General features: G+C 63.6%; 48 protein-coding genes and 1 tRNA gene (1 of these 49 running past the window's edge). 23 read left to right on the top strand and 26 right to left on the bottom strand.

Translation table 11 applies throughout. The features are described from left to right. Positions 1-280: 280 nt before the first annotated feature. From EUA94_RS17830 to gabT, 3 genes are all read right to left on the bottom strand, one after another. Positions 281-676 (bottom strand): hypothetical protein, encoded by a 396-nt coding sequence (locus tag EUA94_RS17830; protein ID WP_129428253.1) that lies wholly within the window; start codon positions 674-676, stop codon positions 281-283. Continuing rightward, positions 673-2,142: an NAD-dependent succinate-semialdehyde dehydrogenase gene (locus EUA94_RS17835; protein ID WP_091201250.1), complete on the bottom strand. Its 1,470-nt coding sequence runs from the start codon at positions 2,140-2,142 to the stop codon at positions 673-675. The genes EUA94_RS17830 and EUA94_RS17835 overlap by 4 nt, the downstream gene beginning before the upstream one ends. A 161-nt stretch (positions 2,143-2,303) precedes the next feature. After that, complete coding sequence (gene gabT, locus EUA94_RS17840; RefSeq protein ID WP_416143257.1) at positions 2,304-3,659, bottom strand: 4-aminobutyrate--2-oxoglutarate transaminase; 1,356 nt, start codon at positions 3,657-3,659, stop codon at positions 2,304-2,306. Positions 3,660-3,734: 75 nt separating this feature from the next. Between gabT and EUA94_RS17845 the strand changes: the two genes are divergently transcribed. After that, on the top strand, positions 3,735-4,616 hold the full coding sequence (locus EUA94_RS17845) for a LysR family transcriptional regulator (RefSeq protein WP_091201252.1): 882 nt from the start codon (positions 3,735-3,737) through the stop codon (positions 4,614-4,616). A gap of 518 nt (positions 4,617-5,134) precedes the next feature. On the opposite strand, the gene EUA94_RS17850 is transcribed toward EUA94_RS17845, so the two are convergent. From EUA94_RS17850 to EUA94_RS17940, 19 genes are all read right to left on the bottom strand, one after another. Then, positions 5,135-5,572, bottom strand: a complete 438-nt coding sequence (locus EUA94_RS17850) for a GlcG/HbpS family heme-binding protein (protein ID WP_231263414.1) — start codon at positions 5,570-5,572, stop codon at positions 5,135-5,137. After that, positions 5,569-6,399, bottom strand: coding sequence for an ABC transporter ATP-binding protein (locus EUA94_RS17855; protein ID WP_091201256.1), 831 nt, complete (start codon positions 6,397-6,399; stop codon positions 5,569-5,571). The genes EUA94_RS17850 and EUA94_RS17855 overlap by 4 nt, the downstream gene beginning before the upstream one ends. Then, positions 6,383-7,339, bottom strand: a complete 957-nt coding sequence (locus EUA94_RS17860; protein WP_198554395.1) for an ABC transporter ATP-binding protein — start codon at positions 7,337-7,339, stop codon at positions 6,383-6,385. Before EUA94_RS17860 ends, EUA94_RS17855 begins: the two co-directional genes overlap by 17 nt. Positions 7,340-7,440: 101 nt before the next feature. Beyond that, positions 7,441-7,998 (bottom strand): ABC transporter permease, encoded by a 558-nt coding sequence (locus EUA94_RS17865; protein ID WP_198554396.1) that lies wholly within the window; start codon positions 7,996-7,998, stop codon positions 7,441-7,443. Positions 7,999-8,303: 305 nt separating this feature from the next. Beyond that, on the bottom strand, positions 8,304-9,248 hold the full coding sequence (locus EUA94_RS17870) for an ABC transporter permease (RefSeq protein ID WP_091201424.1): 945 nt from the start codon (positions 9,246-9,248) through the stop codon (positions 8,304-8,306). A 7-nt stretch (positions 9,249-9,255) separates the two neighbouring features. Further along, entirely contained in the window at positions 9,256-10,884 is a 1,629-nt protein-coding gene (locus EUA94_RS17875; RefSeq protein ID WP_091201260.1) for an ABC transporter substrate-binding protein, read from the bottom strand. A 263-nt stretch (positions 10,885-11,147) separates the two neighbouring features. Beyond that, positions 11,148-12,395 carry a PucR family transcriptional regulator gene (locus EUA94_RS17880; protein WP_129428254.1) on the bottom strand — a complete coding sequence of 416 codons (1,248 nt, stop codon included), beginning with the start codon at positions 12,393-12,395 and terminating at the stop codon, positions 11,148-11,150. Between the two features lie 146 nt (positions 12,396-12,541). Next, positions 12,542-13,222 carry an NUDIX hydrolase gene (locus EUA94_RS17885; RefSeq protein ID WP_129428255.1) on the bottom strand — a complete coding sequence of 227 codons (681 nt, stop codon included), beginning with the start codon at positions 13,220-13,222 and terminating at the stop codon, positions 12,542-12,544. Continuing rightward, positions 13,223-14,833 (bottom strand): class I adenylate-forming enzyme family protein, encoded by a 1,611-nt coding sequence (locus tag EUA94_RS17890; protein WP_129428256.1) that lies wholly within the window; start codon positions 14,831-14,833, stop codon positions 13,223-13,225. After that, entirely contained in the window at positions 14,830-15,939 is a 1,110-nt protein-coding gene (locus EUA94_RS17895; RefSeq protein WP_129428257.1) for a hypothetical protein, read from the bottom strand. The genes EUA94_RS17890 and EUA94_RS17895 overlap by 4 nt, the downstream gene beginning before the upstream one ends. 130 nt (positions 15,940-16,069) lie before the next feature. Then, complete coding sequence (locus tag EUA94_RS17900; RefSeq protein WP_129428258.1) at positions 16,070-17,728, bottom strand: ABC transporter substrate-binding protein; 1,659 nt, start codon at positions 17,726-17,728, stop codon at positions 16,070-16,072. A gap of 138 nt (positions 17,729-17,866) precedes the next feature. After that, positions 17,867-18,916, bottom strand: coding sequence for an NAD(P)-dependent oxidoreductase (locus EUA94_RS17905; RefSeq protein ID WP_129428259.1), 1,050 nt, complete (start codon positions 18,914-18,916; stop codon positions 17,867-17,869). A gap of 529 nt (positions 18,917-19,445) precedes the next feature. Then, positions 19,446-20,405 (bottom strand): NAD(P)-binding domain-containing protein, encoded by a 960-nt coding sequence (locus EUA94_RS17910; RefSeq protein WP_129428260.1) that lies wholly within the window; start codon positions 20,403-20,405, stop codon positions 19,446-19,448. 3 nt (positions 20,406-20,408) lie between these two features. After that, positions 20,409-22,232: an ABC transporter ATP-binding protein gene (locus EUA94_RS17915; protein WP_129428261.1), complete on the bottom strand. Its 1,824-nt coding sequence runs from the start codon at positions 22,230-22,232 to the stop codon at positions 20,409-20,411. Beyond that, the gene (locus tag EUA94_RS17920; protein ID WP_129428262.1) at positions 22,229-22,786 is read right to left on the bottom strand and encodes an ABC transporter permease; all 558 of its coding nucleotides are present in this window, start codon (positions 22,784-22,786) and stop codon (positions 22,229-22,231) included. The genes EUA94_RS17915 and EUA94_RS17920 overlap by 4 nt, the downstream gene beginning before the upstream one ends. Before the next feature lie 299 nt (positions 22,787-23,085). Beyond that, the gene (locus EUA94_RS17925; RefSeq protein WP_207210614.1) at positions 23,086-24,141 is read right to left on the bottom strand and encodes an ABC transporter permease; all 1,056 of its coding nucleotides are present in this window, start codon (positions 24,139-24,141) and stop codon (positions 23,086-23,088) included. Then, on the bottom strand, positions 24,138-24,365 hold the full coding sequence (locus EUA94_RS17930) for a hypothetical protein (RefSeq protein WP_129428263.1): 228 nt from the start codon (positions 24,363-24,365) through the stop codon (positions 24,138-24,140). Before EUA94_RS17930 ends, EUA94_RS17925 begins: the two co-directional genes overlap by 4 nt. 731 nt (positions 24,366-25,096) lie before the next feature. Beyond that, entirely contained in the window at positions 25,097-27,538 is a 2,442-nt protein-coding gene (locus EUA94_RS17935; protein WP_242494949.1) for a xanthine dehydrogenase family protein molybdopterin-binding subunit, read from the bottom strand. A gap of 421 nt (positions 27,539-27,959) precedes the next feature. After that, positions 27,960-29,807, bottom strand: a complete 1,848-nt coding sequence (locus EUA94_RS17940) for a tyrosine-type recombinase/integrase (protein ID WP_129428264.1) — start codon at positions 29,805-29,807, stop codon at positions 27,960-27,962. Between the two features lie 1,239 nt (positions 29,808-31,046). Between EUA94_RS17940 and EUA94_RS17945 the strand changes: the two genes are divergently transcribed. Then, positions 31,047-31,541 (top strand): hypothetical protein, encoded by a 495-nt coding sequence (locus tag EUA94_RS17945; protein ID WP_129428265.1) that lies wholly within the window; start codon positions 31,047-31,049, stop codon positions 31,539-31,541. A 326-nt stretch (positions 31,542-31,867) separates the two neighbouring features. Here EUA94_RS17945 and EUA94_RS23170 read toward each other — a convergent pair whose 3' ends face one another. Both EUA94_RS23170 and EUA94_RS17955 read right to left on the bottom strand, forming a co-directional pair. Next, positions 31,868-32,227 carry a helix-turn-helix domain-containing protein gene (locus tag EUA94_RS23170; protein ID WP_129428266.1) on the bottom strand — a complete coding sequence of 120 codons (360 nt, stop codon included), beginning with the start codon at positions 32,225-32,227 and terminating at the stop codon, positions 31,868-31,870. Positions 32,228-32,253: 26 nt separating this feature from the next. Then, positions 32,254-32,814 carry a helix-turn-helix transcriptional regulator gene (locus EUA94_RS17955; RefSeq protein WP_129428267.1) on the bottom strand — a complete coding sequence of 187 codons (561 nt, stop codon included), beginning with the start codon at positions 32,812-32,814 and terminating at the stop codon, positions 32,254-32,256. A gap of 317 nt (positions 32,815-33,131) precedes the next feature. Between EUA94_RS17955 and EUA94_RS17960 the strand changes: the two genes are divergently transcribed. From EUA94_RS17960 to EUA94_RS17975, 4 genes are all read left to right on the top strand, one after another. Then, entirely contained in the window at positions 33,132-34,223 is a 1,092-nt protein-coding gene (locus tag EUA94_RS17960) for an endonuclease domain-containing protein (protein ID WP_129428268.1), read from the top strand. Between the two features lie 86 nt (positions 34,224-34,309). After that, on the top strand, positions 34,310-34,534 hold the full coding sequence (locus tag EUA94_RS23175; RefSeq protein WP_129428269.1) for a helix-turn-helix domain-containing protein: 225 nt from the start codon (positions 34,310-34,312) through the stop codon (positions 34,532-34,534). Between the two features lie 14 nt (positions 34,535-34,548). After that, positions 34,549-35,967 carry a hypothetical protein gene (locus EUA94_RS17970; RefSeq protein WP_129428270.1) on the top strand — a complete coding sequence of 473 codons (1,419 nt, stop codon included), beginning with the start codon at positions 34,549-34,551 and terminating at the stop codon, positions 35,965-35,967. Positions 35,968-36,171: 204 nt separating this feature from the next. Beyond that, entirely contained in the window at positions 36,172-36,405 is a 234-nt protein-coding gene (locus EUA94_RS17975; RefSeq protein ID WP_129428271.1) for a hypothetical protein, read from the top strand. A gap of 364 nt (positions 36,406-36,769) precedes the next feature. Here the strand turns inward: EUA94_RS17975 and EUA94_RS17980 are convergent, their stop codons facing one another. Next, on the bottom strand, positions 36,770-37,459 hold the full coding sequence (locus EUA94_RS17980) for a hypothetical protein (RefSeq protein WP_129428272.1): 690 nt from the start codon (positions 37,457-37,459) through the stop codon (positions 36,770-36,772). Positions 37,460-37,890: 431 nt separating this feature from the next. On the opposite strand from EUA94_RS17980, the gene EUA94_RS17985 reads away from it, so the two are divergent. The 10 genes from EUA94_RS17985 (at position 37,891) to EUA94_RS18030 (ending at position 51,137) form a co-directional block, all read left to right on the top strand. Continuing rightward, the gene (locus EUA94_RS17985) at positions 37,891-38,862 is read left to right on the top strand and encodes a hypothetical protein (protein WP_129428273.1); all 972 of its coding nucleotides are present in this window, start codon (positions 37,891-37,893) and stop codon (positions 38,860-38,862) included. Between the two features lie 662 nt (positions 38,863-39,524). Continuing rightward, on the top strand, positions 39,525-39,860 hold the full coding sequence (locus EUA94_RS17990) for a hypothetical protein (protein WP_129428274.1): 336 nt from the start codon (positions 39,525-39,527) through the stop codon (positions 39,858-39,860). 684 nt (positions 39,861-40,544) lie between these two features. Then, positions 40,545-40,949, top strand: coding sequence for a response regulator (locus tag EUA94_RS17995; RefSeq protein WP_165357004.1), 405 nt, complete (start codon positions 40,545-40,547; stop codon positions 40,947-40,949). 905 nt (positions 40,950-41,854) lie between these two features. Next, a complete protein-coding gene (locus EUA94_RS18000) occupies positions 41,855-42,190 on the top strand; it encodes a histone-like nucleoid-structuring protein Lsr2 (protein ID WP_165357006.1) in 336 nt (111 codons plus the stop codon). 670 nt (positions 42,191-42,860) lie between these two features. Beyond that, positions 42,861-43,220, top strand: coding sequence for a hypothetical protein (locus EUA94_RS18005; protein WP_129428277.1), 360 nt, complete (start codon positions 42,861-42,863; stop codon positions 43,218-43,220). 512 nt (positions 43,221-43,732) lie between these two features. Next, the gene (locus EUA94_RS18010) at positions 43,733-44,839 is read left to right on the top strand and encodes a phosphoribosyltransferase-like protein (protein WP_129428278.1); all 1,107 of its coding nucleotides are present in this window, start codon (positions 43,733-43,735) and stop codon (positions 44,837-44,839) included. Further along, positions 44,836-46,857, top strand: coding sequence for an ORC-CDC6 family AAA ATPase (locus EUA94_RS18015; protein ID WP_129428279.1), 2,022 nt, complete (start codon positions 44,836-44,838; stop codon positions 46,855-46,857). The genes EUA94_RS18010 and EUA94_RS18015 overlap by 4 nt, the downstream gene beginning before the upstream one ends. Continuing rightward, a complete protein-coding gene (locus tag EUA94_RS18020) occupies positions 46,850-48,034 on the top strand; it encodes a hypothetical protein (RefSeq protein ID WP_129428280.1) in 1,185 nt (394 codons plus the stop codon). Before EUA94_RS18015 ends, EUA94_RS18020 begins: the two co-directional genes overlap by 8 nt. A 129-nt stretch (positions 48,035-48,163) precedes the next feature. Further along, positions 48,164-50,104 (top strand): hypothetical protein, encoded by a 1,941-nt coding sequence (locus EUA94_RS18025; protein WP_129428281.1) that lies wholly within the window; start codon positions 48,164-48,166, stop codon positions 50,102-50,104. Then, positions 50,097-51,137, top strand: a complete 1,041-nt coding sequence (locus tag EUA94_RS18030; protein WP_129428282.1) for a PfkB family carbohydrate kinase — start codon at positions 50,097-50,099, stop codon at positions 51,135-51,137. The genes EUA94_RS18025 and EUA94_RS18030 overlap by 8 nt, the downstream gene beginning before the upstream one ends. Before the next feature lie 129 nt (positions 51,138-51,266). Here EUA94_RS18030 and EUA94_RS18035 read toward each other — a convergent pair whose 3' ends face one another. Continuing rightward, positions 51,267-52,340, bottom strand: coding sequence for a hypothetical protein (locus EUA94_RS18035; RefSeq protein WP_129428283.1), 1,074 nt, complete (start codon positions 52,338-52,340; stop codon positions 51,267-51,269). Positions 52,341-52,736: 396 nt separating this feature from the next. Here EUA94_RS18035 and EUA94_RS22260 point away from each other — a divergent pair. From EUA94_RS22260 to EUA94_RS18065, 7 genes are all read left to right on the top strand, one after another. Continuing rightward, positions 52,737-52,838: transfer RNA gene (locus tag EUA94_RS22260), tRNA-Ser, on the top strand. A gap of 221 nt (positions 52,839-53,059) precedes the next feature. Continuing rightward, positions 53,060-53,284: a helix-turn-helix domain-containing protein gene (locus tag EUA94_RS18040; RefSeq protein ID WP_129428284.1), complete on the top strand. Its 225-nt coding sequence runs from the start codon at positions 53,060-53,062 to the stop codon at positions 53,282-53,284. Then, positions 53,281-54,519: a tyrosine-type recombinase/integrase gene (locus EUA94_RS18045; protein ID WP_129428285.1), complete on the top strand. Its 1,239-nt coding sequence runs from the start codon at positions 53,281-53,283 to the stop codon at positions 54,517-54,519. Before EUA94_RS18040 ends, EUA94_RS18045 begins: the two co-directional genes overlap by 4 nt. A 185-nt stretch (positions 54,520-54,704) precedes the next feature. Beyond that, positions 54,705-55,091, top strand: a complete 387-nt coding sequence (locus EUA94_RS18050; RefSeq protein WP_129428286.1) for a hypothetical protein — start codon at positions 54,705-54,707, stop codon at positions 55,089-55,091. Positions 55,092-55,473: 382 nt separating this feature from the next. After that, the gene (locus EUA94_RS18055; protein WP_129428287.1) at positions 55,474-56,049 is read left to right on the top strand and encodes a hypothetical protein; all 576 of its coding nucleotides are present in this window, start codon (positions 55,474-55,476) and stop codon (positions 56,047-56,049) included. Between the two features lie 110 nt (positions 56,050-56,159). After that, entirely contained in the window at positions 56,160-57,134 is a 975-nt protein-coding gene (locus EUA94_RS18060; RefSeq protein ID WP_129428288.1) for a PGN_0703 family putative restriction endonuclease, read from the top strand. Between the two features lie 62 nt (positions 57,135-57,196). Beyond that, a protein-coding gene (locus tag EUA94_RS18065) for a PD-(D/E)XK nuclease family protein (protein ID WP_207210616.1) crosses the window boundary here: on the top strand, positions 57,197-57,671 show its 5' end (the start). It continues 2,402 nt past the right edge of the window; only the first 475 of its 2,877 coding nucleotides appear in the window; it begins with the start codon at positions 57,197-57,199; its stop codon lies beyond the right edge, outside the window.

The following is a 57,671-nucleotide window of genomic DNA, read 5'->3' on the forward strand; positions in this document are numbered from 1 at the left end:
ACGCCGCCACAGCGCACTCGGAGGCAACCCACCCATCAGCCGACTGCTACCAACCTGATGGCCGGGTACACCTAGCGCGTGAATTCGAGTCGCCCCACCCGGCGGTCGCTCTCCCTTACAAGCGGGAGCTATTGCGGCTCGTCTCAGAGTGACTCGCCGCCGACCGACGGGGACCATGACGACGTCGATGAGAATGACGACTTTATGGATCGACATCCGCGTGAAACTGCGAACTCATCACGTTAGGGCGCAGCGCCCTCTTGCATAACCCTGGACCGAGCTAGCGGCGACTCGGAACGAGCGTCCATCCCGTGGCTCGGGCCTCGCGCTTCGCGATCTCGGCCACGAAGTATGCACTCGGCAAGCTCGCTTCCTCGGGCTTCATCAGTACGGCGATGTACTCCACTGCGTGACGTGAGCCGACGTCGTCGCGCACCGTAGCGCTGACCCGCACCCCACCCGTACCGAGCATTGCAGGCATTTCGAGGACGTCGTAGCCAGCGAAGAGTCCGTCATCGCGAGCCACGAGCTGGGCGAGGTGTCGCCGACGTCGGTCGAACGCCTTCAAGAGATCCGCTTGAGTGATGCACCCGTCGTCATCCGGGGTGATGACTTCCTCACTGACCAATGCCGGTCCACTCTCGGGGCGGCGTTGGTCATTGGCCAGGCCTGTCACGGCGTCGACCAGTCGAGGCTGTAGTACTGCGTCTCCTGGTACTCAACGAGGCCCTCACGCGCGCCTTCGCGACCCAGCCCGCTCTGCTTCATGCCGCCGAACGGAGCCGACGGGTCCGAGACCAACCCTCGGTTGATGCCCACCATCCCAACCTCGATGCGCTCGGCGATCTGCATGGCCTGCTTGAGGTCGCGCGAGTAGATATAGGAGGCGAGGCCGACGTCTGGCTCATTGACCATTTGGACCAGTTGCTCCACGTCCCGCCACGTGACGACAGGAGCCACTGGCCCGAAGATCTCCTCTTGGACGACCCGGGCGTCGAAAGGGACGTCGACAAGCAGAGTGGGGGCCACGAAGTGCCCTGTGAGGTGGGACGGGACATCGGCCTGGGCTGCCACCCGGGCTCCCCGCCGCACAGCGTCCGCGACAAGCTCTCCGATGCCTGTGACAGCCTTGCTGGAGATCAGGGGTCCGACTTGGGACGATAGGTCAGAGCCCGGACCTACGCGAAGCGCCTCGATACGCTCACTCAGCATGCCGATGAAGTGTCGTGCTACCGACTCATGAACGTAGAAGCGATTGGCGGCGGTGCATGCCTGACCTCCACCGCGGAACTTCGCTGTCATCGCACCGTCGACAGCCGCCGAGACGTCCGCATCTGCCATCACGATGAAGGGCGCGTTTCCGCCCAGCTCCATCGATGTCTTGAGGACTCTTTGGGCAGCCTGGGCCAGCAGCGCCCTACCTACTCCCGTCGATCCGGTGAATGACAGGGCACGCACCCTCGGGTCCTCTATCCAGGTGGTCACAACTTCCTGGGGCTCCGTTGTGGGCACGATGTTCAACACGCCTGAAGGCACACCGGCGTCCGCGACGAGGCGCGCCAAGGCCAACGCGGTGAGCGGAGTCTCGGAGGCCGGCTTGAGCACCACGGTGCAGCCGGCGGCGAGTGCTGGCGCAATCTTGCGGGTGGCCATGGCGGCCGGGAAGTTCCAGGGTGTGATGAGCGCAGCGACTCCGACGGGACGGTGGCTGACAACGGTACGGACCCCGCCCGTGGGTGAAGAGCCGAAGTCCCCGCGCGGACGGACAGCCTCCTCTGCGTACCAGCGGAAGAATTCGGCGGCGTAAGCCACCTCGGCTCGCGAGTCAGCGATCGCCTTGCCATTTTCGGCAGAGATCAGCTCCGCGAGTTCGTCGAGTCGCTCCAGCATCAGGTGGAAGACACGCATCAGGGCGTCAGATCGGGCCCGAGGGCTAGTGGACGCCCATACGCCGGCGGCGGCGGCGGCAGCGTCCACCGCCTCCCCCGCTCGCCTGGCTCCTCCGTCCGCCACGACCGCGAGAACGGATTCGTCCGCCGGGTCGTGCACCTCGAACGGTTGGCGATCTCCGTCCTTCCAGTCGCCGGCAATGAGAATGCCAGTTTTCGAATTTAGCGCCTCAATGGTGTCGGACAGGGTCATGCGGATAGGCCTCTCATGTGGTGTGCGACGGCGACGGGATCGACTGCGATGGACGTCCGCAAGGTGGCGAGACGGAGGAGCCGAGCATCGACCCCTCGACCATGTGGTCGCTGCTCGGCGCCCTCAGGCGCAGCAACGATGTACAGGGTGAACGGGGTTGCTCACATGGTGGAGGTCACGCTCGCGAAGGCACTCTCGAGCACGTCGAAGGCGTCCTCGATCAAGGCATCCGAAATGCTCAGAGGCGGCAGGAACCGCAGCACGTTGCCATGGGTCCCACAGGTCAGCACGATCACTCCCTCGCCGTGGGCGAAGGCAGCCACCGCCTTGGCAAGGCCAGGATCGGGCGCTCCAGAGCTGGCGTCCACCAGCTCGACAGCGATCATGGCGCCCCGTCCGCGGATGTCGCCGAGTCGAGAGTCGTCAGCCTGCAGGCGTCGAAGACGCCCGGCTACGAGTTCCCCGATGTCGCTGGCCCGAGCGACTAGTCCGTCCGCTTCGATGGTGTCCATGACGGCCAAGGCGGCGGCGCAGGCGAGCGGATTCCCGCCGTAGGTGCCACCTAGCCCGCCAGGGTGCACCGAATCCATCATGTCGGCGCGTCCAGTGACCGCAGAGAGGGGCAACCCGCCCGCGATCCCCTTGGCGGTCACGATGAGGTCGGGAACTAGTCCCTCGTGCTCAGAGGCGAACATGGCGCCGGTGCGGGCGAAGCCGGTCTGCACCTCATCTGCGATGAAAACCACGGCGTTGCTTCGACACCAGTCCAACAACGTCGAAAGGAATCCGGGCGCTGGCACGATGAAGCCGCCTTCTCCTTGGATCGGCTCGACGACGAGAGCCGCAAGCGTGTCTGCCCCGACCTGCTTCTCGAGATGGTCGATCGCTCGTGCTGCCGACTCGGCGCCGCTCAGCCCCCCGTCCCTGTAGGGGTACGAGAGCGGAGCTCGGTAGACCTCGGGTGCGAACGGGCCGAATCCATGCTTGTAAGGCATCGACTTCGCTGTCATGGCCATCGTGAGGCTGGTGCGACCGTGGTAGGCGTGGTCAAAGACAGCCACGGCTTGCTTACCGGTGTAGGTGCGGGCAATCTTGACTGCGTTTTCCACGGCCTCGGCCCCGGAGTTGAAGAGGACGCTTCGCTTCGCGTGGTCCCCAGGGGTTAGCGCGTTCAGGCGTTCAGCGACTGCTACGTAGCCCTCATAGGGCGTCACCATGAAACAGGTGTGGGTGAACTCCGCGACCTGCGCCTGCACCGCAGCGACAACTCGCGGCGAGCTCGCACCCACCGTGGTGACGGCTATCCCCGACCCTAGATCGATCAACACGTTGCCATCGACATCCTCCACCACGCCCCCGTGGGCTCGCGCCGCATAGACGGGCATCGTCGATCCGACCCCGTGCGCGACGGCTGCTGCCTTGCGTCCGGAGAGTGCAAGCGATCGAGGACCCGGCATCGCGGTGCGTACGAGCCTCTTCGCCGGCGTCGCCGTGGGAACAGAAGTCATGCCGTCCATGCTCGGCGATCATGCACATGCAGTCCAATGCCGATTCGACGCGGTACCTATATCTCATGTGCATAGAATGCACGCGTGGACCTTCGATTGCTGCGGAGCTTTCGCGCGGTTGTGGACGCCGGCACGGTCAACGCCGCCGCCTCGTACCTGCACATCAGCCAACCTGCGTTGTCGCGGCAGCTGCAGCAGCTTGAACGGCAAGTGAGCGTCCGTCTGTTCGAACGCGAGCGAGGGAGGCTGATGCTGACCGCGGCGGGGCGAGCCTTCCTCAGTGCTGCCGACGACGTGCTCGCCGCAGCAGAAAATGCTCGGTCCCTCGCAGATGCGTTGGCAGCGGGGCGTCTGGAACGGATCCGGATGGCCGCACCGACGACCACCCTCACCGACGTCATCGCGCCCTTCTTGGCGACCTTGGACGTGTCGGATCCTTTGATCACCGTGCGCGAGGCTACGTACTCCCAGGCGCTCTCGGCCCTGAGATCGGAAAGAGATCTCGCGGTGATCACCGCCCCTCCCCCGCGACAGTTCGCCAGCGTCACCGTTGCGTCACTCCCTGTGTGGGCCTACGTCAGCCCAAGTCACCGGTTGGCGGCCGAAACATCCATCACGCTTACAGACTTGGCTCGGGAGCCGCTGGTGTTGCTCCACGACCACTTTCGTGCGCGCACCCTCGTAGATGAGAGGTTGGCGTCCGCTGGGTTGAGTCCCTTGGACGTCATCGAGTGCGACCATCCCCAGGTTGCCCAAGCCCTGGCAGCGAGCGGCCGGGGCGTCGCCGTACTGTCGGACGATCCTCGGTTCGACCTGGTTCCGCTCCGGATCCTCATCGACGGCGGCGCCGACCTGCAGCTGACTCTGCACGCGGCGTGGAACCGTCAACACCATGCGGCGACCCAGCTCGCGTCCGTGGCGGAACGGCTCGCGCTGTTCTGTCAACAGCGTTACAAGACGATCTGAATGAACGAGTCGAGACCCAGATGGCACGGTTCTCGACGTGCTCGGTCGGGAAGCCACGATTCCGGCAGAACCGCTCGGGAATTCCCAGATCACCGACAGACCCCTCAACGAGCGTTCTCCTACAGTCGGGGCACCACGACTGACAAGACGAAGCGATGGCGAGCCGCGTCGTGGTGTCCTCTTGTACATCCCTGCGGACGGCCGCCAGATTCGGAGCCCGGTCGGTGAGCGCATGAACAGGTGGTTTGTCGTAGCTGAGTCGAGTCGACGTCAAGACAACAATCGAGAGGTCATTCTCGTGCCGACGTCGACGATCCACGCCAAAGAGATGGGCACGCTCACCACGGCTTGCGGCATCCGGTGCGAGTCATGGCCGAAGTGGTGGGACCAATCCTTCCCGCTCGGCCCGGGACAGGATTGCTGTTCACGGTGCAGCGACATCGCCTTGCACCGATAGCCGGTCCGTATGCCGAGCTGGGACTCCGGCCTTGCTGGGACAACGGGGGCATGATGCGGCGCTATCGCCGTGATGTCTCACGAGAGCGCAGGCCAACCGTCGCGATGGCATGAATCGCCACTGACTCATCGCTGTCGGACGTGTCTCCCGACACCCCTACCGCTCCCACGAGCTGACCATCGAGATCATCGATCAACACGCCCCCCGGAACGGGGATGAGGCGACCGTTCAACGCCGCCGCCGCGGACGCAACGAAGTAGGGCTGTCGTTCAGCGCGCTCCATGATGTCGCGGGAGTTCATGCCAAATGCGAGCGCCCCATAGGCCTTGCCCCGAGCAATCTCGAACGTGCCAATCGGCGAGGCATCCGACCGTTCAGCGAGGACGACGTGCCCTCCGCTGTCGAGGACCACGATTGTGAGCGGACGGAGCTGAAGTCGTTCCGCCTCTCGTTGGACCGACTGCGCGATCTGGCGGCACGTCTCGAGCGAGAGGGTCACGAAGCGCCGCCCTCGTCCAGAATGGATGGCGTTGCCGAAACCCTGCGGACCCATGTCGGTCCCGGGACGCTTGCGCGGAGACGTTGCGTGTAGATGTGCTGGGGATCGTCGAGCACTTGGGCAGTCGTGCCTGATTCGACGAGCTGTCCTTGACACATCACTACTGCGGTGTCGGTCAGTTGTCGCACCACTGCGAGGTCGTGGCTGATCAACAGATAGGTCACCGAGAGGCGCTCGCGGAGGTCCGCTAGGAGATTCAGCACCTGCGCCTGGATGGACACGTCAAGGGCTGCGACGGACTCGTCGAGAACGATGACCTCCGGCTCAGCAGCGAGAGCACGCGCTATCGCGGCTCGTTGCCTCTGGCCCCCGGACATCTCACGTGGGAGCGCAGCAGTATGCCGTTCGTGCAACCCGACCATGTCCAGCAGGTCCATCACACGCTGCCGACGCTCACCCGCAATGAGGTCGCGGTGATGCAATCGCACCACCGCCTCGAGCATCGATCCAATCGTCTGGCGAGGATCCAAGCTGGAGTGCGGATCCTGGAAGACGATTTGCACCTCCCGCGCCCGTCTCCTTCGCTCACCCAGCGTCCGGGCCGCCGCTGTGCGATCACGACCGCACGCTCGAACTTGCCCAGCGGCCGCGCTTTCCAGGCCCAGGATGATCTTGGCGATGGTGGTCTTTCCAGAACCAGATTCGCCTACCAGTCCGAGTGATCCACCGCGTCGAATCGCGAAAGATACGTCGTCAACAGCAACAACACTGCCGTAGGTCTTCCGCAGACCGGAGACCTCCAGCGCTAGATCATCTGTGAGCTTCATGGTTGACGTCCTTTTCAGTGAGCGCCGTTCCGCCGGCACGGATGCACCGCACCATGCCGAGGCCGAGTGGTCTCAGTTCCGGGTGGCCCTCGTCGCACTCGTTTACGCGGTGAACGCAGCGAGGCGCGAAGGAGCACGCGTCGTCTGGCGCTTCGACGGCGGACAGCGGACGACCCGGGATTGCTTCGAGCCGGGCCAGTCGTCGGTCTACCCGAGGGCGAGCCGCCGCCAAACCGGCGGAGTATGGGTGAAGGGGCGCCTCCTGCACGGCTGAGGAGTCGCCCACCTCGACGATCTCTCCCGCGTACATCACGGCCGTACGGTCGCAAAATGTACGGGCAAGTTCCAGATCGTGCGTGATGAAGAGGACGGCGAGCCCTAGCTCGCGGCGAAGGTCATTCAGAATCTCAATTACTTCGGCCTGTGTGGACACGTCCAGCGCGGTCGTTGGCTCGTCGGCCAGGAGGAGGCGCGGCTCGGTTAGCAGACTGCTTGCGATCATCACCCGTTGAAGCAAACCCCCCGAGAGTTCGTGCGGGTATTGCTCAAGACGCCTTTGGCCGTCCGCGATCCCTACACGCGCCAGCATCTTCACGGCTCGGTCAGCAGCGACTCGCGACCGGACCCGCGTGTTGGTTCGCAGGACTTCGGTCATGAAGTCCCCGATGCTCCGCACGGGGTTGATGGCTACACGCGGATCTTGGAAGATCATCGCCACGTCGGCCCGATAGGAGCGGAGTGCCGCGCCCGTCATCTTTGCTACATCCTGGCCATCGAACGAGATGGACCCAGTTTGGCGGGCACCCGCGGGGAGCAGGCGATCTATCGCCTTGGCCGTCATCGACTTTCCGGAGCCCGATTCACCGACAAGGGCCAGCGCTTCACCGCGCCCGATTGTGAGCGATACGTTCCGCAGGATGGACCGCGCACTGCCGTCCACCTGGATCGAGACGCTGAGTGAATCTACCTCCACGAGGGGTGGCCCACTCGCAGAGGACGTGGGACGCGCGACCCCGAATGGCGTGCCTGGCTGCGAACCCGTCACCGTTCGGCACCCCTCGTGCCCAGGAGCCGCTCGCCCAGGATGTTCATGGCGACCACAACCATGACGATGCACACCCCCGCGCTGAGGGCCGGGAGCGGATAGTCCTGCAAGACCCCCGACTGATTCTCCGAGATCATCACTCCCCAGTCGGGACGGGGCGGCTGAATGCCTAGACCGAGGTACGAAAGGATCGCAATGTCCAGGACCGCGTAGCCGAACAGGATGGTGCCTTGCGCGACCATCACCGGAGCCACGTTGGGGATCAGGTGCCGCCGCCAGATTGTCATGGTGTTGAATCCTTGGACTTCGGCAGCCGCGACGTACAGCTGGTTCCGTTCACGCAGAATCGCTCCGCGGAGAAGCCGTGCTACATACGGCGTGTACGCCACGGACAGCGCGAGAACCGCCGGCCACAAACCGGCGTTGAGAACAGCCGAGGCCAGAGCTGCAAGCAGGATCCCGGGGAAGGCGAAGACAACGTCCATGGTCGAGGAAATCAAGGTGTCGACCACGCCGCGTCGCCATGCCCCGATCAGCGCCAGGAGCGAGCCCACCGCCATGCATAGGATTACCACGACCAGAGGTCCCAACATCGAGGATCGGGCCCCGACCAGGAGGCGCGACGCCACATCGCGACCCTGAACATCCTGTCCAAGCAGGTGCGTCCCCGACGGTCCTAGCCAGGAGCCGGATGGACTCCCCGCATTCGGGTCGTGAGGAGCGAGCGCCGGTCCCGCTACGACGGCCACCACCGCAAGAGCCAAGATGACAACCGCTACCACGCCCGGAACTCCCAGGTAGTGCGCCTTCGTTCGTGCCGGGCCTGGTAAACCCGCTGCCTGTTCTGCGACGACAAGACTCACGTGGCCTTCGCCCCCAGTCGCACCCGCGGATCAAGGACGGCATACGCCAGATCCACCACGACGTTCAGGAGGACGAATGCCAGAACCAGGACGAGCGATATTCCCTGCACGACAGCAAGGTCCTTGGACGATGACGACACGATCAGGTATTGACCGAGCCCGTTTAGGCTGAACGCGGACTCGACCACGGCCGACACGGCGATGAGAGACGCGATGGTGATCCCGGTGACCGTCGTGATGGGGATGGCGGCATTGCGAAGGACGTGACGGATTATCACCGCTCGTCGTGGAAGGCCGCGACTCACCGCCGTCTGCACATGTTCCTTCCTGGACTCCTCACGGATGGAAGTACGCGTCACCCGCGCTACGACCGCGATGGATGACAACGCCAACGAGATCGCCGGCAGTGTCAGGTGCACGAATCGGTCCACTACCCCTTCCCCAGCCCCGAGGGCTGGCAGCCAGCTCAAGGTCACCGCAAAGATGAGGGTCAGGACGATGGCGCTCAGGAAGGCTGGAACTGCAGCGGCTGCGGAGGACGCCACCACCACGGAGGTGTCGACCCATCCGGGCCGCAGTCCGGCGAGGAGACCCAAGCCGATTCCGATGACGACGATCAGGACCGCTGCATATAGAACTAGCGACAGCGTGATGCCCGCGCGTTCGACGATCAGCTCGGACACGTCCTGCTTGGTGGCAATTGAGACGCCCAGGTCACCCCGGATCGCGTTCGAGAGCCAGTGCCCGTACTGGGACAGGAATGGTTCGTTGAGCCGGTATCGCTGCTCGAGTGCCTCCAGCGCCTGGGGAGATACGGACCTGCCGCCCGTGAGCGCACCGATCGGTTTGCCGGGAGCCATGTACATGGCCGCGAAGATCACGAAGCTGGCCACCAGAATGGTCGCCACCAGGATGGCCGCGCGCTTGGCGAGGAATGCCATGCGCACTTCACCGACCGCCCAGTTCGCCGGCCCACTGAGCCGACATGTAGGCGAAGGAACTCACTGCACCCGAGAGCTCGCGGTTCATCACCAACACCGTGTTCGGTTGCACCATGGGAATCCACGGCAAAACCTCGTTGAACCGGTTCATGACCTGAACCACGACCTTTGCACGCTCCTCGGGATCGGCCGTGGCGCGTGCCTGCGTCGTCAGCTCGATGAGCCTGTCGTCCTCGAGCCCGGCGTAGTTTCGGGAGCCGTTAGGCAGGACGATGCTGGCGACCAGCGCGACGGGGTCGGCGTAGTCGCCGTAGTCGACAGTGAGAAAACCGTCGATCCCCTCGCGCGCCTTCGGATCGATGAAGAAGTTAATGAAGTTCTCGGTGGAGACGGCCTTGAGCTTCACCTTCATACCGATCGCAGCGGCAGCTGATTCGTAGGCGCCTGCCGCGGCCGCGATCTGGGCGAGCCCCGCAGTCATGCCGATGGTCACGGTCTTTCCCTCAGCGCCCGCCTCCGCGACGAGTGCCTTCGCCTCGGACAGGTCCTGAGCCCAAGTGGGGGTCCGCTCGTAGGCCGCTTCGAAGACGTCAGGGGCGTACCCGAACGTTCCCGAATTCGAGATCCACTTGGGCATCTGCGCCGCCCCCTTGTAGACGGAGTCGATGATGCCTTCTCTGTCGAGGGCCAGGGCCAGCGCACGACGAACGCGCGCATCTCCCAACGCGCCGTCCAGGCTGCTCACGATCAGGGCATCCGTGTTGTAACCGGGCCCTTGGAAGACCTCGACATCGTCGCTTGCGCGAAGTTGATCCAGCGTCGACATGCCGGCAGGGCGATAGGTTCCATCCACCTCACCGGTCAAGAGCGAAGACGTGAGCGCCGCCTCGTCCGCGATGCTCTTCACGGTCAACTGCTCAACCCGCGGCGTAGCCCCTTGCCAGGGGTCCGGATTGGCCTTCATCACGATGCCCGTTGCCGGCACCCACGACTCGAGCTCATATGCCCCCGTGCACATCACTCCGCCCGAGCTCGTCCCGTACGACTCCCCGCGAGTCTCGACGTACTTCTTTTGCAATACGACGCCCGCACGGCCGGCGAGCTCACCGTCCAACCAGTAGTCCGGCGCGGTGAGGTTCAACGTGACCTGCAGGGGGTCTGTCGCGGAAATGGTGTCGACTCTGTCGAAGAAGGCGCCGTAGAACCCGCCGAGCGCTGGGTCCCGTTGACGCTCGAGGCTGTAGACCACATCCTCGGCGGTCACGGGAGTGCCGTCCCAGAACCGCGCCCCCTCATTGATGTCGAAGACGACGGTCGTTTCGGTAGGCCTGGAGATCTTCGCAACACCTGGACCGATCGAGCCGTCCGGCATCGTGGTCAGAAGGGACTCGCACATCAACGAAACCGCTGTATTGCCGGGATAGTCGAACGTGTAGAGCGGGTCGAGGCTCTTGATGTCACCGTTGACCGCCCAGACGGCCGAAGTGACCTCGTCTGTACCGGCAGGGGTGGTGTCCGCCAGTGTCTCGCTTGGCTTGCGGTCCGAGTCGTCGGTTTGACGACCACAACCCGTAAGCGCTGCGCTGACGACAAGGGACAAGGTGATGAGGGTGCGCCATCGCGGCCGGATCGTCATGACGCACACCTTCTAGGGCGGCAACACCATCCGGCTCTGCTGATTCCTGCAATTTCAGGTGCGGAAACTGCCTGACTAAGGCAATTGCTCTTGGACTGGGTAGGCCAGGCGGCGTACGCCTTGCCTTTGGCCACACGCACTTCCGTCCGTAGAACATGTCCCTAATCGGCCCGAGTCTCACCCGGCAACGATCGCTGACTAGTCCAGCGGTGTCAGTGAGCAGGTTGGTTGGTATTTGACCCCAAACCTGCGTGCTGTCGCGTTCAAGGCATGCCGATCTCTGGGTCCGGCCCTAGCCCCACGTCCTTGTAGCTGAAGTCGCGTCGGTCATCGCCCGGACTGCGGTCGAGGAGATCTGCGAGGCGCAGAGCCGCAGCGAGCTCGTCCCGCCGAGCGGCCACGCTCACTCCAAGCCGAGACTCTATGGACCGCAGCCGATATGCGACCGTCCTCTCGTGCACATCTATCGCCTGGGCGGTCGTCGCGGCGTTCAGTCCCGCTCGGAAGTAGGCCCGCAAGGTGGACTTGAGCAACTCGTCGCGTGAACTTCCTTCGTCGCGGAGGGGGCCGAGTTCCCGCGAGACAAAGTCCTGGACTTCTTGACGATCCTTCAGCATCAGCGATTCCAAAGCGACGTCACCGTAGTGAACGACTTGTGTGGCGACGAGTCTGCCCACTCGGTACGCCTGCCGGGCTTGTCTGTAGCTCAATCTGAATCCTTCGACTCCGTGCTCAACCTCACCCAGGGCCAGGTGGGTTCCCGGCATGGCCTCGACGGCGTGTGATTGTCTTTCTAGAGCGCTCTTCAATGCGGACGAGCCGAGCCAGCCCACGAACGATCCTGACGTTCCACTCACGACCAGTTGCCCCGCATCGAACGAGGCGGCAAGCGCTCGGATGTTGGCTTCGGGTGACCGACCCCAGGCGACCACTGCCAAGTGTGCACTGTTAAGGCTGTAGCCCAGCTGATCAACATCGGCTGGCACACCGCGGAGGATGTCGCTCACCACCACCCGCCGCTTCTGGTCCTGGTTGCGAAGGAAGTAGGCATCGTGCTCGATCTGATATGCCGCGATGACGGACTCCGTCACCCTGTTGTTCCACGCAAAATGAAAGTCAGAAGCTTGGTTGAGAACGGCCATTCGACGCTCGTCCGTGTCCACCAGTCGAAGGGTTTCCTCAACGATCGCTTGCCACAGGACAGATTGCCCCACCCGGTAGGAGCGCAGAAGGGAGTGCAGATCGATACCTGCCTGCGCCATTACTCGCACCTCTTGGAGTGCCGCGTCAGCAGCACGGTCGGGCGGTCGCCGCCCATGCGCCAGGCCGTCCACGATGCTCGTGAGGCCAGAAAGGATGTTGGGGCGTTCGGTCTCTGCGAGTGCCGGATCGTCCATGGCATAGATTTCTGGAACCTCCCGCGCCAACGCCTCCTCGATGGCCGAGACCAGGGTCGGAATACGTGCGCCTAGAGCTTCCGCGAGACCTCGGAGGTCCGTTTCAAGCGTCATGAAGCGATCCTAGGCTCGTCCTACGCGGGGGACGTGACTGCCGAACGCCGCACGGCACAACCGCATGTGACTTGACGCCCTCCAACTGCACCCATGGTTCGGCGATCACACGTCGATGAGCGAACGGGTCGCGTTCGCAATTCTTCTCAGGCCCACGCGAACATGGGCTCGCCGACGTCCTGCACCCGGGTAGTCCTTCCCTCTCGAACGAGGTCCCAAAACTGCAGAAGGATCGCGCCAGTCGGGGCGAATACCAAGTGGCCGGCGACGTGGATGGCGAACGCTCGGTTCGTGTCGTCGTACGCGGCAAGGGGCTCCACGGCACCCAGCGCATCCATTCGCACGTAGAAGGCACTCGCGACTTCAGTCGGGTTGGGCTGCAGCCCCGCCAAAGGCGTATCGCTCACGAGCACCACCGGCGTGATGAGGCTGCCAGAGCGGGTGATGTAGTCATCAAGCAGGTGGTGTCTTCGCCACTGCCCTGCAGCTAGGCCGACCTCTTCCTCAGTCTCTCGACTCGCGGTCTCCCATGCGGACTCACCCGATGCGATGTGTCCACCTGGCAGCGCATACTGACCGGGGTGGGCACGCAGCCCACTCGCGCGAACTGTCAGCGGGAAGCACCATGCCCCATCTGAGTCGCGGCAGAGTGCGATCGCTACAGCCGCAGCCCGACCCGCCCGACTTGCAGGTAGACGTTGGAACGTCTGGAGTCGACGCTCGATGGCGTGGAGGTCGTACAGATGCTGCGGGTCTTCGTCGCCGGGCGAGGCACTCAACCGTTCCTCCTTCTCCTCGTTGATGCAGTTCAGCGCTTGTCGCTGCAACTACGCAGGAGCCTTAGCGCGGACAGCCTTGCGACGCTCAAGCTCGCCAACGATCTCCTTCGCGAGTTCTCTCTTCAGCACCTTGTTGTTCACGCTGAGTGGCAGTTCATCGCGATAGACGACATGCCGCGGCTTCTTGTACGACGCGATGTGCTCACCTACGTAGGCGATGCAGTCCTCGGCAGCGAGTTCGGCACCCGGGTGCAGGACAAGAACGGCGCACACCGCCTCTCCAAACTCGTCGTCCGAAACGCCGACGACAGCGGCTAGACGCACGGACGGGTGATCCAGGAGGACATCCTCGATCTCGGCGGGGTAGACGTTCTGCCCCTTCGAGATGATCAGGTCGCGCTTGCGACCTTCAATGTAGAGATAGCCCTCGTCATCAATGCGTCCGATGTCACCAGTACGTAGCCAACCGTCGACGATCGCCTCCGCGGTTAGTTCAGGGGCATGCCAGTACCCGCTCATGACGGCGTCTCCAGCGGTACAAATCTCTCCCCTTTCCCCTCGTGGCAGATCCTGACCGTCTGGGCCGATCACCTTCATCGTCTGGTACGGCACGGCGCGCCCCACGGAGCCAGGGTGGGCGACGATGTCGTCGTCGAGGATGTGCGTGATGAGACCGCCTTCGCTGAGGCCATAGCCGATGGCGCGTCCGATGTGTGGCCAGCGTTCATGGAAACGTCTCATGAGCAGGTCAGGCGTTTGCTCGCCGCCGATGCCCGCGTGACGCATGCTCTCAAGCCCGAAGGGGTGCTGAGCGTCGGCCTCCAGCATCGGCTGGATCATCGTTGGAAATATGATGGCGTGGGTCGCTTTCCAACGGTCGATGTAGTCCGACATCCGTCGCGGGCTCCATCCGCGACTGGGAAGGATCGCGACCGTGCCCCCGGCTGCGAGCGTTGCATTGCTCAATTCATTGATGCCCGCCATGTTGAACAACGGCGGGACCACCAAGGAGACGGCATCCTGTGACAGTCCGGGGATCACGAGCGTCTGTGCCACTGCGTAGGTAAGCACGTTGCGGTGACTGAGGCAGATCCCCTTGGGCCGCCCCGTGGTCCCGGACGAGAACATCAGGAGGTGTGGGTCCGAAGTTTCGTACGGTCCCGCCAAAGACGGCTCCGCCGCCATCTGCTCGTACTCAGCGCCTCCTTCGTCTGACCCGAGCACGACGACCTGGACTGCGGACCCCTTAGCGGCCGTGACGGTTCGCACGAGCGGCTCGAGCTCCTCATCAGTGAAAAAGAGCGCTGGTTCGGCGTCACCGAGGATGCCGTCCAGTTCCTTCTCGCTGAGACGAAAGTTCAGCGGAACGAACGTCACGCCGGCGTAGGCGCAACCGAAGTAGAGCTCGAAGATCTCGCCACGGTTGAAGAGCATGCACGCGACGCGGTCACCACGACGCAGACCACGCCTGCGGAACGCTGCCGCCAATCCCAGCGCGCGACGACGGAGCTCCTCGTACGTGCGGGAGCCGGACTCCCACACGAGCGCCTCACGTCGAGGGTCGATCGTGCAGGGCAACCCGTCGGCTCCGAGCATCCAGGCCACCGACATGTTGGATTCTGCGAACGACCCCACCGAAGGGGCCTCAGTCGTTGTCACGACGCACCGTCCCGCTCGAACTTCCAGGTCTGCTTGCTGCCGTTGCTCAGGACGATCTTTGCCCCCATCTCAGCGGCCGCGCCGGACCAGCCGTGCAGGACCGCCTGGTAGGGCAGGGACCTCAGCGCCTCCGGGAGTTGGGAGACGCGGTCTGCGATTGGGTCCCGATCGACCACGACCGACACCGAACCGTCGTCGGCGACGACCTCCTCGACCGCCCAGCCCGACATGTCGAGCAGCGCCGCGAACGAGGACGCCACGCCGTGAACACCCTGCTCATCAGAAAGAGCCGCCAGGATAGGGAGGTGGGAGTAGGTGGATTGAGCGACCGCGATGTCGAGGTCTGCGGCCACCTCGGCCCCAAACACCTCTAGCGCCGTCGCCATCCTGTCCCATGCCCAGTGAACCGCGAAGTTCCGCAACGCCTTGAGCCGGCGGTCCTCAGGCCAGTCGTGCGACGAGAGCTCCGCACAGTGCCTGGAAGCGAGCGGCGGCGCCGGCTCGCCCCATGCCTGCCGGTACCGATCGGCGGGCTCCTCGACAGGAGCACCCGTGTCCAAGAAGTAGCCTCCCGTGAAGGGGTCACCGCGAGACACCATGTGCGTCGCCACGAACACGAGTCCCGGAGCTCCGAGGGACATGCCGTTTCGAGCATGCCACCCCGGAAAGATCGACAGCCAATGCTCCTCGCCGAACGTCTGATCACCCATGGCCCCGGTGGCCGGAAGATAAATGATCCAAGCCTTGGAGGACGACTCGACTGAGATTCGAGTCCGGATCCCCCCGAGGGCGTTGGACATGAGGTGGTACTTGGCAGCTCGCACAGCTGGGGGGTCCGAGTTCGGGATCCCCAGCTTCTCCTGAGCTGGCATGAAGAACTGCCGCTGGTGGGACGCGTACAGCTCAGTGATGTAGCCACTCCAAGCGGCCACTCCGAACCGCCGGATGAGCAGGTTGTCGACGTTGATGTTAACTGCGTCCCAGTATGCCGACGCCTCATATGCCTTGTCTGCGAGCGACCAACCTTCGTAATGCTCCGGAGGTGCGCTTCCGACGAAGTCGTTGTCGAGGACGACTAGCTCGTGGACCTGTTGGGCGTCGGTCATTGAATCTCTACTCCCCTGATAGTTTCCGCGTCCGAATGTCGGTTGTCGCAGCCCGTGTTGCGGCCGCCAATCCGACGGATGCCCACGGGACGACTGCGCCTGCGAGCTGCTTGCAAGCCAATGGTTGACGTCACTGCGTCAGCCACGCGTCGAGCACCCGATAGTCGTTGAGCGGGCCAGCCTTGCCGGATCGCAGACCGCCGACCTTCTTTGATGCGGCATCGAGCCAGTCCGAGAAGCCCCAGACAAGGTGCCCGCCCTCGGCAACCTGCTGGCGCTGGACATCCCCCCACAGCTCTGAAGCACGAGACGGGTCAGGCTCGGAGATTGCTTGGTCGAGCTTCGTCTGGCTGTCCGGAAGTGCGTTCCAGCCGGTCTCGTCTGCTTGACAACCTACGAGCAGCTGACCGGCGGCGAACGCAGTGAGAGACGGCACGGTGTTCGCGGCGTCCTGTCCGAAAGAACGCGGGGCTGGCCATCCCGCTGCTGCGGTGAAGTACGTCGAGTACGGGATGGGCTCCACCTTGACGTTCAACCCAGCCTTCTTCGCCTGCTCGGCGAGCAGGGTCGCAGCATTGAGGTACCGCGGCACCCCAGCCACCGTTTGCAAGGTGAGGGTTGCGCTCGCTGCGCCGGCCGCCTTCAGCAAGGACTTCGCCTTGTCGATGTCATGCGCAGCGGTAACGTCCTCAAGGATATAGGCCACGTCAGTGACGTAGATGTCGTTCCCCACTCGCCCTAGCCCGTTGAAGACACCGTCCACCAGTGCCTGACGGTCGACCAAGAGCTTCATCGCCTGTCGCACGCGCACGTCGGCGAAGGGCCCCTCGCTGACCCGCATGGTGAAGTAGTTCGCTTGTGTCCCGGCAGCGCCCAGTACGTTGACCTCCTTCGACGAAAGCTGCCTCTTGGCGAATTCGCTCGCATACAGAGGCGCGACGTCGATTTGGCCGCCGAGCAAAGCATAGTTGCGTGAGTTCTCGTCATTGAACGAGGAGTCGATGACCAACTTGTCGATGTAGGGCTTCTCCGCGTCGCCCCAGTACTCCGGATTCCTGGTGAACACGCTCTGCGAACCAGGGTTGAATGACTCGAACTTGAACGGGCCCGTGCCTACCGGTTGCGTGTTGAACGAATCCGGAGCTGCCCCGTTCTGAATGACAGAGCAGTTCACGTAAGTGAGCAGGCTCGCGAACTCGGCGGCAGGGCGAACGAGGGGCACAACCACCGCGAGAGGTCCGTCTTTGCGCACGGCCTTGAAATCGATGAACTGACGGACAATCCCGTTCGCGTAGCTCGCCGACGACGACCACGACTGGATCGTCCAGAGCACGTCGTCAGCAGTGAACGGCTTTCCGTCGTGCCAATTCACCCCATCCCGCAGGCGGATCGTCCAGGACGTCGCGTCCTTGTTCGGTTCCGCGGAAAGCGCGAGCTCCGGCTCCAACGACTGGATGTCCGCACCCACGCGGAACAAGTGGTCGTACAACTGGTAGGAGCGAAGGAGGTCAGTGTACGTGGCAGCGACGGCGGGATTTAGCGTCTCGGAGGCGCCGCCGGTGATCATGCCGAGCCGCAACGTGCCGCCGCGAACCGGCTTTCCCCCGCCGAGGGACTCGAGCGGCTTCAGCGGTGTCCCAGGGTCCGGCGCGCCACCGCTGCAGGCACTCAGCAGCGAACCCGCGCCCATCACCAGCGCGCCAGCCGCGCCGAATTCAAGCAGTCGGCGTCGGGTAAAGCCGCCGTCGCCGTTGCGCTGGTTAGGTGTCCACAATTTTTCTGACGACATGGCCAATCTTCCTTACATGAGCATGCGGGTGGAGTTGAGGTCCCGAGCTGTGCAGTCGGTGGCGCCCGGCGCGAGTGCTAGGGCGATGGTTGGTTGCGGTCGAGTCACGTTCCCGCGGGCCTGTTGGCGACGCTGGACTCAAGCAAGGGGCGCGTGCTTGGCATCACCGTGAGCTCCGACTGTCCGATCAGTCGTCAGCAAGGCCTCATAGACGGCTGACACATCGTCGGCACCGTGACCTTTGGCCGATGCCGCAAGGAAGAGGTTGCGGATCTCCCGTAGTGGAGCTGTGACCAGGCCGAGCTCTTCGGCTTCGTCGATGACCAAACCTGCCGTGAGTGCGAAGGTGTCGATCGAGAAGATGTCGGTCGCGTACTGACGCGCGACCATCTGTGGGATGTATGACTCGGCCCCAGTGACGCGTAGCGTCGGATCCTCGACGAGTGCCGAGACCAGTGCGTCGTCGGGCAACCCCAGGCCTTTGAACGCCGCTGCGGAGTAGGCAACTGCTATCGCTTGGAACATGTAGCTCAACCACAGAGCGAACTCGGTGCGCGACGCGTTGCCGACAGGCCCAACGAAGTGCACATGCTTTCCCAGTGTGTCCAGGATCCCGCGCCAGTACTGAGCGTCCACCTCTTCTGCCGCGATGTAGAAGTGACCTGCATGTGAGCGCACTAACTCGGGGTAGACCGTGATGTCGAGCTCGGCGAGGCGGCCGCCGTGCTGTGCAACCTCATTCGCCAACTCGACGATCTCGGATGCGGAGGTGTGTGCAACGCTGAGCACCCTTCGCCCATCGAGTGCTTCCGCATTGGACGGTGCCAACAACAGCTCTCGTGTTGAGGCGCCGTCCGGAAGCACCACGATCGCCGACTCACATGACGTCAGGGCCTGCGCGGCCGACTCGACGACATGAGCTCCCATCTTCTGCAAGGGCAGAGCCTTTTCCCGGGTGCGGTTGTACACCGTGACGGCATGGCCGGCACTGAGAAGCCCCTCGGCGAGGGCAGATCCCATCGATCCGGTGCCGATCACTGCAATCACGAAGACCTCCAGTAAGTGGCCGACGCCCCGAGCAGAGACGGCGGAGTCGTGACCTCTTTGTTGCCGGGTGACACACCGGCAGCGGTGAGCCAGCAGGACGATTGAGGCGTGGTGCTGCGGATCATTTGGGGGCTCCAACACTTTTCTGCGGCGGCCGTACTCCTCGAGCGTTCATACGACCCCTTCCGCTTCGTTGTGGTGAGGACACTGCCACCAGGACCCGAGTGGTGATTTACCGATACTGTAAATTTTCTTTGAGATATCGCCGGTGTCAGTAAACAGAACCAGGATTCAACGCCCGATCTGTCAGCGAGCCCTTGACGGGTAGCCCCGTGGTGATACGAGCCGGACTTGGCCAAACATCGAGGAGCGAGCCGACACCCGGTTGACTGCAGATCTATCCATAGGTCAGACGGCCTCGACATGAGTCCGAGGCCGCGGCGGCTCTGGGGCGCTGTGCTGGAGCACGGCTGTGGAGGCTCTCGAGCCGCACCTTTGGGCTACCTGGCGCCGTGAGGATCCTGGGTCGGGGCTGCATGTGGTCCACCAGGGACTCCTCGCCCAGCGTGCAACGTCAGCCGTCTCCTCGGTCGTCCACCGAATAGGTCCTCGATTGGGTGAGACGCAGTCCGCATCGCCTCGGTCTCGTCCACCCCAAGGACCGCGGAGGTCACTTCTCAGCCGAACGAACGCGGGCGCGCGCAGCGCTCAACTCCGAGCGATACACGGAAGTGATGTCGCTCGGTCCTTCGCCGTTGTCCCGCGCGTACTCCAACGTCGCTTCGGCGGCGGATATGAGGCGAGCATCGAAACCGAAGGTCTTCATGCTCTCCGCGGAACGCGCCGCGCCGCCAAGCCATGCTTCGATTGTGGCCATCTCGGTGGCATGCTCGTCGTTGGCCAGCTTCGGCGCTGCGTAGTCGCAGTACTCAGCCAACTTGCGGATCCCTTCCCGCAACGATCGCATCACCAGCGCTTCGGACACACCCGCCGCCTTGCCGTAGGCAGCGGCCTCCATCATCGACACCAAGGCAGGGATGAAGAAGCATTCGTTGGCGTTGTTAAGCGCGCGTACTGCACCCGGCCTTGAACTGATGTGCTCAGAACCTCCGCCCAGGATGACGAGCGTTTCGCGGTGGCGTTCCCACACGTCCTGCGAGCCTGAGAACATCACCCGCGCATGGGCGCCCCCCACCTCGGCTGGGAACGCGACGACGGTGCCCTCAAGCGTCAAGACGTCGTTCGTGCGCGCAAAAGCAGCAAGTGCCTCTGCGTCCGCCATTGATCCGGTCGTGAGGTTCACAAGATCCAGTCGCCGGCTGTGTTCCCCTAACACGCCGAGGACTTTGCGCGCGGCGTTCGTGTCGCTCACTACGACGATTGCGAGTGGGCTGGCATCGAGTGCATCCGTGACGGTCGACGCTACCGAGGCGCCCTGACTTCCGAGCAGCAGTGCGCGTGCGGCCGTCCGATTCCAGACAGTGACGCTCCTACCTGCGCTGAGCAGCGAACGAGCGATCGCGGAGCCCATTAGCCCCGTGCCAAGCACACTGACGTCGGTCACATGATCCCTTTCGAGCTCACCCACCGAGCGGATGCCCCCGCCGAAGCGCACGACTGTCGACGTCAATCATCACAGGGAGACCGGAAACGGATCGTTGGCCGAAGAAGGTGTTCGGCTCACCGTGGGCGCCGCTGCCAGGAGACGGCGGGTGTAATCGGACGTGGGGGCGCGCAGGACATCGCGTGTAGGACCCCGGTCGACGATGGATCCGCGGTCAAGAACGAGGACAGTGTCAGCGATGGTCGCGACGACGCCGAGGTCGTGGGTGATGAACAACAGTCCCAGACCGAAATCGTCTCGCAGGTCGAGCAGCAGCTGGAGTACCGCGGCCTGCACGGAGACGTCGAGTGCAGACGTGATCTCGTCACATAGGAGAATATCTGGCTGCGCGGCCAAGGCCCGGGCTACAGCAACACGTTGGCGTTCACCGCCGGATAGCTCGTGCGGGTAGCGGTTCGCGAGCCGGACTGGGAGTCGCACGCACTCCAACAGTCGCGCAACCTCAGCGGGGAGCGAGCGGCGGTCGAGCTTGCGCAACACCTGAGCGGGACGCGCGATGGCCTCGGCAACCGTCTGTCTCGGATTCAGGGCTGCGGCCGGATTCTGGAAGATGAGCTGGATCCGCCGCCGCTGCTCACGACTACGGTGGTTCACCAGGCTCGGGAGTGCGTGACCATCCAGCAGGACCCGACCACCGGCTATGGGGTGAAGCCCCGCGATCGTGCGCAGGATTGTCGTCTTCCCGCTGCCGGACTCACCCACCAGCGCAACGCACTCGCCCTTGTTGACATCGAAGCTGATCTGCTCGGCCGCAACAGTGACTTCGCGGTGAGACCTGTGTTCGGCTTTCAGGTCTCCGATCATCAACAGAGGTTGCTCCCCGATCTCCGATGGTCGCGGAAGCGTCTCGACGGAGAACGTGCGCACGGGGGGCGTTTTCCTGTGATGGATGCAGCGCACGCGTCGCGTGTCGCCGATCGGTTCCAGCGTTGGCATCTCTGCCACGCAGTCATCGGTTCTTTGAGGGCAACGCGGCGCGAATGGGCACCCTGACGGCCGCTCGCCAACCCCGACCGCGATTCCCGGCATGGGCTCCAGCACACGAGGGCGGACATGGTCGGGAATCGAGGCGAGAAGACCGCGGGTGTAAGGGTGGCGTGGATTCCGCAGCACCTGTTCGGCCGGCCCCTCCTCAACCACTCGTCCGGCATACATGACGGCGATCCGGTCGGCGACCTCGCTCACGGCGGCGAGGTCGTGCGTCACGTACACCATCGCGACGCCTTGTTCTGTGCGCAGCCGTCGCAACTCGGCGAGGATCTGCGCCTGGGTGACCACGTCCAACCCGGTAGTGGGCTCATCGAGGATCACCACCGCCGGCTCGCGGCACAGCGCCAGCGCGATCGAGACTCGCTGCTGCTGGCCACCAGAGATCTGGTGGGGGAACCGGCTTGCCACCGTTTTGGCTTGGCCGAAGCCGACCCGTCGTAGAGCATCCTCTGCTGCGTTGTTGCCTGGCCTTGGGGTGCCGTGCGCACCCAGCACATCCTTAAGCGCCGCCGCGACCTTGAGAGACGGATTGAGGGCTTGGGCCGGGTCTTGCGGTACGTACGAAATGATGGAACCGCGCATCGGCCGCATCGACTCATCCATATGCAGCGCTTTGCCCTCGATGCGCAACTGGCCAGCGGCAATGAAAGTGCCTGGAGTCGAGTAACCTAGCAGCGAGAGTGCCGTGGTGGTCTTGCCCGACCCCGACTCTCCCACCACGCCCAGGATTTCACCGGCGTGCAATGTCAGATCGACATCCTCGACCACCGGGTCGCCAGTGGAAAGACAGACGGAGAGCCCGCGAAGCACGAGTACCTCCGACCCGATTGAATGGTCGTTCATGAGCGCTCCTTAATGTATGCGTCACCCAGGAGATTCACCGCTACGGTGAGCGCGGCCAAGAGCAATGCCGGTAGCAAGACTGCCCAGACGTTGCCGGCGATGATAGTGCGATTCTCTGCCACCATCAGTCCCCAGTTCGCGGCCGGTGGCCGCGATCCAAGGCCGAGAAAGTTGACGCTGGCTGTGAGGGTGACCGCCCAGCCGAAACGCACCCCAAAGTCAGCCAGCATGGATTGCGCGATGTTGGGGAGAACCTCGCGGCGCATAATTGCCAAACGGGTCTCGCCCCGTGCCACTGCTGCCTCTACATACGAGGTGGTTGACACCCTCAGCGTGGCCGTGCGCACCAGACGCGCGACGCCCGGAAACAAGACAAGGACGATGCCGATGCTCAATACGCCGGCACTCGATCCGGCGCCGGTGAGCAGAACCAGAAGCAGCAACAGCGCCGGAAATGCCAAGAAGAGGTCGACAAAACGCATGATGATCGGATCCAAAATGGAGCGGCTCAGGCCCGCGACCATTCCAATGGTCATTCCCACCACGTAGGTCATGCCAATCGATGCCAGTGAGAGCCACAGGACTGGCAAGCCTCCGTACAGCACTCGACTGAGCACATCGCGCCCAAGGAAGTCTGTCCCTAAGAGAGCCGTGCTGGATGGACCGGCGCCAGGCACGCCGACCGGTTGGGCCAGTGGGTGGGGAGCCACCAGTGGCCCGATCAATGCCAAGCTGAGGACGACGACCAGTAATACCAGCCCAGTGACGCCCTCGCGTGTGCCAGTGAGCCAGGACAACGGGCTCCGCAACCGTTGGAAGCTCGAGGCAGCGGCCGGCGTCGAAGCGGTAGCGGTCACCGGAGACCGGTCCGGAGCTTCGGGACCGCGAGTACCACGATCACATCGGCCAGAACGTTGATGGCGATATACACCCCTGCAAGAACGAATGTGACTGCGAGCACCGAGGAGACGTCACGCAGAGTCACTGCCTGCACCAACGCCTGCCCGATCCCCGGGTACGCGAAAAGGGTCTCCACCACGATGATCCCTCCGAATAGATACTGCAGCGCCTGAGCGAATGTCTGCACGCTCGGAGCCAGGGCGTTGCGTAGGGCGTATCGCCACAGCACACGTACTTCACTGATTCCAGAGAGCCTTGCCATGGTCACATATCTCTCGGAGAGCGTGTCTAGCACTCCCGCTCGTACTTGCCGCGCACAGAACGCGACCGAGACACCCAGAAGCGTCAGGACCGGCAACACAAGCTCGCCCACGTCGGCCAGCGGACTCGTACCGGGTGGAATAAGCGATACCGGTGGAAACAGCCCGAGCCCCGAAAAGAATATGGCGATCAGAAGCGTCCCGAACACAAATTCCGGGAGAGCGCCGATAACGAGAGAGATGTATGACACCGCGTAGTCGCCGGCACGGCCTGCACGCACTGCGGCGAAGGTTCCCAACAATAGAGAGATTGGGATGAGGCACACAATCGAAATCAACGCCAGGACTACGCTGTTGCGTAAGGGGATCCCAATCAGCGACGTCACCGACGATTCAGGATTGCCTTGGACTACAGCCACCGCAGACTCACCGAGATCCCCCCGGACCGTACCGATTAGCCAGTTGCCGTAACGGGTGAGTACCGGCTCATCCAGGTGCAGCTGGTGGTTAAGTTTCGCCACCAGCTCCGGAGTTGCGTTACGACCCAGTACGGTCTCGGCAACGTTGCCCGGCAGCGCGTTGGTGGCCAGGAAAATCATGAAGGACGCGAAGAGAAGTGTTACCACCCCTGCGACCAGCCGTCGCGCCACGAACCATAGCAACGGATGACGATGCCGCTGGCGGCCCGCGACGCCCGGGCGAGAGTGCCTCTCGCCAGTAATTGCGACCTGTTGGTCGGCCGCGCTCACCACACACCATCCAGCTGGAACATACGGGGCGGCTTCCAGCTATTCATGATGACCGCCCCCACCTTCGCGAGGCATTCGCGGGCCGAGGCGCTGCCGAGCTGCTCGTGGATGGCGGATCGTGTCGATCCTGTGCCGAGGACTGCAATCACAATGACCTCCAGTAGGTGGTCGACGCCGAGAAGGAGTCGGCCAGTCGTGACCTCGAATTTGGTGCTGCGTGACACGCACCGACAGTGGTGGCTGAATTTGCACGGTTGGGATCGCCCACATCTCGGGCGGGCCAGCACCGGCCGGGATGAAGATCCCGAGGTGTTGGAACTCGCACGGCCGTGCTCCCGTGCAGCGCTGCTCGCGCGTTCTTGCGTCACTTTTCGCGTCGGCGTGTTGTGAGAACACTGCCACGCACGAGCCTCAGGGTTATTTACGGATGTTGTACACTTTTCTTCGTCTATCGCCGGTGTCGGTAAGTTGTGGTCGACCATGCCCCCTGCGGCGGCGAAGACGCTGTGCCCGCCGCATCGGGTGGAGCCTGGGTAGAAGCGCGCCTCGCAGACGGTCGCCTTCTGGGCTGTCCGTCGCGGAGCGGCATAGGCCGGCACCATCCGGCCGCGGCGTTGCCTGGCTATCTATCGTCATCTCAAATCTTCGTCAACGGGGAAGAATCCCGGACGTCGACCGTTGCGCGTACGCGCTTTTCGGGACACGACTCGTCTCAACACCCCACTCGGCCAGCTTCGATAATTGTGCACGCATCACGCCACACAAGAACCCACGCGCGTAGGCGATCGGGTTCGATTCGGCCATGCGCGGAACGCTTGACGTCAGCCGAGGCCATCAACGCGTTGTTCCACTACTTCATGCACTCGTCCGAGTTTGTACCGAACGGGTCCCGCACCCAGTCGGGACGGTCAGCGCATGGTTACAGGAGTCTCGCGCCATCGTGATTGAGTTGCAGCTAGGCACGCCCACCCGAGCCATCGGCTTGAATCGCAGTCGGCGCCCCTGTCCCCAGCATCCCCGTACCACCAGCCATCGCCGCCAGCACCTTTTCGGGTGTCAAGGGAAGGCTACGCAGCACCACGCCGAACGGACTTAGCGCGTCGTTCACCGCATTGAGCACTGCGGCGGGGGCGGCAATCAACCCAGACTCCCCCATTCCTTTGACTCCCGAAGGCGTGTGCTTCGAGCGTGTTTCGAGGTGGGATATCTCGAATGGAGGTGCGACGTCCATAGTGGGCAGCCCGTAGTCGAGAAACGTGGTGGTCAGCAGCTGACCGGAAGCGTCGTAAACGAGCTCCTCGAACACAGAAGCGCCGATGCCTTGGACAACGCCGCCTCGAATCTGACCCTCGACGATATTCGGGTTGATGACGGTACCGCAGTCCTCCACCGAGTAAACCTTCTCGAACTTCACGAAACCGGTTTCGGCATCGATCTCCACCAAGATTGCGTGCGCCCCGTTGCTGAACATCGCCCTTGCTGGGTCGTAGGCCTGAGTCGCTTCGAGGGACGGCTCGAAGCCCTCGGGCCAAGCGCTCATGTCGAAATAGATGGAAGCCGCTACGTCGGAAACAGACACGGAGACGTCAGCGACGCCCTTCACTAGTGCCACTCCGTCGACTATCTCAATATCGTCGGGCGAGGCCTCTAGGAGATTCGCAGCGACGGCGCACACTTTTTCTCGGATCACGCCGGCGGCACGGGCTACGGCACCACCAGCTATCACTGCTCCCCGACTACCGATGGTCCCGGATCCGTAGGCGTGCAACGTGGAGCGGGCGGTCTGCACGCTCACGTCCTGCACCTTGATGCCAAGGGTGTCAGCTGCCATCTGGGCCATGGTGGTGGCGAGCCCTTGCCCCTGTGCGGAGAGCCCAATGGTTACATTGGCAGTGCCGGTGGGGTTCAGCCGAACGGTCGCGGTGTCGTGATAGACGGTCTTTGAACCGTGCGCATGGCTCCCTGCTGTGCTTTCGCCGCTGCTCTCGACGAAGAAACTGAGCCCTAAACCCAAGTATCGGCCTTCCTCACGCGACTCAGCTTGTCGACGCAGGAAGGCTGGGTAGTCCACCATTCGCTCAAGCACGTCGATGGACTCCAGCCAGCTGCCCTCCTCGTAGACGATCCCTTGGGGATTGGTCCATGGAAACGTGCTGACGACGTTGCGGCGCCTGAATTCGAATGGTGACATGCCAAGCGCGCGGGCAGCGTCGTCGGCAAGGCATTCCCTGGCGAGGGTGCCAGCCATGTACCCCACGCCGCGGTACGCGCCCACAGGTGTCTTGTTGGTTGCCACCGCGGTGTAGGTGTACTCAACAGCTGGCGCGTCATAGATACCCGTCGGCGTCATCACCGTTGCGCACCAAGGTTCGATGACCATTGACCACGGCGGCATGTGGTAGGCGCCGCCATCGCCGAGCGCGTGAGTCCGGACACCAACGATTCGGCCGTCGCGGTCGAGGGCGTAGGCGATATCTACATACTGCTCGTGCGCATGTGCTCCTGCCATCAGGTTCTCCCGCCGATCCTCGATCCACTTGACGGGACGGTCCAATTCTCGAGCGAGGAGCGGCAGCAACATCTCTTCGGGATATACGTGCGCTTTTTGGCCGAACCCCCCGCCGGTATCGGGCGTGATGATCTCAACCTCGTGCTCGCCGAACCCGAGATGCGCGGAGATCATGGACTGCAGCAGGTGAGGCATCTGCGTGTTGGACCAGAGGCGTAGCGACTTCGAGGCCCAATCGTAGTCGGCGATGACGCCGCGTGTCTCCATTGGCGCTGCCGAGACTCGGCAGGTGTAGAAGCGTCCTTGGACGACCTTGTCAGCCTGCTCGAACGCGCCAGCGATGTCCCCGAAAGTTGCGCCGCCCCGAAGCCCCACGTTGTCGGGGAGTTGCGGGTTGGCGACAGCGCCCATCGCCACCGCGGCATCGGCGTCGGTCACTGCTGGTAACGCCTCGAAGTCCCAGTCGACCAGCTCGCAGGCGTCCTCCGCGGCATAGCGCGACTCGGCCACCACGACGGCAAGCGGCTCGCCGACGTACAGCACTTCGGTCGTGGCCAGTAGCGGCATGGTGGTAGGGACGAAACCCTCCATGGCAGACTCGACGGGCAATCCTTCACAGAACGGCGCGACGTCCACGCCCGACCAGGCAAGGTAAACGCCCTCGCAGTCCCGCACCGCCGAGAGATCGAGATGCGTGATGCGTGCGTGAGCCACAGGACTACGTATGAACGCGACATGCAGTTGTCGGGGCAAATTTATGTCCGCGATGAATTCGGCCCGTCCACGAAGCAGTTGAGGGTCTTCAGAGCGCAACACTCTGGTTCCGACCGACCGAGCCTCAATGACCGGCGTCACCATATGTGGGTGTTGTTTGATGGTCTCCATCATTCACTCTCCCTGCTGCTTCGACGCAGCTGGTCTTGACGGCGTGGCCGGGACATTGTTCGCTCCTCCGCAGCGGCGAACCACTGAGAGGAAGCCGGCCATGCGGACCTCACGCTCAATCTGCTCCGTTGGCGTGCTATAGGCACGTCCACAGCTGCTGCGTCATCTTCGCGCGTGAAGTACGCGAAGGTTCTTCACATAACGAAAAAGCGCAGTCCATTTTTTTCGGAATCCGCAAGGAGGCGCCCTCGTTGGGCCGACTCCCAGCTCCAAGCCCATCGGGCTCATCCCGGCGTGCCGCGCGGAAGTGAACCGGGGGTTCACGCAAACGACTCCGCCAAACGAGGCGCGATGCGACGTGATGGGACCAGTCCAGGCTGCTTCGAGCGCCTTGCGGCCAGCGCACTAGTAAAACCCACGGTGTTTAGCCGACGCGCTTCGTGACAAGTGCCTCGACATCGCTTCTGAGGTACTGCCGCTGCCGCGTGACGAGAAGCGTCCGTCCTCGCACCCTTTCTAGAAAGACCTTCTCGAACTGATAAACGGCCAGGCCAAAGCGTCGAGCGGCTTCGCCAACCGCCATATACAGTTCGGCCTCCTCTCGCTCTTTGCTGAGCGCCTCCGCGACAGCTTGAACAGAGTCGGTGTCAAACGACCACACATTGTCGCGCCCTCGCTCTGCCGTCAACAATCCCCGCTCTCGCAGGCACCCTACGTTGTGATGGGACGTCCCGAGCTCCCGGGCGACGTCCTTCTCCGTGAGCCGCGAAGCCCACCGCTGACGACGCTCCATTTCAGCGTGGACGCTCGGACCGGAGACCATGATCCGCTTTTTGAACTTCCTTGTCCCCGCCTTCCGGCGCAGGTCCGTGACCTCGTGGTTGGGCGCAAGAAGCAGGTGGCCTTGTTTGATCAGCCACGCCACCTGTGTCTGGTGCACCCCGAGAACGAGTGCCGCTTCCTGCCGCGTCATGTGAGGAGTGTTCGCCATCTCTTCGGAGATGATGAGGTCACCAACATCCTCACGGATGACCTGTTCCCAGCGCTCGGCCACTGCGACTAGTTCTTCGTCCGGGAGGTCGAAGTAGTGGCGAACAGTGGTCAAGGACCCGCCAAACTCTGCCGGGGTTTCGTGTCCGAGGTAGCTGCTCCACAGCTTGCCTCGGATATCCCCGATACCGATGACGGTGGAGCCGGCCTTACGAAGGAAGTGGCGTCCAATCTTGAATCCGACGCTGTCGAAGTCAAGGCCGACATCATGGAGGGCCTCCTCCCATCGGTCTGTGATGACTCCTTGACGAGGCTTCGGAAGTTCGGCGGTGCTGATCATCCGCCGCTTGAGCCAAGCGAGTTCCAAGTCAGCCGTTAGGGGTCGGGGACCGTGCTGGGCCTCGATGTGTTGATCGATGACTTCAGCAAGCGCTGATGCGACCGGGATCCTTCGACGGCTGCTCTTTGTCTTGAGCCTCCCGTCTGCTTCACCAGCACGGTAGGGATCGCGCTTGCCCTCATTCTTTCCGAGACCGCCCTGTCGTCGGACACTGAGCGTCTGCGTTACCGGATCCCAGTCACGCAATTCAAGGCCGAACACCTCGCTGATCCGCAGACACGCGACGTACATGAGCAGGACTCCCAGGCGCAGCCATGCTGGGAACTGGGCCGCGAGAGTCTTGACCTCAGTCGGCGTAAGGGGGCGAGGTTGCACGCGGTCCCTTTGCGTACGCGGGTTGTCCTGATGGCAGCCAACCACGCCTCGCGCGACGTTCGTGGGAGTCAATTTCAGTTCCATAGCCATATCGCAGGCCATGCGTACTAGACGCAGGTGCTCGTTCGCCGTAGACCGCTCGAGGCGGTTGGCGTACAAGTGGTCGGCGAAGTCGTGGACCCGTTCACGAGTCAGATTTCGGACGTCGGGGTTGCCGAAGAACGGACCATGCTTGCGCCACTGGGCGCGCTGCTTCTTCGGTACGCCGTCACTATCAAGGTGCTTGTTGGCTTGGTGGGCGACGATCGCGCGCTCTACTAGGTCGTCGAGCCGCGTTGGAGCATCCTCGTCCGGAATCCGCCGAGCACCGGGCTGCGTAAATGCCGCCTGGAATTCGTACACTGATGGTGTCGGCGCGCCCGCCGCCCACGCCGCGTCGAGAGCCAGCGCGTACGCGTTCGCTTCGGCGAGTGTCTTGAACGACGCCCGGACCGAGTGGCCTCGTCGTTCTCGCTGCACCCTGTAGGTCCCTCCCGTTCGATGCACGCCCTTGGCCAATCCCCTCATCGGACGACGCCTGACCTGGGCAGCACTGTTTGGGGCAGGTTGCCGCAAACTGCAACAGGAACCCGCAGGTTGGAGCCAGAGGCGGGCGTGGTTCCGCGCCGAAGAAGATGGGGTGCTTGCACCAAACTGCCCCAGTAGCAGCCTGCAAGTTTGCAGGTTTCGAGCGTCGCGGCATAAGAACCGCCCCGGAGTAAGCAAGCCGTCTTACGCGGTACGCACCCCTTCTGACCTGCAATTACGCAACGTGGGACCGAACCCCTGAACTTCGTACAGTCACTGCGTATTGTTCCCTCATAGATGTAGGCGAACACGAGTGAGCGGACAAAACCGCAGGCCAGGGCCGGGTCTACGACCTGCACTAGTGCAGCGAACGCGCTTCTTGCAGGCTCGCTTGCAAGCAGACCTCCATCGCGGGTCACAGGATCGTAGGCGGCCGCGGGGGCGCGCACAGCCCTACTTGCGAGCGACAGCCGCTTCCGAGTGCATGTGGATCTCATTTCCCGTCTATCGGCACGTTTCGCCACACCTTGACTGCAGGTCCACAGCAAACCGGTGAGAAGACCTACCGGCCCCTAGCTAGCTCGCTCGGCCTGCCAACGGTCCGACGGAAGAGAGTCCTGGAGGGCGGACTCCGACTTACGAGCACGGCCTCAATGGCAAAGGACCGGCAGGGCGAAGGGGGCGGGCCGCGCCGCGGCCGAAGCCTCAGCCCTTGCAAGCGGGCTGGTCCACCTGATCACTCGCGGACCAACCCGCCCACGTGTCGACAGTGTGGACCATCGAACCGCTGCAGCGGAAGGAGCGGCAGGCGGTACGACTGTCCCGATATAGACCCACGAGCTCAGTTCGAGTGGGTGCTTCACGAATGACAGCAAGCTGAATTGAGGCGCGCGCTCCGGTCGTCACGCCCATTGCAGAAGCAGGCGCAACCTCAGTCGCGTGCGCTGCTTATCGGTTGTCATACCGGCGGACGCGGACGCCGGAGCGGGCCGCGGCACGCACCACGAGCTCGCTCGCCCGGCGACTGCACCTATTGCTTCGTCTCGCGGCAGCCCGGTATCGCATCCGTGCAAATCATGCCGATAGCTACGGCAACGGTCGGCGCGTCGTGCGCTGGCTACGTCCCAGGCGTGGTGCCCCAGCCCGGGTTGGTCGACCTGGTCACCACCCACCCAAACCCGCCGATATCCAACGACACAACCCAACCAACCCCGCCGCACCACAGAAAGAGCCGCACACATGGACACCGCCAACATCCGCGACGACGCTGCACACCTCCTCAGCCTCCTCACCGGTTACAAGGAGGACATGACTAACGAAGAAGCATGGGACGCCATCCCCGACTCCCTTAAGCATGCAGTGATCGTCCACCTCCCTTCTGGTCACCCCGCTCCTCACACCCACCACGCATCGGTCACCCCCACCGAGGCCACTCCAACGGCTGCAGCCTCACCGGCGCCGACCGCCGGTGTCCCCTGTCCCGCATGCGGTCACACCCACCTCGACCCCAACTACGAACGCGGCTGCACCTACGGCACCTACATGGCCGACGCCCTGCTACTGGCCATTGTCGGAGACAACCTCCGCGCCCGACACCAACTGGTCGCCGCCGACCGTGCTCTCTGGCCCCTCGCCGACATTCAGAACCCCGACTCGCTGCGCGACTTCATCGCCGCCGCCCACACACGTTTCGAATGCCACCTTCGCCAATTCGGGGTCCCCGTCACCTCCTGACAGCCACACCCGGGGGGACCAACTATGTGGCCTGGAAGGCGAGGACTGGCAGAGCGACTGGTCGGCGTACACGGTGTGACTCTTCCCTTCCATCGTCGGTTTGCCCTGTCGAGTCGGTGCACCTCGAAGACGAGTCGACGCGCATGACAAGTCCAAGCACACAACAGTCGAGGACCAACAATGCCGTCCGCGACGCTCCTGAACCCTGTTCGGACACCGCGCGAACTGGGAGGGGTTCCGAGGCCAGTCAGGTGACGCGCGAACTCGAACTTCCATGACTTGTGGCTCGGCTAACGACAACTCGCTCGCCTACTAAGGGGTGCCGGTCATGAGGTGCGGGCATTGGAAACCAACAGGCGACGAAGATCGGCTAAGTGAGCGTTCAATAGCCGGATCTCGGCTCGAGCTACGGCGAGTTGTATGCGGCACTCGTGATCTCCGAGCTGGGCCATGTCAGCGGCCGCATCGGAGGACTGACGCACGAGTCCGGCGTCGTGCATATCGCTGATCGGGATGCGCCAGGGCCCGCCTGGTCCACCGCCGTGGCCTCGGAAAGCTCCAGGAAACGCGCCTTGGTTGAGGCGCCGCTTGATGGTGTCCCGTGAGACGCCTGCAATTTCGGCCGCCTGCGCGATCGAACAATCGCCCTCTCGCACCGCAAGGTCTCCTTCAGAGCCAACTGCCATGTATAGATGGTATCAGGACTCGGCGGTTAGAACTCGCCTTCGCTTGCAAGCCCCTCAAGACCAACAGCGACCTCGACGTCGGGCAGCAAGCTGATGCTCAGCTCGGCAGTCGTGATGGCACGGAGCACGATCGGCTCAGCTAGGACCGTCGCCGAGAGGCCATCGGGGGCCTGGACGGCCACACCTAGGGTCAAGGAACCGGGTTTGGTTCCCACGAAAGCGGCGCCCTGCCCCTCTATCTGTGCCGCGGACGAGTCTCGCAGTTCGCCTAGCAGTCGGCTTTGGATGTCGTCGGTCAGCGGAGAGCTCGTTTCGCACCAGCGCCAGACGCTGTGAACGACAGGCGCCAGAATGAGCGATCCCGTTCGGACGCCGAGGACGCGGGCCAAATCTCGCAGGGTCTTGAGCCTTGGATTGGCGAGCCCGCCACTGGCCGCCCGTCCCGCCTCGAGCAGTTGATAGTGATTGCGGGAGATACCCGCCGCTTGACCCAACTCGGCTTGGCTCATCGCCTTCGCTTCGCGCAGGAGGCGCAGGTTTCTGCAAAGCGTGTCTATCTCGTGTGCGTCCTCGTTCGTCTTCCACATGGGATCACGCTATTGCGCGCAGCCGTTCGCTGGGGCCGGGCGGTCGCGACCGATGACGGTCATCGACCACCGGAACGCGGCGCAGCACTACTCGCTATCCCAACAGCGCGAGGGCTTGCGCGGTTCCGAAGGCCACAACCGGGACTCGTTGGGTGCACGCACGGTCAGCGCAGGTGCTGTTCTACGACTCCCTACCCGCCGGCTCTGACCGTCCAGACCTGACAAGTCGCAGTTTCACTCACTCTATTACCATCTATAGATGGTACTGTTGCGCGGTCGCACGGTGCGGCGACTGGCGGAGCTCGAGAGGGCCAATCATGAGCATGACCGAATCCAGCGGGGGCGACATGAGCAACGCTCAGCAGTCGCCTCCTCCCCGCTATTCCTTTCAGGTTCCCGAGGGATGGCCTCACTACGACGGGCCGCTCCACGGTCTGTTGGGCGAGCAGAAGGGCAAGTGCGCCATCTGCTCGGAGCGCGTGCGGTGGAGCAGCGAGGGACCGGGCACGGACCGAGTGGTCGCATGTTCCTTCAGGCAGTGGGTCGACGACGATCTACTCCTGGGCCTCGTGTGCGCGAGGTGCTCGCGCCGGTACAGGACCCTCAGGGCCACGGCCGACGGCAAGGCGGTCCGCGGACTACCCCGGTTTCTTGCTGACCCGCCAGGGCAACGCTGCGCCGCGACCGCGGGGCTCGGCCGCCAAAGCCGGCCTCGGCGCTTCAACTCTCTGCTCGCGCCGACCGAGGTCCCCTCGCCCGAGTCGTGGTCCTACAGCAACACCGTGATGCACTCGCTGTTCTTGTGGCAACGCGGACGGTGCGCGATCTGCTCGACGGGCCTGCCGGTCGTCACAAGAGCACGGTTCGTGCACGTCGACCACGACGACGACACTGGGCTGATTCGGGGCCTTCTGTGCCACCGCTGCAACACCTGCTTAGGCCAGGACTGGCAGCATGGATGGTGGGAACACCACGCACCCACGGTTGCGGCCTACGAGGAGTTCCCGCCGGCTCAAATCTGTCCCGCCACGCGTGGCCTCACGATGAGGGAGCGCAAGCGACCTGCGGCGTTGTCGTGGAGCGCCGATCGGAACGAGATCTTGCTGGACGGCATGCCGAAGGGCATCGCGTCCGACTCCAAGCCGGCCCCACCGCCATCGAAGTGGTTCGCCCTCCAGTACAAGGAGGTTGCACCTCCCGGTCTGCCGCCCGCGCTGGAGGCATCCCTGTTGATGTTGACCTCCGACGACGGGGGCGACTGGTTCGCGTTCTACATGGACCCGCCTCTTAACGCGGCGCTGAGGCAGCCGCAGTGCGTCCTGAAGGTGAAGCAGACGGACGTCCGCTCCGTCACTGAGCACGCAACACTTCAGGACGCGTTGGCTGCTGCGTTCAGGTCAACCGACTGACATGCCGCACCCGCTTCACCATGGCTGCCAAGCAACGATCAGGCGCTTCGGTACTGCGATGACGAATCACGCCGATACGTCAGGACATGAACGCCGAACCAACCACGCCAACGACACGGGCGACGGACGAACACCTTCTTTCAATCGACGCTCTGGCGGCATGGATTGGCGTCAGTCCGCACACGGTGCGCAAGTGGGTGACTAGGGGGCCCGCGACGGGACTGGTGCCACGGATGCTGCGCATCAACGGCCAGATCCGGTTCCGCCCCGATGACGTCCGAGTCTGGCTAGACACCAAGGAGATCCAATGAGCACAACGTGGGGCGTGTACAACCTCCAGGGCAAACTGCCCGACGGAACGCACGTACAAGGAAGCGACCGGCGCAGCGTTCGCTGGTTCGTGCGCTGGCGCGTCAACGGCGCCGAGCGCAAGCGGACCTTCCGACAGAAGGGTCACGCCACTAGCTGGCGAGATCACCTCGACAAGGCACGCCTGATGGGTTGGCCCGCTGACGATCGCGGTTGGCCGATCGATCCGACAGCGCAGGTCGCTCACGTGGCCGACGGCCCCGTCGATGACACGACTGGCGGCGACATGTCGTTCGCCGACTACTGCGACGACATCTGGTATCCCGCAGCAAAGACCGACTGGTCTCATAAGAACCGGATCAGTCACCGACACAACTACCAGACCGCAATTGGACTTCTCCGCTACACGGCTGGCGACCCGCGCGTACGACCCACACTGGGCGTCAGCGTTGGCGACTCCATCCGCCTCAAGGACATCGTTGCCGACGACGTCCTAGCCGCCATCGCTGCACGAAAGCGGATGAACGGAACTACTGCAGCCGTCAACCGTCGACGCATTGCGAAGGCATACGAGGTGGGCTCCGAGGACGTGGATCTGCTTGAGGAACGAGCATCAGAAGCGACCGTCCGGGGGTTCTACATCACCCTCGCGATGATCCTGCGCGCTGCCTACAACAGCGAGCGGATCCCGCGGAACCCACTCGTGGGCACATCTAAGCGCGCCCCCAAACCAAAACAGGCACGCATGAGCGATCGCGTGGTGCCCTCCATCGATGAAGTGTTTGACCTCGCGGACGCAATCGCTGAACTCGGTCCCCTTGGAAGCGACGGACGACCTGCCGGGGAACGGTTCCGGTCCTTGGTCCTTTGTGGTGGAACGCTCGCGCCGAGGCCGGGCGAACTCGCCGCCCATCGGCCCGAATGGATCGAATGGGATTCGGCGCCTGTCGTCTTCTGGTTCAAGAAGACCGAAGCCGCCATCTACGACCCAAGAGAAGGCATTCGCGGCAGGCAGGTCCGCCCTCTGAAGCACCGCGCTGACGAGGACGCGCGCTCGGTTCCTGCGCTTGCAGCCGTGGCGGACGCTCTCAAGACCCACTTCGAACGTGGCTATGCCTCGGCCGACCGCACGTGGACCAGCGCCACCGGAAGCGCTGGCCTGGACTGGCACAACCTCACTGACACGTACTGGAAACCTGCCTGCGAGAAGGTCTTCCGCGGCTCTGCGAAACCCCAACTCGCATCCATGACGCCCAGCATTCTCCGCAAGGCTGCCATTACATTCTGGCTCGACTCCGGCATCACCCCATACCTCGCATCAGACTGGGCCGGACACTCCGAAGACGTCTCGCGGCGCTACTACGCAGGCAGAGCCAGCACATCGTTCGCAACCGAGGCAGCCCTTCTGACCGCGCATCGTGGGGCGACCGCCTGAGCATCCGAGCCGTGATGTCGGGGGCTCCACGAGGGCCTAATGGCACCCGACGTAGGCGAGGGCGGCAGAGTGCAGGCCGATCCACTGTTCAATGTCCGCTGCATGTCACTGGAAGCCCGCGAAGTGTCGAATGTGTACTGCGAGCTGGCAGGTCACTCCACCGCATTAACTGGGGCCGGTTAACTCGTCACCCAACCCGGCAAGGTGCTGATCTTCTACTCGGAGGAGTACGTCGACGCACTGCATCCTCCACACGTCCCCCATCAGCAGGTGCTTTGCGCGATCGCTGACCATCTCGCGCCTGACCTAGCCGCGCGGATCCCCACGAAGATCGTCGAGGACGCGATCTTCCTGGCTGCGCTGGGAGATGACGTCAGCACGGGCATCGATGTGCTCCAGGAGCACATCGCCGGCCAAATAGCTGACCCGGAGCAGTAGCTGTCGTCTGTACATCAACGACTCGCGCCGAGGACCCCAACGGCACAGATAGTCAGGTGGGAGCTCCGTCACGCCCGCTTGCGCACCGCAACAAACAGCGGGATACCTGCCTCCCCGTTGGCTTCGCACCTGCCGATAGGTACCCCAGACGGCGGGAACAGCTTGGCACTGTTGCTGGGGAAGCTCCGCCATGAGCGGATTCACGCACGAGTCACCACACAATCACATCGATCCGGCCTTGGTGCGTGCTTCACCCGGGTGCAGGTTCGATGCAGCTGGCAAATGGGCCACCGCGTGACTTTGGCTCAACGCCCGCCCCACACTCGGAGCCGTCGACGGACTTAGACCGCCCACGCCGGCCTCGCTAGTCGGAGCCCGCTCGGTCGAACAACCGCTCTGGACCACTCAGGCTGTAAACATTGGCGAGCCTCTGGCGCGCTCGGGGGCCGCCTGACTTCCCCCTCGCCTCCAGTCGCACCACACCCGCGCGTTCCAGAGCCGCCAGCCGGGTACGAAAACGCCGTTCCGAGACCCCCGTGGCTTCTTGGAATGGCCTGCGGGCGAATGCCACGCGCGGCGAGCCCACCTCCACCATCCGGTCCAACAACGCGGCGATGATCATGGCGTCAATCTCGTGAGCCTCCTCCAGCAGGCGCGGGAGCGCATCATCCCAACGGGCCACCAGACGGCGCGCTTCCTCCCGGTACCGATCCCGATCATGGAGCGCCGCTGGGCGAGCCTGTTCGGTGGCGCGTTGCCACACCTTCGAGAGGTAGCGACGGTAGGCCAGGGCCGTGCGCGAGTGCCCCTTGGCGAACTTTGCCTGCTGCCCCAACCTTCTCTTGGGGTCAAGAACGAGCGCCAGCCAGTCTTGTTCTCCCATTCCGCTACACACCGCGCTGAGTGCCGTGGCCATCAACGCATGATCGACGGCCTTGTCACCGCCCTCCTTCAATCGGTCCGGCGACACCCCGTCAGTGAGCATGTCGATGTACCGCGCTCTTAGTGCCCTGGGCTCGAGGGATTGCTGCGACTCGACTTGCTCGGCATTCATGACTTTCCTTCAGCAGATGACCGGTGACCCTGCATTCATCGGCGACCTGCGGTATTCCTGAACCCGATCGGCGAAAACTTCTTGCCGCTGACCCACGGGTCAGCAGAAGCCGCCCACGCCCACGCCTGCCGCCCGGCACGGCTTCGCCAGGCCTCCGCTCGACGCGGCCACGCAGCCGGAAGTTCTGGTGTCATCAGCGCCGTGCGGCAAGGCGGCCCCTAAGACGCGGGCTACGCCCTTAGTGGGACCCCCCTCGTCCGCACCGTCCCGGCGGTGGACGCTGGATGCCGCGCCTACCGCCGGGACGGTCAAGACCAGAGTGCGGGACTCGAGCACGTCATCGGCACGTGTGTCGACCAGCTTGATCAGCCATCTCAAAAAAGCTTGGTCGAAGAGGTACACCACGTCGCGATCGCGCCGATGAACTACATATGACACACGAACCTCTCGACCACTGCCCCGCCTCGAACCCCACGACGGAGGTCGGCACCGACCCCGGTACGGCCGCCACCGGAACGCCCTTCTACTGGGAACTCGACGATGCCGGTTGGGACGCGTGCGAGACCTACGTGTGCGATGAAGAGACGTACTTGGCTGGTGACCTTGTGCACGGCTTGGCGCTGCTCTCGATCGAGCAGTGGTGGCTCAGGCGCACGGACGTGCCTGTGCCAGCAGGATTCGACGATCACCGTGATCCCGACGACTACTCGGCTGCCATTGCAGCGATCCTCCAGGTCGCGGCATGGGAAGGCTGCGATGTGACTGACGTCATCGAAGACGCCCAAACAAGGTGTTCCGGCTTTTCGGCGCTCGCCGCAAAGGCTGCGCGCGAACGCGTCGAGAAGTTCTCGGGGGCAGGCACACTGGCGAACCCGCAGGACCTATTGCACGATTGGAACCGGCTCGTCAAAGTGCATCGCGGCAACTGGGACTACACGCTCAAGCCCGGAACCGAGGATGAATCAGAGGACTGGGCGCACATCCCGATCCCCGACGAGGCTGCGCTCAAGTTCCGAGCCCTGCTTCTAGAACCGTTCGACGCCCTACGGCTGCACCATGCCGGCTTCAGCCCCGAGGAAGCCCTGCCTTACGTCGTCATCGCCGAATCGACCGGATGGTGGAACTGGCCAGACTTCAACGTTGTCGAGTGGGTCGTTGCGCGGGTGCCAGTCGACCGCGTCCGGACCTACGAGGGAAGATGCTCGACGGCCGAAGCGATTAAGTGGGAGGAACTGGTCAAGCAGTACAAGATCCCAGATTGCGACCTCCTTGCCGCTATCCGGGCAGGCTTCTCTCCGACAACGGTTGTCGCTCATGCCGAAGAGTGGGCAAAGGCGGGTCAAAGCATCGGCGAGACGGCGCGCAACCATTTGGCCACCGCCGATGAAGACTTCGGATGGTGACCTGCGAGCAAACAAGACCTGCCGTAGTGCCCACTAATCCTCGGGACTTAACCGGTCCGCCACAATGCAGCACCCACCTCAAACCATCGAGGGGTGCAAAAAGGTCCCGAGCGATCGCAGCGTCGCTCGAGGGCGATCGGTGTCATCCCCCGAGGTTAACAACTCAGGAGAGCTCACGGGCATGTGGACAACACCCGCCTTCTGGTTCGCCTACGACACAAACCTGACAGATATCTGGAACTGACAGTATTCAACCGAGTGGAGGCACCACTGCTGGAATTAGGCTTCGCGTTAGACGACGCGGACGTGCGCATTAGGTGGATGGACAGGAAAAATGTCGCAACGGGTCTCTTTACGGTGACAAGATGAACGGCCGGCCTCAATCGTTTCCCCCCGGACGCCACCCACGACTGGCTCACCACAGACCAAGCCGCTGCCATCATGGGCGTGACCAGAAATGCCGTCAACGGCCGCGCCATGCGGGGTCGCCTCCCGAACGAGATGCATGACGGCAGGCGCTGGATCCGTCATGACCATCTGTTGCCCGTCAAACGAGCCGACCAGGTAAGCATAGGGACCGATCCGTTGGTCGGTTCAGAGCCGATGTTGGCGCCTAGTTGAGTGCAGCTGACGTGTCCATGCTCTCGCCTATAGTGGATGCCGTGTGGAACATCGAGGGGCACGACATCGAACTGGCCGGCGGACCGTATGAATCGGATTGGGGTGCACCGCAAGTCATGGTTCACTGCACACGATGCCCAGATGGTTCGGACAGGGGGTGGAACTTGTGGAGCGATCCTGACGAATTGGGGCTTGCTATTGAACCCGCAATTGGAATCGCAGTCGTGGCACAGCATCTGCGCGAAACCGGGGTCGATGTGCCGGATGGTGCCGAGGAAGGCGCGACCTTCATGGGCGTTCTTCAAAACGAGGTCGAAGCCGGGCTGGACGTTCTGCGTGACTACTTCGAGACGACTGTCCACGCGCGACACGGCTAGCTCGCGGTAGAGCAGGGCACTTCTCGAACGGCGGTCCCGTGCGCCTTGCGGTCCTCGCGCAACCGACGCTACAACCGTCGACGACCCTCAGGAAGACCCGGCCGACGAAGGCACCCCAGACCACCAGTTGACAACAAAGGGGAGCCGGATGGACGCACGTGGATGGGGCTCCGAAACGGCCCGAGGCATGTCCCACCACACGCGAGAGGCAGATCCGAGGGGTTCGGACGCTTCGGCAAGGGCAAGCCAGTTGGCGCGCCGTGCATGTTGGCCGCGCAGTCAAACGCCGAAATGTTCCCACCCGCTGCAGCCCTCAATCACTTACATGCCGGACATGGCCGCCATCGTCGTCGCCGCTTGCGGTCTCAGTTCTCGAGAAGGCGGATTTCCGGCGACATCAGCATCTTCCGAGCCGATCTTTCTCTGGCGGCCTTTTCGCGGCGAACCCATGCCTAGACCGCCGATCTTTTCGGACGATCCAGAGCGTGACCGGCGTCACATCAAGTGACTAGCCAGTACGCCTTAGCGTTCGACAGGGCCTCGGCTTCGTCTTGAAATGCCTTGCCGGGAACGCCGGTCATGTCCAGATATCGGAAACCCACAGGAAGCTTGAGGTCGCTCGATGGCCGAAGCAACCGGCAACTTGCCCGCTCGGGCCGCTGTTCGCCGTGGAGGAGCAATCCGATGAAGGAATTCGAAATGATGAGGCAGTTGCGCTTCCTGATCGTTGACGACACTGCGGACATGCGCGAGTTGATGGTTCGGGTGGTCGAGCGCGAGGGACACGTGGCTGAGACGGCCGCGGACGGGGTCGAGGCAACAGTCGCGCTGTCTGCGCATCGGTACGACGTCATGCTGCTCGATCTTTCTATGCCGCGCATGAGTGGTGAGGATGTCGTGCGCTGGCTTCACGCGCATCCCGACCGAACCGAGGGCATGCGCACCGTGGTTGTATCTGCTTGGGCCGGCGAGAGACGCGGAACGCTGCAGGAACTTGGGATCACGAGTGTTCTGGCCAAGCCATTCCGGCGGAAAGACTTGACCGATCTCATAGCCGACGTCGCTGCCGACATGCCTGCCGAGAGTTGACCTGAGAGCGATCGCCAACTGCACGAGGCCCTCCATCCAGGGGATCGGATATTGCGCCTCACCATCGCGCCCACGGGACCCGGCCAGGTGGCTTAGTTCACGAAGGTCGCAACCAGGACACGTTCTGTTCGCATGTGGCGCGCGGTCCGTTGCGAGTTCCGCCTTTTGTGGCCGCGGGCGAAATCCCGCGACCTCCTCCACAACAAGCCCACGGCATCGCACCGTTTGGTAACGACCGCCCTTTATCGGCTTGATACCACGAGGCAGACCACTATCCTTGCGGCCACAGGGAAGTCGATGCGGATGTGACCGTGGGGGTGCGCATCCGAGGGGAATCGACATGCAGGCCAAGCAGCCCCGCCTCTCCAACGGGAGGCGGGGCACTGCCATGTGATGTCAAACACAACCGCTGCGTAACATCCACGTGCGCTGCCATCCTGCCGCTCAAGGAGTCGTCCCACCCCCTGTGGTCGTCTGCCGGGGCCCGAAGGAGCCGGCTGGATGGCGAGCGGCTCCGACGGCTCGTCGGGCCAAGAGCTGGCCTGCGACTTGACCCGACGAGCCACCTTGCCGTTGTCGGCCGGCCAGCGCGGTCCAGTGATGGCTGGCTCTCGAGACTGCATGGACTCTGGTAGGCGTTTCAACTCAGCTTCGCCGCGACACGGTCATGCGGCGACTGCAGGTCCGGTCCGTCAACCTGATTCACATCAACGTCCCAGGGTGGCGGCGCAAGTCCCTCCGTCATGTTGCCCCGGCTACGAACGCGGTTTGAGGCTGAGATTGCGCAGTTCGATGTTGTGATTCGACGCAGATGCGGTCGGGGTCGGCGACGCCTGACGCAGCAGACCCGTCGAGAAGTCTTACCTAAATTGGACACAAGATGCGCTTGGCGAGACGATCTACGAATGGCGAAGACGACGGTTACCCATATCACTGACGACATCGACGGATCTAAAGATGCGACGGAGGTCGCCTTCTCCTTCGCTGGCGTCGACTATGTTATCGATCTGGGCAAGAAGAATGCCGCGGCCATGGAGAAGGCGCTTCGGCCGTATATAGACCATGCGACGAAGGTCCCCGCGCGTACGAGTGCCTCCTCGCGCCGGAAGTCCCCCCGTTCGGACGCTTCCCGCAGGGATCTAACAAAGGTTCGTGAATGGGCACGCGAACAGGGGATCGAGGTGTCGGATCGGGGTCGGGTGTCAGCTTCTGTCATCGAGCAGTACGAGGCCGCCAACTAGGTGGCATACGCGATGAGTTGGAACAGCTGATCGCGCAGGGCCCCACCCTCAGAGGCATTACGGCACCTACATCAGCAGGTCCGTGTGATCCGACGTGCAGAGTCGCGGCGGCGTCAGAAGCTGACGCCTAGCTTTCGAACGTCGAAGTGTCGAGAGCCCGCCCGCTGCACGCCTGGTGCCCGATGGGCTCGGTGCCGAGACGCCCAGGCGCTAGACCCCATGTGTTCGGGAGGCGGGCAATCGTTGCCCAGAACGCCAGCCCGCTGACTTGACGGGCAAGGCGGCAGATAGACGCGGCTTCGGCTATGTCGGATGGTGGGCTGAGTGGGTTGATCGCACGCACCCGGTAGGAACTCAAGGACTGGCACGTACCCCAGCGGTCCCCAGGCAACCATCTGCGCGTAGTCCACCGCATCAGCGCAGTACCCGCCGCCAGATCTCCCGAAGGCGGCGAATGCGCCGACGATCAGCCAGAGAAGAACGAGGGACACGACAGAAATCGCGAGCCTGTTCATGTCTCCGCCCCCTCCATCCGTTTCGCCCTTGGACGCAAGCAAGCGAGCGCTCGTTCCGGGTGGGAGGGTCGCTCGTCGGCACGTCTGACGTCCCCGACACGCGGCGGCATGACGCTCGTCCGGGCGGTAGGAAATCAGGCAGGGATACTGTCTACATGTCCGCAAAGACTGGTACCCGGTCCCGGCTCCTCCGCACAGGCACGACCATTCTCGTGTGGACGACGGTTGCGCTCTTGTGCTTTCTCTCCATTGGGGGCCTTGCGCGCATGAGCGACGGATCTACAGGTCGGGACGTAATCCCGATGGCTAGCGTCGTCACCACTGTCACGGTGCTGACTCTCCTGATGCGGGCAGTTGTAAGCATCGCCGATGACCTGAGCGACGGCGAGTACGCCGCCGCCACTATCCAGTTGCGGACTGTGAGCTCCGGCATCGTTCTACTAATCCTCACCACCGCTCTCGCGGTGCACTTGGAGCCGCAGGTAGAGACGTCCGGGAACTGCTCGGAGACCTGATCAGCGTCGTCCTATTCGGTGGCGCCATCCTCCTTCTCGGCAGCGGTGTCGCTGAGTACCACCGGGCACGGGACTCGGTCGAGCGCTGACTCCCACCAGCGGAGCCGGGCTGGGCTGGGCTGGGCTGGGCTGGGCTGGGAGATATATAAGCGCCAGCCAAGTGCTGGGCGGCAGTCTCGCGGCGGGATGACGCACTCCTAATGAAAGATCTGGGCTCTTCCACAGCGCCACGATCCTCGTGGCACGCGAGCTGCGCGTCTTCCTTCGCCACATCTCGAGGAAGCCTAAGCACCGCCCGGCTTCCTCGGCCCAATGACGGACTCTCCACGGCCGCCGCACCGAGGACGCCACCCGAAGCAATTCGGTACTTGAAAGTCGCGAACTCCTCGTAAGGTCGGTCGCATGCGCTGTAATGGTTGCCCATTACCGCAAGACCCCCGAAAGCCAGGAGTTCGAGTGTCGGTACCTGAGCTGCGCGTTAGAACAGACTGCAGTGTGCTCTGGATGGCCGCATGAAGCACGCTCTCGCCGATGAGCTCTTCGCGGCGGTCATGCACCTCGGCCCGGACGAGACTGATGAACTTGTCCGTCGGATGCGACCGCTGAAGCACATGTCGGACTATAAGTTCGACAGTTATGGGGGCTACGGCGCCGGCATCAAGTTCCTGGAGACGCTGTCTATCTGGCTCGAGCAGTTCGATGAAGCGGAACGCGATGTCGCAATCGACTTCATCCGGAACAAGCTCGTGTTTCTCAGCGATAGCGAGATTCAGCACGCTTTGTCCCTGGCCTACCCCGACCTGGTCCGCCCGAATCTCATTCGCCGTGCCGCTGCGGAACTGAGGGTGGATCCGTGGCGGATCACCACTGTCTTGGAGTCGCTCGAGTTTCGGGTGCTCCAGAGGCGCACGATGTTCCTCGGACTTGCGGACGGCGCACGCCTTGACCAGTTCCGCCGCGCGAACCCGGCGCTCGTGCACGACCAGTTCTGCGTGACCGCCGAGCCGCCGTCCCGTGTTGCCCAAGGGTTCCGCAAGGACCTGGTGAAATGGCTTGAGGATGTTGGCTCCGACGCCGAGGGGACCTTCTGCCACTTCGTGCTGATCGACGACTTCACCGGCAGCGGCTTCACCGCGCTGCGCCAGGGCAAGGATGGCACGTGGTCCGGCAAGTTGTTCCATGTGAGAAAATCCCTCGACCAGCTCGTCGCGGCGGGCATCGCCGCTGCGGACTACACCGTCGACGTCGTCATCTACACCGCCAGCGCGAAGGCAGAGGACTCCCTGCGGGATCAGCTAGCTAAGGCAGGCTTCAACGACTGGGAACTGTCGGTGGTCCAGGTCATTCCGAACTCGCATCTTGTGGCCACTGATTCCACATTCGCAGACCTCTGCCGTGCGCATCACGACCCGGTCGTCGATGACAAGATTAAGGCCGACGCAGCATCGCCCTCGGCGGCCTTGGGTTTCCGCGACTCCCGGCTCCCGCTGGTTTTGAGCCACAACACCCCGAACAACAGCGTCGGAGTGCTGTGGGAGAACACGGCCGACGACCCGAACTCCACCAAGAAGTTCAGTCCGTTGTTTCCCCGGCACGAGCGCCACAAGGCAGATCGATGACCTCGCTCCCGAATTCGTTCCGTATCCGGGCTGCCGAATTCAACCGGGGCAGGACCTCGGCCTTCTGCAACAACTTTGCCGCGGAGGTCCTGGACAGCATCCAGAGCCGCCATTTTGACATGCCCGTCGTACTCAGGTCTGTGCCTGGCACCGGCAAGACGAGTCTCATGCAGATTCTGTCGGCTCACTGGTTGGTCGAGGTGGTACGCCGTCCAAACGATTACGAAGCGCTGGCCCAGCACCTCACTGACATAGGGGTCCTCGACACGGTCGGCTCACCCACAGTGTCCGGCGCCTTGGTGAACCTGGAACGGGACTTCTCCTCAATTCTTGACATCGGTGCCCCGGACGAGGCTGCCGAGCGGATCTTTAAACGTCTCGTGGACGCGCGCGTCCTGGCCGCCCACGTCGAGTCCGCGAGAGTGATGGCGACGGCTCTAAACGACGTCGGCCCAGACCCGGAAGTCTCGTTCGCCATCCCGGAGGGGCGCCCCGATCTGACGGCCGTGCTGCGTGAGATGCACAGCGATGATGACGCCCGCATAACCAGTTCTGAGGTTCTTGAGTGGGCACTGGGGATCGAGACAGTCGTGAGAAGTCTTCTGTTCGACCTCAGCCCTTTCGACTGGGACGCAACCGCTAACTACACCAACGACTTCCTAAGTTTCCGGCTGCTGGAAAGCGCGTCGATTCACTACGACGGCGTGGATTCCGGGCTACGCGTTGTCACCTTCCTCGATGACCTTCACCGGCTGCGTCCAACCCAGCGCCGCCAGATCATGGGCCTCATCGAGAGCCGAGCCCTGACCCGCGGAGTCTGGATCGCTGAAAGGGTTGAGGTCCTCAACCCGGAGCAGCTCCTCGGCGAGGACCTGGGAACCTCCCTGCCGGCCCGCGCGAATGCTGAACGGGGACGCGATGTCGAGGTCATCGATCTCGGCGCCGGCAGCCCCGCTGCCTACAGCGCATACGAGCGCATGCTGAGGAGTGTCGCCCGCAAGCGTGCTGCAACTGACCTCCACAACTTCGCTGATACCAGCACCGAGTTCCTCCAGCTCCTGGATGAGCAGGAGCACCCCGACTGGAGCAGTGTCGAGGCCGACGTCCTCAAGCGTCTCGCAGAGGTCGACGACGCGCGGTTCGACGACTGGATCCGGCACATCTCCGCAGACGCACTGGTAACCGGCAAGTCGGACCGTGAGCGTGTGACGGATGCCCGGGCAACTATCTCGCTGATCGAGGCCGAGCAACGCAAGCAACAAGCTGAGCTGTTCTTGGGGATGCCCCTGGCAGTTGAGGAGCTCGACCGGCGGCTAGGAAGCACGGTCCGGGAGGCCGCGCAGGTAGCACTAGGGCGTGAGTACCCCAAGCAGGTGCCGGTCTACTACGGACAACGCGACTTCCTGCTGCTGGCGAACCACAACGTTTCCCAACTTCTACGGGTTGGAGCGGATCTTTTCGACGTGGTCTTAACTGGAGCGGCAACCGCGCGGAAGTCGCCGGCGCCTACCCCCCGGGAGCAGCATCGGACAGTCAAAGCGTCCAGCGACCGCCTGTGGCGGGAAATTCCAGCGCGCCTAGAAGAAGGCCGTAACGTTCAAACGCTGCTGACTGCGGCGGGGAAGTTCGCCGCTCGAATGAACGAGGACCGACCCACCTCGTACGCGCCGGGGATCAGCGGGTTCGCGTTGACCATGCGGGACCTGAAGCAGCTCATTGATCCAGCGACACGTGCAGTGGTTCCAGGTGGTGAGGAACTGCTTAGGGCACTGGCTGACGCGGTCGCCAACGACTACCTCACGAAGCTGGAGGACGCGCCTCGAGGGGCCCGAGCCGAGCGTCGGGTCGTCTTCTACATAAACCGTCTCCTCTGCCCGATCTGGAACCTGCCGCTAGGCAAGGGCGGCTACCGAACGCGAAGCCTTCACGAAGTAGCGAGCTGGATGAAGAACGGCTCGGCCAGCTCCACCACCGACGAACCGGACGAACCGCTAGACGAGGGCCTCTTCAATGACTGACACCCCTGCGGCAGCCCCGCACCGGCGGTGGGACGACCACGTCCTCGGACGGTCTGACCAACGCTACGGCTTCGGCTTCGAGGAGATTCTGAAGGCCGCCGTTCGCCCGGGAACCCCGTCCCTATACGTGATGGGGCTCGGGTTCGACCCGCGGGCAACGGTGGCTTTCGAGACTGCAGCACCGCTACTCCCGCCCGGTTCGCGGGTCCTTGCCATCGTTCCGAAGGCGACCTCGGGCGGCGCCAGCCGCGAATCGGCGTTCCAGAAGAGCAACGAGGCACGGGCAAGGGAGATCGCGGCAAGCTGCTCCTTGGAACTCGAGATCATCCAGCCGAACCCGGAAGCCAAGGACACGCGGTTCCACGGAGTCTGGCTAGTGCGGAAGCTTCGCGAGCAACGCGAGTGGCTCACCCCTCACGTGGTGGTGGACATCTCGTCGCTCCCGTCAGCGATCTTCTTCGCCCTCATTCGAGCCTGGCTCGTCGAACGAACAACCGACCTTCAACTGCAGGTGGTCGCCGCAGAGAGCCACCACCTGGACGACCTGATCCTCGACTCGGGCACGCTAGCCCCCCAGTTCCTCCCGGGTTTCAACAAGCATGGCTCCTTGCAGGAACTTCAGCCGGGCACCCGTATCTGGCTTCCTGTCCTCGGGAAGGGCCGCCTGGCGCAGATGGAGGCGATCTGGACCGCATTCACCCCGCACGACATCTGTCCGGTGGTGCCGTTTCCAGCCCCTGACCCGCGCCGGGGCGACTCGCTAGTCGCCGAGTACGGTGAGTTTCTCTTCGAGACCCTCAACGTCGATGCTCAGAAGTTCATCTACGCCGACGGCTCCAACCCGTTCGACCTGTACAAGGTCCTGATGACGATCAGCGATCGGTACAAGCGCGCGTTGCGGCCTCTGGGACAACCAGTCATCGTTCCCAGCACTCACGGGTCGAAGCTCCTAAGCCTTGGCGTGCTGCTGGGCGCCTTCGAGGCCGACCTCAGTGTCGTCAACGCCGGCGCCCCGGTGAGCACGCTCAGCGACGGTGCCGATGACGAGTCCATTCGCGCGCTGGCCTCCGAAAGCCAACAGACCTGCCTGTGGCTCGCGGGAGAGCCTTACGACAAGTCGCACCCAGACGCTGCCAGAACCGAGGGCCACGCCGATGCCGAACACGGGAGCGACTGACCTCGCCCCGTCTGCCGCGGACTAGCCAATTGCTCCCAGAGCTTGACCCGCGGATGTCGTCGGCCACTGGTAGGGAAGAATCAACATCTCGGCGCAGACAAGCGACAGAACCGGAGACGAGCAAGACGCATGGCAGCACCGCGGAAAAATTCATCGCGCTCCGGATATGTGCCTCTGAGCCGCCGGAAAGAGTCCTACGACTCTGAACTCCAAGCGCTGAAAGCAACCTACGACAACGCACGATTGGGCTCGCCTGTCCTGCACGACGTGCTGGAATCGCTGCTGTGGCTTCCGACTTGGTACGTCGGAAACGGCGGGACGATGGCCGTCGCCCAGTACGCCGCCGAACTGCACAATCAGCAAACCGGACTCCCAGCCATCGCAATCACCTCTCTTGGTTTCGCAACCAGCCAGGTTGCAACCGGCAGTGCCGTAGTAATCATCTCGGCCAGCGCGAAGCACCCCGACACCGCGGCTACCGTTCGAACCGCACTTGAGCGCAAGGTTTCCCGCGTCGTCGTCGTCACCGAACGCAATCGCAGCGAGCTCACAGGGGCGTTTGCCTCTCCGCAGGTCGAGGTGGTCACCCTTTCGCGACCAGGTCCCAGCGACGGCTTCCTTGCAACAAACAGCGTGCTCAACATGTCGACCGCGCTCGCTGCCGCTTATTTCTCCCGATTGCCGATGACCTTGCCAGGCTTCACTGCAAAGCTTCCCGGAGCCGTACGGCCAGGCGACGACCTGCTGCTGCTCTCCTCGGCGGGAACCTGGGCTGCAGCCACCGACCTGGAAACGAGGCTGGTCGAGACGGGACTCGCGACAGTCCAGAAGACCGACTTCCGGAACTTCGCACACGGTAGGCACCTTGGGTTGAGCCGAATGGCCGGCCACGTCTCAGTGATCGCCATGAGCGACTCGCGCACTGCGACCCTCGCAACCGCGACGCTTGACCTGCTTCCAGCCGACATCCCCGTCATGCACCTCACCAGCGCCGCAAGGGCGCCCGCATCGAGCCTTGACCTCCTCGTTCGATCGATGCGCCTGACAGGGGCCATCTCGAACCGCAGTGGGTTCGACCCCGCCCGGCCTCAAGTCCCAAGTTTCGGACGCCAGCTCTACCGCCTGGAAAGCCGCAGACATCTCCCCCGACGGCTTGCCCGTCCGGACGTCGTCGCCAAACTGGAAGCAGCCTGCCTACCTGTTGGTGAACCAACACTCAAAGACTTTAGCCGCCGACGCGCGCAGTGGTTGCGCAAGACCGTGTCTACCCCGATCGCGGGCATCCTTGTCGACTACGACGGGACGGTGTGCACTACGGCAGGACGCTTCGAGCCACCTTCAGAAGACCTCCAAGAGTCGTTCGTCCGGTTGCTCCGGCAAGGCCTCGTCGTGGGATTTGTCAGCGGCCGCGGCAAGTCTCTCCCAGAGTCTCTGCGCGAATGGCTCCCGACCGATCTGCGAAGCCGCGTGGCGATCGGGCTGTACAACGGTGCCGTGCGCGGAACCCTCAACGATGTTCAGGCCCTCGAGCCCAGCAAGACCGGACCTTTCACCGAAACCGCAGGGGGGCGTCGTGCACTGCGCGAACTTCAAGGCCTGGCCTCCCGTTTCGGTGGCGTCGTCCAAGCGCGACCTTTCCAGGTCAGTCTTGAAGCAGGCACCGGAAGATCCGCTCACTGGCCGGCACTGGCACGCGCCGTCGAAGAGCTCGTTGGCCGCGAGAACCTTGATGCTCGTATACGACTGAAAGCAGTTCGCTCCGCACACTCCATCGACGTCATCCCCGCAAGCTCGACGAAAAACTTGCTGCGAAGCAACCTCGAGGACATGCAGACAAGGCTTGGCGCCACCTTGGCCATCGGCGACCGTGGCGGACTTGACGGCAACGACTACGAACTCTTGGCCTTCGACACACTGACCCTCAGCGTCGACCAAGTCTCCGGCGACCCGAGTCGCTGCTGGAACCTCGCAGACGACGGGCCGGGCGGTCCGGACCTGCTCTCTCGCTATCTGACCGCGGTCAAGCCGGATCGACAGAGAGTCCATACCTTCAGGTGGACCGATGGGTGATGCTGCAGATACCGCGCAGGTGACATCTCAGTGGCAGCAGGAGGACGGAGCCATCCCGGGAATGCTGCCCAGCGACGCCGGCCGAACCGTTCACGCATCGGGCTACGTCGTCCTCGACCTCCTCGTAGCCGACGGGAAGATGAAGCCGGTCGTAGGCGGCACGGCCGCGAATGTGGCAACGAATCTGGCATTGCTCGGATGGCAGAGCTCAGTGTCTGCGCTTCTCGGAGACGACCGAGCCGGCCGCGAGGTTGTGCGGCAGCTTGCCGAGTACGGCGTCGACACGAGCAGGATCGTCTTGGACGCTGAGGTTCAGACCCCCGTGCTGCTGCACGAAGTCGTCAATGGACGGCACAGGTTTAGGTTCTCCTGCCCACACTGCGGAGTGAAGTACGCAAAGTTTCGCCCATTAGCGCCGACCTCTGCGCCTTCGGCACCCGATGCGGCAGTCCACTTCTTCGACAGAGCTAGCTCGTACGCAATCAAGATCGCCCAGTCAGTGCGCGATCGGGCTGTCGTGGTGTTCGAGCCAGGGACCCCCGGTCGGCCACCGGCAACCGCTGCGCTGGCCGCAGCGAGCCACATTCTGCGTGTCTCATCGGACCTCGGGATCGATGCCGCTGAAGAGGAGACCTCGCCGCAGGTGCAGATCGTGGGCCTCGGTGCAGCAGGTGTCCGGTACCGACTGCCGGGCGATCGGGGCTGGGCCCACCTGGACAGCAGGCTCGACGCCCCGCTGGTCGATGCCGGCGGGGCAGGGGACTGGCTGACATCTGGAACGCTGGACATGATTCCGATTGAAAGTTTCGGGGCCGGATCACTACTAAAGACGGACCTGGAGAAGGCGGTCCGGACCGGGCTGCAGTTAGCGGCCGGCTGCTGCCAATTCGAAGGAACGCGAGGCCAAGTCGGGACTACTGCGTGGGCGGCCGCAACCAAGCATCAGCCGTCTGCGAGCTCTTTCGTTCCGGATCTTCCCTCCTACTCCACGGATGACTGCTCAGACTGCGAAGCCTGGTTCCACCACTCCTGATGTCCGTATCGCTCCGTCGATGAAGCATCAAGGCGCAGCCATCGACGAAGTGTGCATCATCGTCCTCGTCGCAGCCCCCTACTCGCCGCGGACCCGATAGAGCCCCATTCTGGGCGGTACGAAGCGCCTCTACCGGGGAGTCAGGCCCAAGAGGGTGCGCGCTGCCTGCCCGAGAGCGAAGCCCGCGTCTTCACTCGCCGCGGAGTACTCCAACAAGCACTCTGGCTCGAGTCCTGCCGCAAGTATGTCGCGAAGGTCAGAGTCGTCGACCTGCTGGCCGTACTCGGCCAGGGCGTTCTCCCACGCCATGGCGACGTGCCAGGACGCTCCACACTCGGCGTAGAAGGCGGCGCGGTGGAGGGGAAAGGTGTGTGCAACGCACTTCGGCTGGACGAAAAGGTGGAATAGCCCGACCAGATCTGCGTCAGAGACTCCGTGCCGGCTCGCGAATGCCTCCCATTCCACGGCGTTGAGCCAGGGTGCGGTGCAATGGGCGTAAAAGGAAGCGCGATGCACCGGGAATCCGTCCGCCACGTCCTGCGGCTGGACGCCAATACGAACAAGGCTTCGAAGATCGTCGTCAGGGACCTCATTAGCCTCCAGAAACGCTTCCCAAGCAACGGCTTGTTCAACCGTGCAGTGGTCTACGTAGAGGGCCCCGCGGTCCGCGACGATACCGGCACGCAGCCACCGTATGATTTCGAAGTCGGTCTCCCACCAGCCGCTGGAGTCGGCCATCTGCGCGTACCTTCGAACGTCCTGCGATGTGCACCCCGCCGCGTGCACTGCAGTTGCGTCGACCACGTCGAGGAGCGTCGCGAATCCGCACGCCGCGAGTGCGGGAATTCCTGCGTTCGTGTAGGCCCGCAACGTTGCGACGGCTGTCACTGCGTGGTGCCGGAAACTGCGATCGGCGCAGCCTTCTGTTTCCCGTTCCCATGCCTCGACGACTTCGAGTGGGTATCCAGCGTCTTGGAGCGCATGGGTCACCTCGGGCGCTATTGGTAGCGCGTACATGATCGTGTCGAGCAATTGCTGGGTGGCCTCATCGGCGTCTGATGACCTTCCGAACAGGCCCGGGTATTCAGGACTGGTCGCTTCGAAGGTGACTTGACCCCACGGATCCAACTCCACGTCCCCGCGAGCGTCGCGCACCCGATCCAGCGAGATGGCGAGCGGGGTCGGAAGGTAGGTGTAGTCCATGGCGTGCTCCTTGCATCGCGGTGGCAGACGTGTCGATCACGACCGCTCCGAATGGGTATCGGCATGATTTCGGCCGTGCGACCCCTTACTGTCGATTTTAGTGGTCCCACGTCCCTGTGGGTTGCTGGCCAGGCAATCGCATAGTGACCCCCAGGCTTCCGGCCAGCCTTTGAGCTCAGGCGAAACTCCTCAGTGCGCCGCCCTGCGATGACCGTTCCCGGCTATGGCTAGTAGGAACCGATACAGGCCGCCGCCCTGGTAGGCGGCAGGGCAAGTGAGGCCACATGCTGCGGCGGGTGCAACGGGGCGGACGGCGTCAGCCGCCGGACGGCGTCAACATCGGACACACTGCGGACACACCGGCGCCCCAAGATGTGCGCCGATCTACGCCGATGTGCGCTCGGAAGCTGCCCGACTTGCGCTCAACGCCCGGCCACGCGCGTGGCCCCCATCTGACTACGGATCAGAAGGTTTGGGGTTCGAATCCCTACAGGCGCGCAAATCGAGAAGCCGCAGGTCAGGACGCTGACCTGCGGTTTTGGCGTTCTACGACCTGTCGCCTGCTGAGATGTCACGCCACGCGGGACTCGCTTGGTGCAGGAACGGTTCAACAACGTCTCGGGGGCGTCGTGATCTTCAGGCGGCAGGCTGCCGTCATGTCATCGGTACCGCGTCTCGTCGTTGGCCGCTGCCTCGATTTACCTGGCACAGGGATGGTCATGCGAACACCACCGATCCTCCTGACCAAGCGCGAGACCGCGGCCCTCCTCCGACTCAGCGTTTCCACCATCGAGCGCATGCTCCGGTGCGGGGACCTCCCCCACGTGAAGATGAACTACGCGACGCGCATCCTGCGCAGCGACGTCGACACCTACATCGAGTCCCACCGCATCGACACCCGCCGCAGCAAGACCCTCGACACCCCTGGCGAAGGCGCAGCATGAGCCGCCCCCGGCAAGACCCGGCCCTCTCGACGCCCACGCCGCACCTGGGCAAGGACGGGTTCTGGCACGTCTACGTCCCGATGGGGTGGCACCCCGATGGCCGCCCCGACCGCAAGCACCTGCGGCGCAAGACCCGCCGAGAGGTCGTCCGCGCGCAGCGCCGACTCGAGGAGACGCGTGACCGCGGGGAGTACATCCACTCGAGCAAGGACACGACCCTTGGGTGGTGGGCGACCCACTGGCTGGAGGAACTCCTCCCCTTGGCGGGGCGCAAGGCCAAGACCATCGAAGGCTACCGGTCAACGCTCAAGGTGCATCTGCTGCCGCATCTTGCCGAGGTGAAGTTGAATGCGCTCACGGACGAAGTCATTCGAGGGCGGCTCATCGACATGAAGCAGGCAGGGGCCAGCGTCACTACCGTCCACGCCACTCATCGGGTCCTGCGGTCGTGCCTGTCAGCCGCCGTGGACTCCGGCCGCATCCCGGTGAACCACGCGAAGAAGGTCAAGGTCGAGAAGCCTGCAGAGGTGGAGGTGGAACCGCTCACCGTCAAAGAAGCGGCTTGCATCCTCTGCGCCGCTGCACAGCGGCGCAACGGCACCCGCTGGAGCGTGGCACTGGCCCTCGGTCTTCGGCAGGGCGAGGCGCTGGGCCTGAAGTGGCCTGACCTGAACCTCGAGATGGAGTCGCTGGTCGTACGTCGCGCCCTGCGGCGCGAGACCGGCCGCCACGGCTGCGAGCGGGACGACGCAGGCCAGCCCTCTTGTTGGACCAAGCAGGGAGGCCGTTGTCCCGAACGGACCCAGGGCGGTCTCGTCGCCCGCACCCCGAAGAACAACAAGTCACGCACTATTCCGCTGCCGCCCGGGCTGGCTTCCCTCCTCCGGGCACACAAGGCGGCGCAAGCCTCCGAACGCCTCCAGGCGGGTTTCCTGTGGCAGGACGAGGACTGGATCTTCGCCACCGAGTTCGGCGCACCCATCGATCCCCGACGCGACTGGGCTGAGTGGAAGGCGGTGCTGCGTCTCGCCGGCGTGCGTGACGCCCGCGTCCACGACGCCCGCCACACCGCCGCAACCCTGCTCCTCGCCAATGGCGTCGACACACGGACGCTCATGGACCTGATGGGATGGACGGAGTATCGGACCGCCCAGCGCTACGCCCACGTCATCGACCCGATGCGGCGGGAGGCCATGGCGCGGATGGGCGGGGTGCTGTTCGGGCAGGCGGAGTAGAGGATCCACAAACCTGGCTTCCGCACTTAGGCGTCACCCTGCAGCTACGTAACGTGTGCGGTCGTGTTCGGCAAGGGACGCGGCGTAGTACGGGTCTGGTACCGATCCCGTGACGTGCTCCCGCGACGCCCGCTAGGTTGCGGCGAACAAGCGGCACGAAGCCGCGATGAACGGACGGAATTCACGTGGCGATCACAGGACTGCACATCCCTTACGACGAGAACACGCCGATCACGAAAGTGGTTGTGAACGAGCGGAACGTCATGAATTACTACAAGTTCGTCCAGGGCGGGCCGGCAGAGGCAGGTCATCTCAACGTAGACGGAGTCGAACTCGCGGTTTATGTCAACTCGCGCTACGGCACGTTCGAGACGGACATGGTGAACAAGCGCGCAACCGTCTTGTTCGCTATCGCCGGGGTTGGGATGCTCGGCGGGGCCGTGCGTGGCGACGCCCTGGCCGTCGGACCCGCGGGAAACAGTGACTATGAGAAGTCCCTCGATCCAGCGTTGAGCCAGTTCTTGCTCGAGCTCGACTGGGCGCCGTTGATGGAGCAAGTCCAGCTTGCCTGACAGTCACCCGGGTCCTCGTCCACCAAAGGACGCGCGCTGACCTTCAGCGAAAGCAGGCGGTCGCCAGGCACGCCGAGCCAGCCCCGCCCTCGTTTCGCACCCCACCCCAAGGAGGGGAACATGAGTGATTCACACGCCCCTGTGGACGGCGAGATCAGTCGCGCTAACGCACTGCGTGCTGTCCGCGCCGGCGGAATAGCCCAGCGCGAGGGTAAGCAGGTCTCCGACTGCCCTTGGTCTTCCAACGCTCCCGAGGATCGCTTCCTCAGACACTTCTGGGTGCGGGGATTCGTCTCCAGTCGCGAGAACCTCTAATCACAAAGCTTGCTGGCCGTGAATCCGCCAGCGAGTGGAGAGAGCCGTCGTCCGCGATAATCGGCCGATGCTCCAGCTGCCGCCACTGTCGATTCAGCGTCTGCGCGACAGAGGGGTCATGCTCGACCCCGGTCTGACGGACGAAGAAGTCACGCGCGTCGAGGAACGGGTCGGATTCCAGTTCGGGCAGGAGCACCGCGAGTTCCTGCAGGATGCGCTGCCGGTCGGAGAGTTCTGGCCGGACTGGCGGCACGGGGCCACCGCGGATCTGCGCAAGCAGCTCGATTGGCCAGTGGAGGGAGTCCTGGGCAACGCAGCGCGGATGTCGTTCTGGCCCCCCGCTTGGGGCGAGCGACCGACCTCGGCGGACGAGCGCGAGCGAACCGCGCGGGCACAACTCGACCGAGTGCCACGTCTGGTCCCGGTGCATTCGTATCGGTACATCACGGTGGACCCCATCTTCGTGCCGAGTCCCGTCTTTTCCATCCACGAGATTGACGTGATCGTCTTCGGGGACGATCTCCTCGACTTCGTTGCTCGCGAATTCCACATGCCGCCTCGCCACCAGTCACCCGCGCCGACCTATGTCCCGTTCTGGTCCGAGCTGGCTGCACGCACTGCGGCCTGGGAACTGGGGCAGTGACCAGGGATCTGCGACCTCGCATGAAGTTCTAGAACCTCGCTCTCCGGCCGGTGGTGAAACGCGAGGCTCTAAGCCAATGATTCGGAGGCCCGACTTACGGTCGGGGCACCATGAACAAGAACCCCTACGCCTCCGAGCAGAGCAAGCGTCAGATTCACTGGCTCGCGACCAGCGAGACACTGCCGTTCGAGGCGCGAGCAGGCGGCACCTACACCGATCGCGCTGGCAAGGAGCACGGTCCGCTCCCGCTGTTCCTGCCTCTCGATCTCGTGGCCCACAACCTGCTGCCCGACGTGCGGCACGGCGCCCTTGCCCTCTTTGCCGAGCTGGGGATCCCGTGGCACGACGGCGTCGACGGCGGTCCGAGCAACCACCTGCGCGACTCTCAGGTCCAGTGCGCCAATGCACTGTTCCGGATGGTTGACGAGCCACACCGCATCAAGCGCGCATTCGGACACGCCCTCGACATCGCCAAGGTCCTGCCCATCGAAGGAGAGCGCTTCCTCACGTTCGAGTACATCGGCCCGATCGACTACTTCGACGAGGGCAAGGGCGCGCCACGGGTGCGCGGCGCCAGGTGTACGAGCGTCGACGCCGCGTTCCGCTACCGCACCAGCCGTGGTGACGTCGAAGTCGCTCTGGTCGAGTGGAAGTACACCGAGTCCTATCTCGACGGGCACCCGCGGACCGGTTCAGACGAGACGCGGCGCCAGAGGTACGAAGCTGACTTCCTCCACGCTGAGGGCCCTGTTCGAAGCGACGTAGTCGCCTTCACCGCGATGCTGCACGAGCCCTTCTACCAACTCATGCGACAGCAGATGCTGGCACACCGCCTGGAGCAGGAAGGCGTCGAAGGCGCCACGGCCGTGCGGGTCCTGCACGTCCTATCGCCGGCGAACGTTGGCTACGAGGCGTCCCTCCCGCTTCCCGAGCACCGGTCCGTGGGCTCCAGTGTGTCGGAGGTCTGGCACACGCTGCTCCGCCGACCGGATCGATTCGTAACTGTTGACCCTGCGGTGTTCCTCCATGGTGAGATCACCAGTCCGGAGTACGTCGAACGCTACGGCCACACGGACACTGCATGACTTCCGTTGCTGGCCCCTGCGATTCGCCCCGGGGGCTGAGGATCCCAACTAGCGTGAGCGGTGTGATCACGGGGCAGACAGCGCTTGAGCAACTGTGCGCCGTCGTCGGCGACCTGAAGCGAGACGACCCCCTCGCCCCGGTGACGATCCTCGCTCCGTCCAACATCGCGGCGATCACCGCGCGCCGCGCCTTGGCGAGCCGCGGTGGAGTTGCGGCCATTCAGGTGACCACCGTCAACCGCCTCGCCGAGCAGCTCGGGGCGCCATCCCTCGCGCCCAGACGTCCCGCGACCCGCGCGGTCACGGCGTCGGCCTGGCGGGCGGCTCTGGCAGCGGCGCCAGGGGCCTTCGCTGAGGTTGCTGATCACCCGGCGACGGTGGCGGCCCTCACCCGGGCTCACCCACAGCTGCGGGATCTGGACGACCAGACGCTCGATGTCATTGCGAGCGAGCCTGCCCCGGCCGGCGACCTGGTCCGGCTGCACCGCGAGGTGAGCGCAGCACTCGAGGGGAGCTGGTTCGACACTGCTGATCTCC

This window comes from Nocardioides zhouii, assembly GCF_004137345.1.
Classification (GTDB): domain Bacteria; phylum Actinomycetota; class Actinomycetes; order Propionibacteriales; family Nocardioidaceae; genus Nocardioides; species Nocardioides zhouii.

Coding starts and splice junctions, on each gene's coding strand:
- EUA94_RS17835 (WP_091201250.1), bottom strand. CDS start 2,142: ATGACCCTGTCCGACACCATTGAGGCGCTAAATTCGAAAACTGGCATT.
- gabT (WP_416143257.1), bottom strand. CDS start 3,659: ATGGACGGCATGACTTCTGTTCCCACGGCGACGCCGGCGAAGAGGCTC.
- EUA94_RS17855 (WP_091201256.1), bottom strand. CDS start 6,399: ATGAAGCTCACAGATGATCTAGCGCTGGAGGTCTCCGGTCTGCGGAAG.
- EUA94_RS17870 (WP_091201424.1), bottom strand. CDS start 9,248: ATGGCATTCCTCGCCAAGCGCGCGGCCATCCTGGTGGCGACCATTCTG.
- EUA94_RS17875 (WP_091201260.1), bottom strand. CDS start 10,884: ATGACGATCCGGCCGCGATGGCGCACCCTCATCACCTTGTCCCTTGTC.
- EUA94_RS17880 (WP_129428254.1), bottom strand. CDS start 12,395: ATGACGCTTGAAACGGACCTCCGAGGTCTCGCGGAAGCTCTAGGCGCA.
- EUA94_RS17895 (WP_129428257.1), bottom strand. CDS start 15,939: ATGACCGACGCCCAACAGGTCCACGAGCTAGTCGTCCTCGACAACGAC.
- EUA94_RS17900 (WP_129428258.1), bottom strand. CDS start 17,728: ATGTCGTCAGAAAAATTGTGGACACCTAACCAGCGCAACGGCGACGGC.
- EUA94_RS17915 (WP_129428261.1), bottom strand. CDS start 22,232: ATGAACGACCATTCAATCGGGTCGGAGGTACTCGTGCTTCGCGGGCTC.
- EUA94_RS17920 (WP_129428262.1), bottom strand. CDS start 22,786: ATGACCTACGTGGTGGGAATGACCATTGGAATGGTCGCGGGCCTGAGC.
- EUA94_RS17935 (WP_242494949.1), bottom strand. CDS start 27,538: ATGATGGAGACCATCAAACAACACCCACATATGGTGACGCCGGTCATT.
- EUA94_RS17940 (WP_129428264.1), bottom strand. CDS start 29,807: ATGAGGGGATTGGCCAAGGGCGTGCATCGAACGGGAGGGACCTACAGG.
- EUA94_RS17945 (WP_129428265.1), top strand. CDS start 31,047: ATGGACACCGCCAACATCCGCGACGACGCTGCACACCTCCTCAGCCTC.
- EUA94_RS23170 (WP_129428266.1), bottom strand. CDS start 32,227: ATGGCAGTTGGCTCTGAAGGAGACCTTGCGGTGCGAGAGGGCGATTGT.
- EUA94_RS17955 (WP_129428267.1), bottom strand. CDS start 32,814: ATGTGGAAGACGAACGAGGACGCACACGAGATAGACACGCTTTGCAGA.
- EUA94_RS17960 (WP_129428268.1), top strand. CDS start 33,132: ATGAGCATGACCGAATCCAGCGGGGGCGACATGAGCAACGCTCAGCAG.
- EUA94_RS23175 (WP_129428269.1), top strand. CDS start 34,310: ATGAACGCCGAACCAACCACGCCAACGACACGGGCGACGGACGAACAC.
- EUA94_RS17980 (WP_129428272.1), bottom strand. CDS start 37,459: ATGAATGCCGAGCAAGTCGAGTCGCAGCAATCCCTCGAGCCCAGGGCA.
- EUA94_RS17985 (WP_129428273.1), top strand. CDS start 37,891: ATGACACACGAACCTCTCGACCACTGCCCCGCCTCGAACCCCACGACG.
- EUA94_RS17995 (WP_165357004.1), top strand. CDS start 40,545: ATGAAGGAATTCGAAATGATGAGGCAGTTGCGCTTCCTGATCGTTGAC.
- EUA94_RS18000 (WP_165357006.1), top strand. CDS start 41,855: ATGGCGAAGACGACGGTTACCCATATCACTGACGACATCGACGGATCT.
- EUA94_RS18005 (WP_129428277.1), top strand. CDS start 42,861: ATGTCCGCAAAGACTGGTACCCGGTCCCGGCTCCTCCGCACAGGCACG.
- EUA94_RS18010 (WP_129428278.1), top strand. CDS start 43,733: ATGAAGCACGCTCTCGCCGATGAGCTCTTCGCGGCGGTCATGCACCTC.
- EUA94_RS18015 (WP_129428279.1), top strand. CDS start 44,836: ATGACCTCGCTCCCGAATTCGTTCCGTATCCGGGCTGCCGAATTCAAC.
- EUA94_RS18020 (WP_129428280.1), top strand. CDS start 46,850: ATGACTGACACCCCTGCGGCAGCCCCGCACCGGCGGTGGGACGACCAC.
- EUA94_RS18025 (WP_129428281.1), top strand. CDS start 48,164: ATGGCAGCACCGCGGAAAAATTCATCGCGCTCCGGATATGTGCCTCTG.
- EUA94_RS18030 (WP_129428282.1), top strand. CDS start 50,097: ATGGGTGATGCTGCAGATACCGCGCAGGTGACATCTCAGTGGCAGCAG.
- EUA94_RS18035 (WP_129428283.1), bottom strand. CDS start 52,340: ATGGACTACACCTACCTTCCGACCCCGCTCGCCATCTCGCTGGATCGG.
- EUA94_RS18040 (WP_129428284.1), top strand. CDS start 53,060: ATGCGAACACCACCGATCCTCCTGACCAAGCGCGAGACCGCGGCCCTC.
- EUA94_RS18045 (WP_129428285.1), top strand. CDS start 53,281: ATGAGCCGCCCCCGGCAAGACCCGGCCCTCTCGACGCCCACGCCGCAC.
- EUA94_RS18055 (WP_129428287.1), top strand. CDS start 55,474: ATGCTCCAGCTGCCGCCACTGTCGATTCAGCGTCTGCGCGACAGAGGG.
- EUA94_RS18060 (WP_129428288.1), top strand. CDS start 56,160: ATGAACAAGAACCCCTACGCCTCCGAGCAGAGCAAGCGTCAGATTCAC.